Here is a 55694-nt window from a genome sequence, read left to right as displayed (position 1 = left end):
CGGATGCTCGGCAGCCCTGCCTGATGCAGTGTCAGATTCCGGTGCTCAGCGTGTTGTTCAGGTGCGGACCCAGGTAGCCGACGTAGATCGGGCCGCCGTGCGCGCAGGCGTCGTGGAAGTGCAGTCGCGGCGCCTTGGCGTTGCCCGCGCCGATCCGCAGGTGGGCGCCCATGAAGACGGCGCCACTGGGGTCCACCGACTCCGGCACTGGAAAGGTCCGTTGCAGCCGCCAGGCCTTGCGGCCCGCCGTCTGCGGCGACTCGTCCCGCACCACCTTGCCCGGTGGGAAGCGGTGGCCGCCCGGCGGCGTCTCACGGCACCAGTGCAGGAAGTCGCGCACGTGCCCGCCGGACCGCTTGGCCCGCGCGTAGTCCTGCAGCGCGAGCAGCGCGTCCCAGGCGGTGGCCGCCCAATCCACGCCGAGCGCCTGGGCGTCCAGTTCCAGGGTGACCCGACGGCTGCCGGTGAAGCGCAGCTCGGACAGCTCGGCGAAGCGCTCCAGCAGCGTCTCGAAACCGGCCGGACCGCCGTGATGCGGACCGCGCGGTGCGATCGGCGCCGACCCCGCAGTGGCACCGAGGGTTGCCAGGTGGCTCTCCAGCTCGCGCAGCCTGGCCTCGGCGCCGCGCAGCCGATCGGCCCGCTCGGCCAGCTCCACGGCGAGTTCGAAGGCGTGCTCCTCCTTCTCGCGCAGTTCCAGGCGCAGCTCGTCGATCTCCTTCACCCGCGAACTCTCCTCGTGCGCGGCCTCGTCGAGCAGGCCGTTCAGCACGGCGTTGTCGGCGCGCAGCCGGGCCACCTCGGACCGGTCGGCGCCGGCGGCGGGCCGGGTGCGCAGCGGCGGGACGGTGGCCAGCTCGGCGGGCAGCGGAGCCCGCGCGGCCAGCCGGCGCGGCAGCCGGGCGAGGGCCTCGCTCACGGATCTTGTCGGCTGTGACACCAGCGGCTGACGCCGCGGGGCGCGCGGCTCCCCCAGCCTCCGGCCGGGAGGTGCCCCCACGGCGCCCGGCGGGCGTGCCGGCGGATCGTCCTCGTACTGGGTCGTACTTGGATGGTCCGCCGGTGCGTCCGTGGGGGTCCCCCCGGCCGAAGGCTGGGGGAGGGATGCCCGGCGTCGCGCGCCCGGCAAGATCCGTAAGCGAGGCCCTGGCGGCTGGGCGCCGTGCTCGCGCTGGTGCAGCAGGCCCGGGGTCGCCGGGTGCCGGAAGGCGTCGGCCGGCCGGTCCGGCTCGACGCCGGGCAGATAGGTGCGGGCACCGCCGACGGGGATCGGATGGTGCGGGAGCGCGTGGTGGAACGCGGGCTCCGCCTCGCGGGTGAGCAGGTACGGGACGGCGAGCCCGGGCAGCTCACGGGTCAGCGGTTCGGCGAGCTCGGGCGGGACGGCGAGCACCACGATGGGCAGCCGGCGGCGCTGGTCGCGCAGCTCGTCCAGCACCCGGGGCAGGTCGCCGGGGTGGACCGGGGTGGGTCGGGCGGTCACCGCCACCGGACCGTCCTGCGCCCGCAGCGCGGTGAGCAACGGGGCGGCGAGCCCCGGCGCCGGGCTCCACGCCGGATGGGCGCCCGGGGTGGCGGGCAGCCGCTCGACCTCCAGGCGCACCCAGGGCGCGGCGTCACCGGCCCGGGCACGCACCAGCAGCGTGGTCTGCCGCAGGCCGCCGGGCAGGCTCTCGCGCAGCCGCCAGCGGCTGTAGGCGCCGTGCAGGTTGGTCTCGGAGTCGACGTCCAGCCTGACCATGGGGGCGAGCAGGTCCACGCCTTCGTCCGCCAGCCAGGCGCGCAGCCGCGCGTCGGCGATCGAGCCGGTGGTGACGTAGTCGTGTCCGCTGGCGACGAGCATCCGGTAGGCGCTGGTGTCCACGGACCGGAGTCTGCCAGCGAACGGACTGACCGACCATCAGTTCACACTGGACCGGCGGTACTTCCGGAGGTCGGCGTCAAGCGCTCGCCGTCACCGCCGCCACCGCCAGCAGCAGCACCGCCGAGGCGGTGGAGACCCGGCGGGCACCCCGCTCGCTGTTGGCCAGCGAGCCGCCGGCCCGCCCGGCGAGCAGCGCCACCGCGCCGTAGATCCCGGCGCAGGCCAGCACGTTGAGGGCGCCGAGCACGGCCACCTGGAGGCCGATCGGCAGCGCGGCGTGCGGGGCGATGAACTGCGGGATCAGCGAGAGGTAGAGCAGCAGGCCCTTGGGGTTGAGCAGTGCGGTGAGCACGCTCTGCCGCAGCACGGCCGCCGTCGGCTGGTCGGTGGCGGCGGCCAGCGCGGGGGTGCCGCGACGGGCCGAGCGCAGCAGGTTGATCGCGATCAGCACCAGGTAGGCGGCGCCGACGTAGCGCAGCGCGGGCAGCGCGGCGGGTATCGCGCGCAGCGCCGCGGCCAGCCCGGCGGCGGCGAGCAGGGTGTGCGCGGCGTAGCCGGCGCAGATGCCGGCCACCGCGGTCAGCCCGGTGCGGCGCCCCTGGCCGAGGCTGCGGGCGACCACGTAGAGCCAGTCGGGCCCGGGGGTGCAGACCAGCAGCAGGTCCACGCCCAGGAAGAGCAACAGCAGGTGGGTGTTCATGATGCGGCGACGCTAACCGAACAGGCGTGGCAGCCGATGGCCAGTTCGTGCGACCTCACCGGCCGTTGTGGCAGGATATTGCGCCATGGACCGAATTGACCGCAGAATCCTGCGCGAGCTTCAGCAGGACGGCCGCCTCACCAACGCCGAGCTGGCAGAACGCGTCGGGCTGACCCCCTCGCCCTGCCTGCGCCGGGTGCGCCAGCTGGAGCAGGACGGCGTGATCCGCGGCTACCGGGCACTGCTCGACGGAGCGGCGCTCGGACTCGGCTTCCAGGCCTTCGTGACCGTGGTGATGGCCCGCGAGGACAAGCCGACGGTCACCGAGTTCGAGCGCCAGGTCGCGGCACTGCCCGAGGTCATCGAGGCGCACCGGCTGTTCGGCGACCCGGACTACCTGCTCCGGGTCGCCGTGGCCGACCTGGCCGCCTACGAGCGCTTCCACACCGAGGTGCTCTGCGGACTGCCCGGGATCGCCCAGGTCAACTCGCACCTGCCGCTGAAGCTGGTCCGACCCGACGAGGGCGTCCCCACCGGGGCATGACCTGCTGCGACCTGTTGAACTACTGCGGCTGGGGCAGCGTGCAGTTCGGCAGGCTGAGGTCCAGCTGGTTGCCGGGGTCGAAGCAGGAGGTCAGCAGATAGGTCTCCTCGGCGTAGTTGGTCCCCTGATGGACCGTCACATTGCCGTTCTGGTCGACCTCGCACGGGTTGTTCACGGTGCACTGCTCGCCGTTCTCGTTCCCGGTGTTGTTGACCGCGACCAGCAGCCCGGTACTGGTGTCGATCACCGGGGAACCCGAGGTCCCGCCGATGGTCTGGCACTGCGGCGTGTAGCGCACCGAGTCCTTCCAGGTCCAACTGCCCTCGTCCAGCTGGTAGACGAAGCCGTCGATCGAGCACGAGTAGGTGGCCTGCCAGTAGCCCGAGACCACCTCGATCGAGGTGCCGGCCACCGGGTGGTCCGGCGATATCGTCAACGGGCTGATCCCGTACTGCTGCTGGATGTCGGAGTAGCTGTTCGGCAGCTGATACAGCGTCACATCCGTGTTGGTCATCGTGGAGTACACCACCTGGGAGGCAGTGAGGGTACCGATGCCGTTGCCGCTCGCGTCCAGCAGCGTGAAGCTGCGGCTGGACGGCTGGTTCACGATCACCTGGCCGGGGTTCGGCATGCCGGTCTCCAGGCAGTGGCCGTTGGTGAGCACCAGCGCAGGGTCACCGGGCTGCGAGTTCGGCATCCGGACCAGCGATCCCGAGCAGTCGTCCAGCGCGACGGTGCCGGAGAAGTCGACGGTGGCGGCGTGAGCTGCGGGGGCGCCGTGGGTCGCGTGCGCCGTGGGGGCGGCGTGAGCAGCGGGCGCGGCATGGAGCGCGGGGGCGGCGGCCTGCGCGGGGGCGGCGCCGACCAGGGTGGCGGCGGCGCTCGCGGCCGCCAGCAGCGTCGCTGCCAGCGCGCCGGGGAGGGACTTCTTCACAGCGGGACTCCTTGTCATGGGGGATGGATCCCGTGCTTGGTCCCGCAAATTTGGCGCGGACATGACTACATGTCAAGAGTCCGCGTAACCGGTGACGCCCCCGCTTCCCTCCAGGAGCCCCCCGACCAACCGCCCTACTCCTCCCCCACCTTGACGATCCGCTCGGCGATCTGCTCCGGCCGCATCGGCCGTCCGAAGTGCCAGCCCTGGGCGCGGTCGCAGCCCATCGTGCGCAGGCGGTCGGCGTGGTCGGCGTTCTCCACGCCCTCGGCGGTGACGGTCAGGCCCAGGGTGTGGGCCAGCGAGACGAGACCGCTCACGATGCGCCAGCCCAGCACCTGCTCGCGACCGGAGTCCTTGAGGTCGCTGACGAAGGAGCCGGCGATCTTCAGGCCGGAGACCGGCAGATCGCGCAGGTAGGCGAGGTTGGACCAGCCGGTGCCGAAGTCGTCCACGGCGAGCGAGACGCCCATGTCGACCAGCGAGTGCAGGGCGCGCAGCGACTCGTCCTTCGGGCCGACCACCGCGCTCTCGGTGATCTCCAGGGTCAGCCGCTCGGGGGCCAGGCCGGTGTCCCGCAGGATCCGGTCGATGTCCGAGACCAGGCCGGCGTTGCGCACCTGGCGGACCGCCAGGTTGACGTTCACCTGCGGCGCCCGGTCGCCGAACTCGCCGACCCAGTCGGCGGCCTGGCCGCAGGCCTGTTCCAGCACCCAGCGGCCCAGCGGCATGATCAGGCCGGTCTCCTCGGCGGTGCCGATGAACTCGTCGGGGCCGAGCACGCCCAACTGCGGGTGGCGCCAGCGGACCAGCGCCTCGACCGCCGCGAGCGAGCCGTCGGCCAGCAGGCAGAGCGGCTGGTAGTCGATGAAGAACTCGCCGCGATCGAGCGCCACGGGCATCCGCACCGAGACCGCGTAGCGGCTCACCGCGCGGGCGTTGCGCTGCGGGTCGAAGAGGGTCCAGCGGCCGCGGCCCTCCGCCTTGGCCCGGTAGAGGGTCAGGTCGGCGGCCCGCACGGCGGCCATCGGCGTGGTCGCCGCCACCGGCCGCTCCAGCACGCCGACGCTGGCGCCGACGGCCAGCCGGTGCCCGTCGATCGGCACCGGCTTGGCGAGCGCCGCCAGCACCGTCTTGGCGGCCGCCACCGCCTCCGCCTCACCCCGGCAGTCCTCCAGCAGCACCACGAACTCGTCGCCGCCCAGCCGCGCCACCAGGTGCCCCAGCGGGCGCAACGCGGCCTCCAGGCGCAGCGCCACCGCCGCCAGCAACTGGTCGCCCATCTCGTGGCCGAGCGAGTCGTTGACCACCTTGAAGCCGTCGAGATCGACGTAGCAGAGGCCGAAGCGGGCGCCGGGCTCGGGGTCCTCGAAGATCGCCTCCAGCCGCTCGAAGAAGGCCGAGCGGTTGGGCAGGCCGGTCAGCGGGTCGTGGGTGGCCTGGTGGCGCAGCCGTTCCTGCAGGCGGTAGCGGTCGGTGATGTCCTCCAGCATCGCCACCTGGTAGACCGGCGTGCCGTCGTCGTCGCGGATCAGCGAGCAGGTCAGGTGCGTCCAGACCACCTCGCCGTCCTGGCGGTAGTACGGCTTGTCGAACGAGAAGTGCTCGCGCTTGCCGCTGACCAGCTCCTCGTAGGCCTCCCAGACCCCGGGGGTGTCCTCCGGGTGGACCAGGTCGTTGACCCGCCGGCCCTGCATGTCCTCGGGGCGGGCGCCGAAGATCTGCTGCAGCGCCTTGTTGGCCGCCAGGATGTTGCCCTCGACGTCGCCGATGCCGATGCCGATCGCGGCGCTCTCGAAGAGGGCGCGGAACCGGGCCTCGGACTCGCGCAGCGCCCGCTCGGCGTCCCGGCGGGCGGTGTCGGCGGCCAGCCGGATCGCCTCCTGCTCCTGGAGGGTGCGCTCGCGCAGCGCCGATGCCCAGCCGGCCGCGAAGGCACCGGCCAGCTCGGCGCTCGGGGCGCGCCCGTCGCCGGCGCTCAGCAGGCCGATCGCCCGGGAGAGCAGCTCGGAGTCGGTGAAGTGCGACTCGACCAGCAGCGCGCCGGCCTCGGCGGCGGCACCGACGTCCAGCGGCTCTGCCCGCTGGGCATCGTGCAGCAGCTCGACGGTGCGGCTGACCAGGCGGTTCAGGGCGCCGGGGTGCATCGCCACACCCTGGCTGCCGCGCAGCAGCCGGGCCCACTGATCCGAGTCGGGAGTGTCCGGATCGGTGGCGGACGCGGCGAGGTCTCTCTCGCCGGCCGGCTGCGACGCGGTCACGGCAAGAGCCCCACGCCGACCAGCCCGACCATCCGCTCCGGGTGCTCGGCGACCACGGTGGGCTCGTCCGGACGCCACTGCGGCAGGTAGACCACGCCCGGCTCGACCAGGTCGAAGCCGTCGAAGAAGCCGGTGATCCGCTCGACCGAGCGCATGGTCAACGGGGTGGGCGTGCGGTTGTACAGGTCCTGGTGGGTGGCGGCCTGGTCCGGGCGGCCCTCGATCGAGGCGTGGCAGATCGCCAGCGCGCTGCCCGGCGGCAGCGCCTCGCGCAGGGTGCGGATGATGCCCTCCGGATCCTGCTCGTCGGTGACGAAGTGCAGCACCGCGACCAGCAGCAGCGCCACCGGCTCGCCGGCGGCGAGCAGTTCCACCACCTCGGGGCGGGCGAGCAGCTCGGCGGGATCGGTCAGGTCCGCGTCGACCACCGTGCTCAGCGGGTCGTCCTGCAGCAGCAACCGGCTGTGCGCGACGGCGACCGGGTCCTTGTCGACGTAGACCACCCGGCTGTCCGGCTGGATCTCGCGAGCCACCTCGTGCACGGCGCCGAAGGTCGGGATGCCGGAGCCGATGTCCAGGAAACGGGTGAAGCCCCGCTCGGCCAGGAACGTGACCGAACGCCGCAGGAAGGCCCGGTTCGCCCGCATGATCTGCGGCAGGTCGGGCCACATGGTGATCGCCTTGCGCGCCATCTCCCGGTCGGCCGCGAAGTTGTGCGAGCCCCCCAGGTAGTAGTCGTAGACGCGAGCCGCTGCCGGCCGGTCAAGATCCATACCCTCGGGCACCCACGGTGGTCGCCGCATCAGGGACCCCATTTCGATATAGAACGACAAGAAACAGGCAAGAGGCCCAAAGATCATCCTACGAACCTCGGGGCGGCCGCAACCGGTGTCCAGAGTAGCCCGGTCGTTTCGCACAGGATCCAACGGCTTCCAAAGGACGACCGAACAAGAATTCCCAAAATCCCCTGCGCGGGTCTTGACCCATGTGACGGGTGACATGTGTCATTGCACCGTCAGCTGACTGATTCGCCCCCATCTCCCTCACAGAGAGTCAGGAATCCCTGTGCCCATAGCCCGCACTCCGGTCGGCGGCCGAGCCCGACGCCTGCTCCTGGCAGGTCTGGCCCTCGGCGTCGCCACCGCCGGACTCACCGGCACCGCGAACGCACAGAACGTCACCTCGGCCACCCCGACCAGCAGTTCGACGACCCCCACGAACACCCACCCGGCCGGCGAGGGTTGGCAGCAGATCAACGGGACCTGGGTGCAACTCGGCGCCACCCGGCCGCACGTGATGCCGAACGCCAAGACCTTCGCGGCGCAGCAGGCCGCGAAGGCGGCGGGCGCGAAGAGCGCGACGCCCGACACCGCGACGCCGAACGGCATCAACATCCCGGACAACAACTACGACCTGCAGATGACCTATCGCGGGGGCCAGGACTCGATCGGCGTCACCACGGGGCAGCCCAAGGTGTACCTGATCTACTGGGGAAGCCAGTGGGGCACCCCGGGCACCGACCCGAGCTCCGGGGACACCACGCTGACCGGCGACCCGGACAGTGCCGCCCCCTACCAGCAGGACTTCTTCAAGGGCCTGGGCAGCAGCACCGACACCTGGTCCAAGGTGATGACCCAGTACTGCGAGGGCATCGCGCCCGGCGGTGACCAGTGCCCGGCGAACGCCAACCACGTCGGCATGCCAGCGCAGGGTCAGACCCTGGCGGGCGTCTGGGTGGACAACGCCGCCGCGTCCCCGCAGGCCGCCACCGAGCCGCAGATCGCGGCCGAAGTGCTGGCCGCCGCCAAGCACTTCGGAAACGGCGACCCGAACCAGAACCGCAACGTGCAGTACATCATCAACACCCCCAAGGGCGAGGACTCGGACAAGTGGAAGGAGCTGGGCTACTGCGCCTGGCACACCTTCATGCGCACCCCGTCCGCCGGCACCCTGGCCTACACCCTGATGCCCTACCTCACCGACGTCCCGAACTGCGGCACCAACTGGATCAACTCCGGTGCGCGCGGCCGGCTGGACGGCTACGGGATCATCGGCGGGCACGAGTACGCCGAGACCATCACCGACCAGAACCCCTCCGGCGCCTGGACCGACGCCACCGGCCAGGAGATCGGCGACAAGTGCTCCTGGATCCCGTTCGGTTCGAACGGCGGGATGTTCAACCTGCCGCTCTCCACCGGGTCCTTCCCGGTGCAGACCATGTGGTCCAACTACGACCACCTCTGCATGGGCGACGACCCGACCTTCGGCAACTCCGCGCTGCTGGTGACCAAGCCGTGCGACCAGACCAGCCAGCTCGGCAGTGCGGTGAACTACGTGGTGCTCGCCTCGGACTCCGCCGGGCGGCCGATCCGCTACAGCGCCAAGGGCCTGCCGGCCGGGCTGAAGATCGACGCGGCCACCGGCCGGATCACCGGCAGCAGCAAGGCGACCGGGTGGCACACGGTCACCGTCTCGGGCTCCGATGACAAGGGCAACGCGCAGAGCCAGAGCTTCCGTTGGGGCTTCTTCAACGGTCCGCAGATGGGCTGCGCGCCGATCGAGCAGCTGAACGACCAGGGCTTCGAGAACGGGACCTCCGACCACGGCGTGTGGAACGCGTCCGGCTACAACATCATCACGCCGTCCAGCGCGCACGCCGCACACAGCGGCAACAGCTACGCCTGGCTGGGCCAGAACACCGCCACCGACGACTCGATCACCCAGTGGGTCGAGACCACCCCGGGCTACAGCAAGGAGTCGCTCTCCTTCTGGCTGAACATCACCGGCTCGGCCCAGGGCGCCTCGGCCCCCGGCGGCACCGCCGTCGACACGCTCTCGCTCGAACTCTACGACCAGTACAGCGGCCAGTACATGACCACCGTGAAGACCTGGACCAACCTGGACGCCACCAGCGGCTACCAGCAGCAGTCCTTCGACCTCACGCCGTACGTGACCAAGGAGTTCGGCTCGACGGTCGGCATCAAGCTGGTCTCGCACTCGACCAGCGGCAAGACCGCCTTCCTGATCGACGACGCCTCGGTGCACCTGACCTGAGCCGTCGTCCCGGGGCCCCTGCCGTCGGCGGACGGCAGGGGCCCCACCCTTTTCCGGGACCGTGCGGGACTACTCGACGGTGACCGACTTGGCCAGGTTGCGCGGCCGGTCGACGTCCCGCTTCAGCACCACCGCGGCGTGGTAGGCGAGCAGTTGGAGCGGGATGTTGAGCAGCAGCGGGTCCAGCTCGGGCTCGTTCTTCGGCACCAGCACGGCGTGGTTGGCGAGCTTGGTGTCCGGCGCGCGGTGGGCGATGGCCAGCACCCGGCCGGCCCGGGCCCGGATCTCGCCGAGCGTGGTGAGGTTCTTGTCGAGCAGCTCGTCGTCCGGGACCAGGGCCACGGTGGGCAGTTCGGGGCTGATCAGGGCCAGCGGACCGTGCTTGAGCTCGCTGGCCGGGTAGGCCTCGGCGTGCACGTAGCTGATCTCCTTGAGCTTCTGCGCGCCCTCGCGGGCCACCGGGTAGCCGCGCACCCGGCCGATGAACATCATCCCCTGGCAGTCGGCGTACTCGGCGGCCAGCGCGGCGATCTCCTTCTCCTGCTCCAGCACCTCGCGGATCTGGCCGGGCAGCGCCTTCAACCCGTCGACGATCCGCCGGCCGTCGGCCGGCGAGAGGTCGTTGATCCGGCCGAAGTGCAGGGCGAGCAGCGCGAAGGCGATCACGGTGGAGGTGAAGGCCTTGGTCGAGGCGACCGAGATCTCCGGCCCGGCGTGCAGGTAGATGCCGCCGTCGCAGGCGCGGGCGATCGCGCTGCCGACCGTGTTGACCACGCCGAGCACCTTGCCGCCCTTGCGCTTGATCTCCTGGACGGCGGCCAGCGTGTCGTAGGTCTCGCCGGACTGGCTGACCGCGACGTAGAGGGTGTCCGCCTCGATCACCGGATTGCGGTAGCGGAACTCGGAGGCCGGCTCGCTGTCGGCCGGGATCCGCGCCAGCTCCTCGATCAGCTGGGCGCCCATCTGCCCGGCGTAGTAAGCCGATCCGCAGCCGATGATCTTCACCCGGCGGATCTCGCGCAGCTCGCGGGCGTCCATGTTGAGGCCGCCCAGGTGCGCGGTGGCGAACCGCTCGTCGAGCCGGCCGCTCAGCGTGCGCTCGACGGCGCTCGGCTGCTCGTGGATCTCCTTGATCAGGTAGTGCGCGTGGCCCGCGGTGTCGTAGGAGTCGATCTCCCAGTCCACGGTGGAGGGCTGACGGTTCGTCGGAAGCGCGTCCTCGGTGAAGGTACGGAAGCCCTCAGCGCGGATCACCGCGAGTTCGCCGTCCTCCAGGTGCACCACCTGGCGGGTGTAGCGGACCAGCGCGGCGACGTCGGAGGCGACGAACATCTCCTTCTCGCCGATCCCGAGCACGATCGGGCTGCCGTTGCGGGCCACCACGATCCGGTCGGGCTGCTCCGCGTCGACCACGGCGATGCCGTAGGTGCCGACCACCAGGGCGAGCGCGGCGCGCACCGCCTCCTCCAGGTCGCCGCCCTCGGCGCGGTGCGCGGCGATCAGGTGGACCAGCACCTCGGTGTCGGTCTCCGAGCTGAAGACCGCGCCATCGGCGGTCAGCATGGCGCGCAGCTGGTCGGCGTTCTCGATGATGCCGTTGTGCACGACGGCGATCCGGCCCGCGTTGTCCAGGTGCGGGTGGGCGTTGGCGTCGCTCGGCTCACCGTGGGTGGCCCAGCGGGTGTGGCCGATGCCGGTGCCGCCCTTGAAGCGGGCCGGCACGGTGGCGGCCAGGTCGGCCACCCGACCCTTGGTCTTGCGCACCTTGAGGCCGCCGCCCTTGCCGGTGACGGCCACGCCGGCGGAGTCGTAACCGCGGTACTCCAGGCGTTGCAGGCCTTCGAGCAGGAAGGGGGTGGCGTCCTTGGGACCGATGTAGGCGACGATTCCGCACATGCTGGACGGGCTCCTGAGGGTAGTGGGACGGGAGGGACGGACGGCAACCGTGCGCAGCCGTGCTCAGCCGTAGACGATGCGGCGCAACTGGCGCGCGGACAGCTCGGGCGCGGCCACCCGGCGGGCGGGCAGCTCCTCGGTGATCCGGGCGAAGATCTGGTCGTTGGTCAGGCCACGGGCCTGCAGCTCACCGTGCCGGCGCTGGACGAACTCGGTCGTGGTCTCCGAGAAGTACGCGAGCACCTCGGCCACCACCCGGGCCGCCTCCGCCGGGCCCAGCACGCTGGTCCTGGTGAGGTGCGCGAGCAGGTCCGCGAAGAGGGGCTGGGTCGGCTGCGGTGAGATGGGCACGGAGAGTGAGCTTAGGGTGATGGTCCGAAAAAATAAAGAATCCTGCCCGGAATCGGGCAGGATTCTCCGTCGATTCACACGAGTGACCTACCGGGGCGAGGCGGCACGCCTGCTGCGCCCGAAGAGGCGCCGCCGGGATGGCTGCTCGGGCAACCAGCCGAAGGCCAGGGTGCTGCCGATCAGGCCCAGCAGCAGGCCGAGCAGGAAGCCGCCGAGGTTGGAGGTGACCCAGGTGGCCAGGGTGAGCAGCACGGCCAGCACCGAGTAGAAGACGCGCTGGGCGGGGTTGAAGAGCAGCAGCAGACCGCAGAGCAGCAGGATCAGCGGGACCAGGAATCCGGCCATGCCCTGCATACCGATGTGCAGGATCACCGGGAGCGGGGCCTTCATGGTGAGCAGGATCTCGCCGCCCGCGAGGGTGACCAGGACCCCGCCCCAGAACGGGCGGCGGCCGCGCCAGGCCTTGAAGGAGCGGGCCGGCACGGGTGGGGGTGGCGCCGCGTCCGGGGCGGGGGCCGGTTCGGGGGTGGTCTCGGCGGCGGGTTCGGCGCTCGCCGCCGGCTCGCCCGGGTCCGGCGGGGGCGTGTCCGCCCCCGCCGTCGGTGCGTCCGCCATGCTCAGCAGCCCGTGTCGCTGAAACTCAGGTGCAGGCCGGGCAGCTTGAAGGAGGCTGCCGTGGTGGCCCAGTTGTTCTGCCGCAGGTTCTGGATCGTCACGGTGTCCGCCTGCTGGCCGAAGACGCCGGCCGGCCCCTGGACGCCCGCCTCGGTGAAGGTGCTGGCGTCGCCGCCGATCTGGATGTTGCTGAACAAGGCGTCGCCGGTCAGCACGTCGGAGTCGGTGGTCAACCCGCTCGCGGTGACCGGGGTGCTGCCGGTGCCTGCGGTGATCTTCAGGTTGGTTCCGCCCAGGTTGACGCTCTGGCAGAGGTTGGTCAGCGTGGCGGACTTGATCGCGGAGACCGCCACCACCACCTGGCCACCGGTGTTCCCGGCGTTCGGACTGTTGTCGATCATGTTGTCCAGACCGCCGAACTGCTCGAAGCCGGTGCCGTCCAGCCGGTCGGCGGTGACCGTGAAAGGCATGCCGGAGATGGAGAACTGGGCGGCGAGCACGCCCTGTGCGGTGAGGGCCATCAGGACGCCGCCGGCCACGCAGGCGGGGATCGCCATCAGCGCCGCGCGGCGCAACCGGACCCGGCCGCGCGCCGCGGGCGCCGCGACGCCTGGTGCTGCGGTACCTGGTTCTGCGGTACCTGGTTCTGCGGGGGCTTCTTCGGACCGGGCCATGAATGCTCCAGGGAGGTAGTGGGGGACCTGTGATCATTTCGGCACGTTGTCCTGGCGCGGACAGCGCCCACGCAGGACAGTCGGGCGGATGATCAACTACCGTCCCTGGCAGGGGATTTGGTGATCTGTGCCCATAGCGTGGCAGCTGACTGGAAGTTACCTCGGGGTAAGCGGAGGGTCAAGAGTTCGCACCGCGGCCTCCTCCAGCACGCACGGCAGCAGCGGTCGACGCCAACTCGTGCCCGCTGCCTCGGCCTGCGCCACCCGCCGCGCCGCCTCCTGCGGTCCGAGGAAGGCGGCCAACGCGAAATGCGCCAAGGTCGGTAGCAGCTGCGGGAGTTCGGCGTGCCGGCCGGCGGCGATGTACCGGTAGATGCCGGCGTAGATGCCGCCGACCACGCTGTCCACCAGCAGCTCGCCCGACACTCCCGCCGGCGGCCTGGGGCAGCCGACGAACAACCGTCGCATCCGTACCCGCAGTTGCTCGCGCACCAGGCGTCCGGCCGGCCCCACCGCGTCCACCTCGACCACCGCCACGGTGGCGAAGGCCGGCACCTCGGCGAGGATCGCCAGTACCACGCGAAGCGCCGCGTGCACCCCGTCGCACCAGTCGGTCCGCGCTGCGAAGGCCTCCTCCATCCGCCGGATCACCACGGCCGTGCCGTGCCGGTGCGCGGCCAGGAAGGCCTCCTCCTTGCCGCTGAACTGCTCGTAGAAGACCGGCCTGGTGACCCCGGCGGCCTGGCAGATGTCGCTCACCCGGGCCCGGGCATAGCCGTAGGCGGCCACCGTGTGGACCACCCCGTCCAGCAACCGCTCGCGCTGGGTGGCGGCTACCACCTCGGCCGGCAGCCGGCTCGGACCGCGCCGGATCGAGCGGGCCGGATCGCGACCACTGCGCGTCCCGGGGAGGATGAAGTCTCCTGCGACTCCGCCGAGTTCGCCGGATTCAAGATTTATCTGCAACTTCCGCACCATCCCTTGACGCTGGCGTGGGGCAGGCTTAGAACCTTCCCAGGTTTTCAATTCATCCGGCGCTGACGACAGGCCCCAGCGCCTGGCGCCGTCCGGGGCTCGACCGGCCGGCGGGCCCCGCTCTCCATGGGCATCGGTGATCGGCGGTGGCAGCCGCCGGGCCGGCCCTCCCGGTTCCGGCGAGCCAGGGCGCCGGACCGCTCGTGGCGCCGAGCGGTCCGGCAGCACCCGGCCCCGGCCACGCCCGCACTCCCGTTCACCCGCCCGTGTCACGAGGAGTCCCACCTTGCCCCGAACCGTGCCGCCCCGACCCTCGCAGTCTCGAACTCCTGCTCCCAGCAGGCGACTTCTGCCCGTGCTTGCGCTCGCTGCGGCCGCCACGCTGCTGGCCGCCGGCACGCCCGCCCAGGCTGCCCCGACCACCACCCCCGGTGGCCCGTACACCGGCATGGGCGACTGCCCGGTCAGCGCGCCCGCGATGACCGACCCCGGCGACCTCCAGGTCGGCTGCGTGGTCTCGGTCACCAATGCCGGAAGCTTCACCATCGGGTCCACGACAGTGCCCCTCACCTCGCCGATCAAGCTGCAGTTCGGGGTCTACTGGGACAAGTCCGCCCCGGTTGTCACCTTCCCCGACGGCAGCACCGCCAACCAGTACGCGACGGTGGCCCCCAGCGGCGGCCAGTTGTTGACCGCCCAGCCGGCCCAGATCGCCATCCCCGGGATCATCAACTTCCTTCCGGGCCTCACCAGTATCTTCGCCCAGGTCGAACTCGCGGGCCCGGTCACCGAGTTCACCCCGCTGGCGGCCGGCGAGTCGTACCCGGTCTTCAAGCTGCCGGTCAAACTCCACCTGTCCAACACCTTCTTCGGCGACGACTGCTACATCGGCTCCGACAGCTCGCCGATCATGCTGCAGCCGACCACCGGCACCACCAACCCGCCGGCGCCCGCCCAGCCGATGACCGGCAACCCGGGCACCATCGCCGTCAACAACGACCCGAACGGGCACAACGCGCTGATCGCCGCGTTCACCGGCGCCACGCTGGTGGACAACACCTTCAGCGTGCCCGGCGCCTCCGGCTGCGGGCTCGGCGGCATCCTGGACCCGATCATCGACTGGACGATGGGCATCCCGTCCGGCGCAGGCAAGGGCTCGGTCAGCTTCCAGCAGACCGACACCTCGCTCGCCCTGGACAGCAGCCTGAGCGACCTGACCGCCTCGCTCGGCGCCTCCGCCGGGCAACCGCCGAGCGCCGCCGCCCACCACTGAGCGCCCTGGGTCCTGTCGTCAAACCCCCTTCGTCGCCGAGCAGAAGGGGGTTTGACGACAGGACCCAGCCACCACCGGGTCACCCGCCGCCCACCAGACCCGTGCGCGCCCCCACCGCGCGCACGTCCTCCCCCACCAGAAAACGAGGAACCCTGTGCGAAAGCGTCTCTACCTCGGCGCGGCCACGGCCGCCGCCGCACTCGCCGCCCTGACCGCCATGCCCGCCTCCGCCTCCTCCAGCGTGCTGACCTACGGCAGCGCGGGCGGCAGCACGGTGGCCACCGGCGACGTGCTCACCGCCGCGCTGCAGAGCGGCACCGCCGCCACCCTCTACTCCACCGCCGCCGGCGGCACCGGCGTGAGCTGTTCGTCCTCCTCCTTCAGCGCCACCGTGGTCAGCAACCCGGCCGCGCCCGGCACCGCCGTGGAGACGCTGAACAGCCAGACGTTCAGCGGCTGCAGCGCCGTCAACATCCCCGGTGTCACGGGTGTCAACAGCGTCACCGTCAACAACCTGACCTACACCAACAACGTCGGTGACGGCACCGGCAACCCGGTCACGCTCAGCCCGGGCACCGCGGGGCCGATCCAGACCACGATCAAGCTGCGCACCCTGCTCGGCAGTGTCACCTGCACCTACCAGGCCAGCCCCACCAGCCTCTCGGGCGCCACCGACAACACCGCGCAGACCATCAGCTTCAGCAACCAGAGCTTCAGTAAGAGCAGCGGCCCCGCCACCTGCTTCGCCGCCGGCTACTTCACCGCCTCCTACGGCCCGGTGCAGGACACCAGCCAGGCCGGCAGCCCCTCGGTGTACACGAACTGACGTCCAGTCAGTTCGCCTGCACCGCCTATCAGATCTGCGTGGCCGCCTTCCGCGCGGCCACCAGGACCGGGTCCCAGACCGGGGAGAACGGCGGTGCGTAGGCCAGGTCCTGGAAGATCAGCTCACGCACCGTCAGTCGACAGCTCAGCGCCACCGCGGCGATGTCGATCCGCTTCGCCGCGCCCGCCCCACCGACGATCTGCAGGCCGAGCAGCCGCCCGCTGCCGCGCTCGGCCAGCAGCTTGACGGTCAGCTGCGCCGCGCCCGGGTAGTAGCCCGCCCGCGCGGTCGACTCGATCACGACGGCGGTCCAGTCCAGGCCGGCCGCCGTCGCCTCGCGCTCGTTCAACCCGGTCCTGGCGATCTCCAGCTCGCAGATCCCGGTGATCGCGGTGCCCACCACCCCGGGGAAGCTCGCGTCCTCGCCGCCGAGGTTGCTGCCGATCACCAGGCCGTGCTTGTTGGCGTGGGTGCCCAGCGCGATGTGCTGGTGCCGCCCGGAGACCAGGTGCCGCACCTCCACGCAGTCCCCGCCGGCCCAGAGCCCGGGGATCGGCTCGCCGTCGGCGTCCAGCACCCGCATCCGGTCGTCGGTGCGCAGGCCGCCCTGCGGGCCGAGCGGCAGGCCCGCGGCACGGGCCAGCGCGGTGCGCGGGCGCACCCCGAGGCCGAGCACCACCACGTCGGCCGGGTGCTCGCCGGCCGTGCTGCGCACCGCGCGTGGCCGCCCGTCCGGGCCCAGCAGCACCTCGGTCGCGGCCGCGCCGGGGACCACCTCGATGCCGAGCTCGGTCATCGTCCGCCGGACCAGCGCGCCCAGGTCGGGGTCCAGGCCGGGCATCGGCTCGGGCGTGCGGTGCACCAGGGTGACCCGGTAGCCGCGCCGCAGCATCGCCTCGGCCATCTCGACACCGATGTAGCCGCCGCCGACCACCACGGCCCGGCGCCGCTCGGCATCCTCGCCCCCGCTCCCGCCTTCGCCCGCACCTTCACTCGGGGCGAGCGCCGCCAGCGTGTCGAGCAGCGCCTGCCCCTCCGGGATCGTGTGCACGGTGTGCACTCCCGGGGCGTGGAACCCCGGCAGCGCGGGGCGGACCGGCTCGGCGCCGGTGGCGATGACCAGCTGGTCGTACTCCGTCCACGCCTCGGCGCCGCTCGCCAGGTCCCGGCTGCGCACCCGGCGCCCGGCCGGGTCCAGTTCGGTGACCTCGGTGCGCAGCCGCAGGTCGATGCCGTGGGCGCGGTGCTGCTCGGGCGTGCGGGCGATCAGCTGCTCGGCCCGGGCCACCTCGCCGCCGACCCAGTACGGGATGCCGCAGGCCGAGTACGAGGTGATCGAGCCGCGCTCGAAGGCGGTGATCCGCAACTCCTCGGCGCCGCGCCGCCGCCGGGCCTGCGAGGCGGCGGACATGCCGGCCGCGTCCCCACCGATGACCACCAGATGCTCCGCCATGCCCGCTCCCGTCCGCGCCGTGCCAGGCGGTTCGTCCGCCGGCCAACCTGCCCAGACTTTCACGGTGGCCACCGCGCTGAGCCGCCGAGGCCCGGTTGACCGTGAGTCAAGTGACCCGCGGGTATTGACATGGACCGGATTGATAAAGAAGCTTTCCTAACTTTCCCTCATCTGCTTCTCATCCCCCAACGAGGAGTTCCCTGATGGCACGTCAGTTCCCGATCGCCCCCGCGCGGTCGCTGCTCGCCGCCTCCACCGCGCTGGCCACCGCCGCGCTCGGCCTCGGCCTGGCCGGCGCCGCCCCCGCCGGGGCCGCGAGCACCGCGCACCCGTTCCCCACCCACACCAGCTACCAGGTCGGCGTCATGCCCTCGGCCTCGCAGGCCACCCGCGACGCCGCCGTGCGCAAGCAGTACGACTCCTGGAAGGCCGGCTACCTGCACCACGGTTGCGCGAGCAACGAGTACTACGTCTCCACCAAGGGCGACGGCGACGCCAGCAACAACGGCCCGGTCTCCGAGGGCCAGGGCTACGGCATGAACATCGTGCCGCTGATGGCCGGCTACGACCCCAACGCGCAGACCGAGTTCAACGGCCTCTGGCAGCTGGTCAAGGACCACAAGGACCAGTGGGGCCTGATGCAGTGGCAGTTGGACGGCAAGACCTGCAAGTACTACAGCGGCGGCACGCCCGACGCCGCCACCGACGGCGACCTGGACATCGGCTACGGCCTGATCCTGGCCGACCAGCAGTGGGGCGGTTACAGCGCGGACGCCAAGGCCTGGCTGGCCTCCTTCTACGCCCACGACGTGGCGCCCGACGGGCACTTGAAGTGCGAGGACGACGGTCCGAACACCGACACCCGCCCGTCCGACATGATGCTCGACCACCTGCGCGCCTTCGCGGCCTACGACACCGCGCACGACTGGAACAAGGTGGTCCAGCGCACCGAGGCGGTGATCGGCTCGTTCACCAAGTCGTACTCCCCCAGCGGCGGCCTGCTCTCCGACTTCGTGGTCAACGCCAACACCAGCAGCCCGAAGCCAGCGCCCGCCAACTACCAGGAGAACCAGCCGGACAACATCGTCGGCTACAACTCGATCCGGGTGCCCTGGCACCTGGGCACCGACGCGCTGCTCTACGGCGGCAGCACGGCGGCCGTCTCACTGCGCACCGCCAAGCTCGAATCCGCCTGTCTGAAGGGCGAGTCGGGCGGCAACCCGCAGAAGGTCTACCCGCACACCAAGCTCAACTGCACCCCCTACAGCACCAGCGACCAGGCCGAGGAGGCCGGCGACTCGGTCGGCCCGGCGGCGATGGCGGCGGGCGACCAGGCGTGGACCGACGCGATCTGGAAGCAGCTGGGCAGCAACCCGTTCGGTGACGGGTACTACGGCGAGACCATCAAGACCCTGGTGTACCTCGTGATGGCCGGGGACTACTGGAAGCCGTAGTGGCCGGCACGGCGAACGGCGGTGGCCGGGCTCGCGAGCCCGGCCACCGTGGTCTCAGCCCTCCCGCACGTGCAGGTGCCCCGGTGTCGGCCACTTCCCCTGGGGCGGGAGTTCGGCCACCAGCCCGTACCCCGCTTTCTGCGCCACCCGGCAGGAGGCTGGATTGTCGACGGCGTGATAGAGCTCCAGCCGCCGCAGGCCGCGAGCGTCGAACGCCCAACCGGTGAGCAGCTCCACGGCGCGCGGCGCCACACCCTGACCACGCGCTGCGGCGGCCGTCCAGTAGCCGACCTCGGCCGTGGTCGAGGCGGGATCGGGGTGCTTGAGCACCACCTGCCCGGCGAGCCGGTCACCCGCCAGTACCGCGAACCCGAACCGCACACCGGCCTCCCACCCCGCCTGCTGCGCCAACAACCAGCGCTCCGCGTCCGCTCGATGACGAATCGTCAGGTTCATCAGCCGGGCGCGGAACTCGGGATCGTCGGCAACCGCGAGCAGCGGCTCGGCGTCCTGCTCCGCCCAGGGGCGCAGCAGCAGCCCGTCAGGGCCCTCGATGGTCAGGTCCATGATCGTCTCCGTTCGCTCCGAGCCATTGGATCACGTCGGCGGACTTCTTACGAGCCGCGAACGGAGCGGACTGGAAGGCCAATTCACGTCGCATCGGCGCCTAGCGTGGTGGTCACCGAGTTCCGGACCTCCCCGAGGAGAAACCGCCATGCGTTCTTCCGTTCTGCGTTCCGTCACGGCCCTGGCCGCCGCGGCCGGCTTCGCGCTCGCCGGCCTGACGCTGGCCGCCGGATCGGCCTCGGCCGCCTCCGGCGCACCGGTCTTCGTCCAGAGCGACGCGCCCGGCGGCAACACCGTGGTCGCCTACGCCCGCGGCTGGGACGGCAGCCTGCACCAGACCGGGGTCTACCCCACCGGCGGCAAGGGCGGCGTGCTGCAGGGTTCCGCGGCCGACCACCTCGCCTCCCAGGGCTCGCTGGCCTACGACGCGCGCCACCACCTGCTCTACGCCGTCAACGCGGGCAGCGACACGGTGACCGTCTTCGCGGTGCACGGCGACCGGCTGACCCGCACCCAGGTGATCGACGCCGGCGGCAGCTTCCCGGCCGGCGTCGCCCTGCACGGCGACCAGGTCTACGTGCTCGACGCGCTGGGCGGCGGCTCCGTGCAGGGCTTCGAGCGGGTCGGCGGGCAACTGCGCGCGATAGCCGGCTGGCACCGGTCGCTGGGCCTGGACCCGGCCGCCACACCGCAGTTCACCCACACCCCGGGGCAGCTCGCGGTGACCCCGGACGGCCGCGACCTGGTGGTCACCACCAAGGCGGGCGGCCAGAGCATCGACGTCTTCCCGCTCGGGCACGACGGCGCCCCGGCGGCCGCGCCGGTGGTGAACGCCGAACCGGGCGCGGTGCCGTTCGGCTTCGTCTTCGACGCCCACGGCCGCCTGCTGGTCACCGAGGTCGGCCCGGAGACGGTCGCCTCCTACACGGTGGGCCACGACGGCAGGCTGACCGCGCTCGGCCAGGTGCCCACCGGCCAGGCGGGGACCTGCTGGCTGGTCGGCGCCGGGGACAAGGTGTACGCCTCCAACGCGGGCAGCGCGAGCCTGTCGGGCTTCCGTGCGGACGAGCACGGCACGCTGACCGCGCTCGGCAACACCGCCACCGACCCGGGCACGGTGGACGCCGCCGTGGCCGGTGACGGCCGCTACCTCTACGTGCAGACCGGCGGCCAGGGCGTGGTGGACGAGTTCCGGGTGCACGCGGACGGCGGGCTGACCCGGGTGGGCTCGGTCACCGTGCCGGACGGCATGGGCGGCGAGGGGATCGTCGCGCTCTGACGGCGACGGCCTGCCGGGTCTCGGCCACCGCCAGCGCGGTGACCGAGAGCAACAGCAGCGCGGCACCGGCGAGGGTGGCCGGGGCCAGCCGCTCGCCGAACAGCGTGAGGGCCAGCACGGTGGCGCTGAGCGGCTCGACCAGCGCGGTCACGGCGGCGGTGGTGGCCCGCACCGCGACGACGCCGGTGAAGTAGAGCGCATAGCCGAACGCGGTGGGCACGGCGGCCAGGTAGAGCAGCACCCCCGCCGTCCGCCCCAGGCCGTGCGCGCTCGGCCACAGGCCCTCGGCGAGCCCGAACGGGAGCAGCAGCAGCGCGCAGATCACGAAGGAGTGCAGGGTGGTGGTCAGCGCGTCGGCGCGCGGGCCCGGGCGAGCAGCGGTGTAGCGGCCGTAGAGGGTGATGCAGGCGTAGCCCGCCCCCGAGACCAGCGCCCAGAGCACCCCGCCGGTGCGCACCGGCGCCCCGGCGGAGCCGCCCAGGATCAGCACCGCGAGACCGCTCAGCGCCCCGAGCACCGCCACCGCACCCGCGCCGCCGAGGCGTTCGCGCAGCAGCAGCCCGGCCCCGAGGGCCACCAGGACGGGGGCCACGCCGAGCGTGACCACGGTGGCGACGGCGAGTCCCGTGCCGTGCACGGCCTCGAAGTAGGCGATCTGAAAGAGCGTCAGGCCGATGCCGTTGACGGCGAGATCGACCGGCCTGACCGGCTCGGCCGGCCTGCGCCGGACCAGGCGCAGGAGCAGCAGCAGCGCGGCGCCGCCGGCCGAGCGCCAGAAGGTGAGTGCCACCGGACCGAGACCGCTGGGGCCGTAGAGCAGTGCGGCCCCAGCACCGGCGGTTCCCCAGGAGGCGGCCGAGAGCAGCAGGTAGAGCAGACCCCGCCCTGCGGACAGGGGGGATGGAGTTGCGGACACGGGTGTTCTCCCACCGAAGACGTGAACTGGTCGCGTGATCCCGTCCGCGGGCAGCACCGACCGCCCTGGGGTCGCACCCCGGGCTCAGGTCTTCAGTCGCTTCGCCGCCCGCTCAGGCGGCGGGAGGTGGCAGAACAGCAGTCGTCGGCATGCGCCCCAGCCTACCCACCGGCCGGGGCGGCCCGCCGACCGCCCGGTAGGCTGCCCCGGTGCACCCGTCCGGAGCTGGGAGGAGACCCCGTTGAGCAGCGCGTTGGTCACCGTCGTGGGGGTTGGCGCGGACGGCTGGGACGGGCTCTCGGCGGTGGCCCGGCAGGCGCTGCGGGCGGCCGAGGTGGTGGTCGGCGGCGGTCGGCAGCTGGCCTTGTTGCCCACCGAGCTGGCGGCCGAGCGGGTCGCCTGGCCCTCGCCGCTACGCCCCGCCGTGGCCGGGCTCTTCGCCTCCCTCGCCGAGCGGCGGGTCGCGGTGCTGGCCAGCGGGGACCCGATGTTCTACGGGATCGGGCGCACCCTCACCGAGGAGCTGGGCGCCGGGCGGCTGCGGGTGCTGCCGCATCCGTCCTCGGTCTCCTACGCGTGCGCGCGGCTCGGCTGGGCGCTGGAGGAGACCACGGTGGTCAGCCTGGTCGGGCGCGACCCGGCGACACTGGCGCGCGAGCTCTTCGACGGGCGGCGGCTGCTGGTGCTGAGCGCCGACGCCTCGACACCCGCCGTCGTCGCGGCGCTGCTGCGCGAGCGCGGGTACGGGCCGAGCGAGCTGCGGGTGCTGGAGCAGTTGGGCGGGCCGGGCGAGCTGGTCGGGGCGAGCGGGACGGCCGAGGACTGGACGCAGCCGCCCGGCGACCCGCTGAACCTCGTCGCCGTGACCTGCCGGGCCTCGCTCGGCGTCCCGCGCCCCGCTCTCGTCCCCGGCCTGGCCGACGAACTCTACGAGAGCGACGGACAACTGACGAAGCGTCATGTCCGGGCCGCCACCCTGGCCAGCCTGGCGCCCGCACCCGGCGAGCTGCTCTGGGACGTGGGCGGCGGCTCCGGCAGCATCGCCATCGAATGGCTGCGCGCGCACGCCAGTTGCCAGGCCGTCAGCGTGGAGCGCGACCCGGTACGCGCCGCGCGGATCGAACGCAACGCGGCCGCACTCGGCGTGCCCCGGCTGCGCGTGGTGACCGGCGCCGCGCCTGCCGCGCTGGCCGAACTTCCCACCCCTGACGCGGTGTTCATCGGCGGCGGGCTCACCGCCCCCGGGCTGCTGGAAGCCTGCTGGGCAGCCCTGCCGGTCGGCGGGCGGCTGGTCGCCAACACGGTGACGCTGGAGTCGGAGGCGCTGCTCACCGAGTGGTACCGCCGGCACGGCGGCGACCTGCTGCGCCTGGCGGTGGCGCACGCGGTGCCGGTCGGCAACTTCACCGGGTGGCGGCAGGCGATGCCGGTGACGCAGTGGTCAGTCGTCAAGTCCGAAGGTGGAGAAGCCCAGTGACCGTCTACTTCATCGGCGCCGGCCCCGGCGCCGCCGACCTGATCACGGTGCGCGGGGCGCGAACCCTGGCGCGCTGCGGGGTCTGCCTCTACGCGGGCAGCCTGGTACCGGTCGAGCTGCTGGCCGAATGCCCGCCGGACGCACGGCTGGTGGACACCGCACAGCTGAACCTGGACCAGATCACCGCCGAGCTGGTCGCCGCCCAGCAGGCCGGTCAGGACGTGGCCCGGCTGCACTCCGGCGACCCGTCGGTGTTCAGCGCGGTGGCCGAGCAGATGCGTCGCCTGGACGCAGCCGGGGTGCCGTACGAGGTGGTACCGGGCGTGCCGGCGTTCGCGGCCGCAGCGGCAGCACTGAAGCGGGAGTTGACCGTACCCACGGTCGGCCAGACCGTGATCCTGACCCGCATCGCCCAGCAGGCCACCCCCATGCCCGAGGGCGAGGACCTGGCCACTCTCGGCCGCAGCGGCGCCCTGCTGGTGCTGCACCTGGCGGCCCGCTACGTGGACCGGGTGGTAGCCGAACTGCTGCCGCACTACGGCGCCGACTGCCCGGCAGCCGTGGTGGCGATGGCCAGCCGCCCCGACGAGCTGGTACTGCGCGGGACGCTGGCCGACATCGCCGAGCAGGTGAAGGCGGCGGGCGTGGTGCGCACGGCGGTGATCCTGGTCGGGCGGACGCTGGGCGCGGAGCAGTTCCCGGACAGCCACCTGTACTCGGCGGAGCGGGACCGGGCCTGCCAGCTGCCGCTGCGTTGAGCCGACGAAACGTCGTTGAATAGGTGTCTCGACCAGAACGTTCGCCGCCCGCACCAGCACGTCCAATCCGGTCCCGCATCCGCACCGCTGTGGCGTCTAGTCGGCGTGTACAGCGGCAGAATCCACAAGGACTCGGACATTGGCATGGTCTGGAGGCAGCCGAGTTCAGCTGAAGACGAGTTCACGGAAGCAATTGCGGATGCCGGTCAGCGGCTCGCGGTCGCGCGTGAAGTAGAGCTTGTTGGTCAGCAGGATGGCCCAGGTCCCCGTCTTGGGCGAGAGCCACATGCCAGTGCCGGTGAAGCCGTAATGCACCCATGTGTGCTCGGCCGGGTCGGTGCCGGGAGCGGGGTGCCAGAACAGGCCACGTACGGGTTCCAGCTGACCGGTCTGTACGGTCAGGGATTCCTCAGTCCAGGCGGGGCCGAAGCCGGGCCGCACGGATGCGGTGACCGGGTCGAGCATGTACCGCAGGAAGCGGGCGAGGTCGGCGGCGGTCGAGAAGGTGCCGGCGATGCCGCACACGCCGCCGAGGAGGCGGGCGGAGAAGTCGTGGGCGGTTCCTCGGAGATGGGTGCCGGTGCCTTGGTCGAATTCGGTCGGGGCACTGCGGCCGACCTGGTCGGCGCGCAGCGGGCCGAAGCGGGTGGCGTCCATCCCGAGCGGCCGCCATACCCGCTCGGCGGCGAGTTGGTCGAGCATCCGGCCGGAGAGGTGTTCAGCGAGGTACCCGAGGATGAGGGCGGCGCGGTCGGTGTACTCGACGGCTTCGCCCGGCGGCCGGTGCAGGGCCTCGTGCAGCACGCCCGTCCGGATGGCGGTCGGGTCGGTGCCGTAGAGGTTCTTCAGTTGGGCCCGCAGCGGGACTCCCGCCGTGTGGGTCAGCAGGTTCCGCGCGGTGGCCTGGCTCAGCGGGTGTCCGGACACTTCGGGCCAGTACGCGCCGAGCGGTTCGTCGAGCGGGAGTTGGCCCGCCTCCCGGAGGGAGCCGATGGTGGACCACACGGCGAGGATCTTGGTGAGGCTGGCGACGTCGAAGACGGTGTCCGGCAGCATCGGTTCGTCCGGCTTGGCGGGGTCGAGGACGCCGACGGCGCCGCTGGCCCGGGTTCCGGCTGCGTCGCCGACGGCCCACACGGCCCCGGGGTAGACCTGGTCGCGGACGCCGTCCGCCAGGAGCTGGTGGATGCGGTCGGTGCTGGGTGTCATCGTCTCCCCGATTCGCTCTGAACGTCCGCCCCGACCAGCGTAGTGAGCCGGCCGGGGCGTGGTGGGCTTCGGCGCGAGGCTCGGTCAGGTGAGCTGCTTGCCGAGGTCGGTCAGGGCGGCCGCGGTGTTGCTGAGCGGGTAGCGGGCCGCATTCGCCCGCCCGGCGTTCCGTAGAGCAGCCAGGAGGCTGGGCGAGGTCCGCAGCCGGTCCAGGTCGCGGGCGAGGCCGGTGGTGTTGGTGAAGGCGGTGGCCAGGGCGGAGCCGCCGAGGGCTTCGCGCAGGCCCGGGACTGGCTGGTAGAGGACGGGGAGGCCGCAGGCTTGGGCTTCGAGGGCGACCAGGCCCATGGCTTCCAGGGTGGTGGAGGGCATGACGAGCGCGTCGTGTTCGGCGAACGCCTTCCACAGCTGCGGGCGGCAGAGCCAGCCGAGGTAGCGGGCGTGGATACCGGCCCGGCGCATCAGCGGGGACAAGGCGTGGAACTCCGCGCTGGGGGCAGCGATGCTCAGCTCGATCCCCTTGGCGGCGGCCAGCGCCTTGATGAGGGTGTGGCCGCCCTTCTCGGCGGTGAGCCGACCGGCGTACAGCAGCCGCAGATGGCTGGCCGTGGTCCGTCTGGGCGGCGTGGGCGGGCGGTCGAGGAGGTGGTCGGGAATGCCCCATGGGATGTGGTGGATCTTGCGCTGGTCGGTCTGAGGTGCGAGGCGGATCAGGTGGTCGGCCATGGCCGTGGTGGGCGCCACGATCGCGTCGGCGAGGCGGGCGGTCTCGCGCAGGACCCGCAGCTGGTCGCGGTGCATCTCGGCGAACAGCAGGTCGGTGCCGTGGACCAGGGCGATTCGCGGGTGCTGGGGCAGGGCCCGCATCAGGGCCGGGGTGGCGCCGAAGGCCAGGTGCTGCAGGTGCAGCACCCCGATCCGTTCCGGGGCCAGGGCATGCGCGAGGGCCTGCCCGAGGGCGGCGACGTATCGCCGGAAGGCGGGGCCTTCCAGTGTCTTGCCGGTGACGGCGAGCAGTTCGAGTCCGACCGGGACGGCGGGCCGCCGCCCGGCGGGCTGGAGCATGAAGGCGCGCGCGGGGATGAGCGGGTGCTCGCCGGTGTAGAGGTCGCGGAAGAGTTCGACGCTGCCGCCGGGGCTGCCGGCGGGCAGATCGAGGCAGGTGGCCACCAGCGGCTGACTGGGGGTCATCGGGTGCCTCCAGGGATCTCTTCGTAGAGGCGGGAGATGTCGATGCCGTCGGTGGCCGTGTACTTGAGGCCCAACTGCTGGTAGCTGGCCGGGGCTCCGAAGGTCTGAAGGAAGATCAGCTTTCCGAAGGTCATGCCGGGGTAGACCCGCACCGGCTTGGCGGCGCGGATCTCCAGCGTCCAGCGGATCGCGTGGCCTGCGTGGCCCAGTGGCGCGGAGACGTGGACCCAGAGGCCGAGCGCGCCGGTGGTGCGGTCGCCGTTGAGCATCTGCGCGTACCGCTCGGACGTGCGGCCGGCCACCATGCGCGAGCAACTACGGCGCCTGCTCGACACGGCCGAACTGCCCGATGTGACAATCCAGGTCATGCCGCTGAACGCCACCCCGCACCCTGGAACAGCAGGGCCGTTCAGCCTGATCGGCTTCCCTGGACCGGTTCCTGACGTTGTGCTCTTGGAGAACCTGATCGGCGCGTCTTACGTTGAGGACGCCGACGGCGTCAAGACGTTCGCCGGCGCCTTCGAGCGGATCGTCGCAGCTGCTCTGTCGACCGATGACTCGCTCGCACTGATCGCACGAATGGAAGAGGAATCCCGCACGTGAACGCACCGAAGGCCGAGCTTTACGCCCACGACCTCTCCACCGCCGTCTGGCGCAAGTCCGCCGCCAGCGCTGGGGAGAACGACTGCGTCGAGGTCACCGACCTGCCCGGCGGCGGCCGGGCCGTCCGCGACTCCAAGAATCCCGACCTCCCCGCCCTGCGCTTCACCGCCGCCGAGTGGGAGGCCGCCAAGAAGGGCATCCTCGCCGGGGAACTCTGATCCCTACGGACAAAATGCAGCGGCGGGGGGGGGGGGGCCCCCCCCCCCCGGGGGGGCCCCCCCCCCCCGGCCCAGTAACACGGCGCTGCGGGGGCGGCCCCCGCCGGGGCCCCGCCGCCCCCCCCCCCCCCCCCCCGGCGGGGGGGGGGCCCCCCCCCCCCCCCCCGCGCCCCCCCCCCCCCGCCGCTGCATCATTACCCGCTGACTGCGCGCTGGCACACCCTGATGCGCTTGGGCAGGCATACCCCTCCGGGCCTGAAGTCGGCCGCAGGACCGCCGTGGTGCAGCAGGCCGCGCGCGGGCTCAGATCCGCTCGCGCACCAGCTCCTCCAGCAGGGTCAGCGCGTCCTGCAGGCCGTCCTCCATGCCGGATTCCAGGTGCCCGTCCCGGTTCGCCTTGGTCTGGTGCTCGACCAGGATCTCCAAGTGGGTCCCGCCATCCTTCTCCACGAACGTCGTGGTGTTGACCGCCTGGGCGTCCGGGACGCCGGAGAAGGTCTCCGTGCTGACCAGGCGCTCGTCCGGGACGACCTCGCGGTACTCGCCGTAGAAGGCGAACTCGTAGCCGTTGAACGCCTTCGCCTCCCAGCGCCACCTGCCGCCGACGCGTACGTCCATCTCGATGCCGAGCACCTCGCAGCGGTTCGCATGCCACCAGCGGCGCAGCAGTTCCGGGGTGGTGAAGGCCCGGTACAGCAGGTTCCGGGGCGCGTCGAACTCGCGCGTGATCAGGATCTGGGTGTCGGTGGGGGTGGTGACGGTCGCCCGCCGGTCGTTCGTCGCAGTCATGATTCGCGCTCCTTGTCCGTCGTTTCCGCGTCAGCTGGTTGCGATCCGTGGCGGTCGGGCTCCGCCTGCTGCGCCTTGAGGTCCTCGAGCACCGCGTCCAGGAGATCGAAGCGCTCGGTCCAGAGTCGCTCGTAGTCCTTGACCCACTCGTACACCTCGCGCAGCGGCGCCGGTTCGAGCCGGTATATCCGCTGCCGGCCCTCGTCGCGGACCTGGACGAGCCCGACCTCGCGCAGCACCCGCAGGTGTTTGGACACCACCGGCTGCGCCACGGCGAGTTGCTCGACCAAGTCGGTGACGGACCGCTCGCCACCCGCCAGGGCGTCGAGGATCTCGCGCCGCCGGGGTTCGGCGACGGCGTTGAACGCGTCTGTCGTGGTCGCAGCTCTCGCCATGACTTCATCGTATGCCGATATCGGCATACGTCAAGCGGCGCGCCGCCCGACCTGTGGAGGCAGTGTTTTCGCAGGTCGGGCGCAGGACCGGGCCTGCCAGGGCGGCTGGGTGAGCCGCCACCGAATTACAAGCGGCTGGCCAGCGGTTCACAGCGCCCCACGATCGCCCCCGCCCGGTCGATGCAGATCACGTCCACCGCCACCGGCGCCTCGCGCAGCACCCCCAGCGCCGTGGCACGGGCGGCCTCCGCCACCAGGTCGCCGAGCGGGACGCCCGCCGCGCCGCAGCGCTGCACTGCTTCCAGGCCGGTGTTGGCGGCGGCCACCGCTGTGACCAGCTCGGGGTCGGCACCGCCGGTTCGGGCCAGGTCGGCGAGGAAGGCCTTGTCGACCTGGGAGCGGGCGGAGTGCAGGTCGAGGTGGCCGGCGGCCAGCTTGGAGAGCTTGGCGAAGCCGCCCGCGATGGTCAGGCGCGGGACCGGGTGGCGGCGCAGGTACTTGAGGACGGCGCCGGCGAAGTCGCCCATGTCGAGCAGGGCGTCCTCGGGCAGGCCGTACTCGGCCATCGCGACCCGCTCGGAGGTGGAGCCGGTGCAGCCCGCGACGTGGGTGTGGCCGGCCGCGCGGGCCACGTCGATGCCGCGGCGGATCGAGTCGATCCAGGCCGAGCAGGAGTACGGGACCACGATGCCGGTGGTGCCGAGGACGGAGAGGCCGCCGAGGATGCCCAGCCGCGGGTTCCAGGTGCTGCGGGCGATCTCGGCGCCGTTGTCGATGGAGATCTCGATCTCGACGTCGGGAGCGTCACCGCCGCCCCCGTGCGCGGCGGCCACCCCCGCCACCGCGTCGCGCATCAGCTGCCGGGGCACCGGGTTGATCGCGGGCTCCCCCACCGGCAGCGGCAGGCCCGGCTTGGTCACCGTGCCGACCCCCGGGCCGGCCCGGAAGACCACGCCGGTGCCGGGCACGCCGTGCCGCACGGTGGCCCGGATCACGGCGCCGTGGGTGACGTCCGGGTCGTCGCCGGCGTCCTTGACGACGGCCGCCATGGCGACCTGACCCTCCGTCAACTCCTCGCCGGCCAGAGCGAAGGCGGGCTGCTGACCCTTGGGTAGGGTGATCGTCACGGGGTCGGGGAACTCGCCGGTGAGCAGCGCCGTGTAGGCGGCCGTGGTGGCGGCGGTGGCGCAGGCGCCGGTGGTCCAGCCGGGGCGCAGGCCGCTGCTGGAGAGTTGGCCGGCCCGACCGCCGGTCACCGCCCGACCGCCGGTAGCCTCAGACACCCGTCCTCCCGGAAGGAACGCGCGTGCGGCACATCCTGATCCTCGGCGGCACCACCGAGGCCCGGCAACTGGCGGCGGCGCTGGTGCCGCTGCCCGGGCTGCGGGTGACCAGCTCGCTGGCCGGGCGGGTGAGCAATCCGCGGCTGCCGCCGGGCGAGGTGCGGGTGGGCGGCTTCGGTGGCCCGGCCGGCCTGGCCGACTGGCTGCGCGAGCAGCAGGTGCACACCCTCATCGACGCCACGCATCCCTTCGCCCAGGTGATCAGCCGCAACGCGGCCGAGGCGGCCGCCGCCGTCCATGTTCCCCTGCTCGCGCTGCGTCGGCCCAGCTGGGTGCCGGTTCCGGGCGATCGGTGGCACCGGGTCGACTCGCTGGAGCAGGCCGCCACCGTACTGCCGACGCTGGGACGGCGGGCGCTGCTGACCACCGGGCGCCTGGGTCTGGCCGCCTTCGCCCAGGTCACCGGGGTGCACCTGGTGGCCCGCTCGGTGGAGCCGCCGGACCCGCCGCTGCCGCCGGAGCTGACCGTGCTGCTGGAGCGCGGCCCGTTCCGTGCGGAGCAGGAGCGGGCCCTCTTCCGGGAGCACCGGATCGACCTGCTGGTGACCAAGGACAGCGGCGGCGCGGCCACCGCCCCGAAGCTGGCGGTGGCGCGCGAGTTGGGGCTGCCGGTGCTGATCGTGCGGCGGCCCGCGCTGCCGTCCGGGGTCCGCGAAGTTCCTGATGTGGCCGGAGTGCTGGGCGAGTTGGGGGTCGCCTCCGGTACCGTCGGGGGGTCCTGGCCGGAACGCGGCTGAGCGGGTACCGAAGGGGGACGTGCCAGTGGTGCGAAGAGTCGAGAGGAACCGTTGATGGCTCGTCACATCAGGGACATCACGGTGCCCGACCAGTGCGGCCGGCTGGCCGTGGTGACGGGGGCGAACAGCGGGATCGGGTTCGAGACCGCCAGGCGCCTGGCGCTGGCGGGCGCGGAGGTGGTGCTGGCGGTCCGGGACGGGGCCAAGGGGGAGGCGGCCGCCGAGCGGATCCGGGCGGAGGGCGGCAAGAAGGTCGGCACGGCGGTGCTGGACCTGGCCAGCCTGGACTCGGTGGTCTCGTTCTCCGACGTGCTGCACGAGCGCGGCCGCCCGGTCGACCTGCTGGTCAACAACGCCGGGGTGATGGCCGTGCCGACCCGGCAGACCACCAAGGACGGCTTCGAGCTGCAGTTCGGCACCAACCACCTGGGCCACTTCGCGCTCACCGGCCGGCTGCTGCCGCTGCTGCGCGCGGCCGCCGCGCCCCGGGTGGTCACCGTCTCCAGCCTCATCAGCCGGCTGGCCCGGCTCGACCTGTCGGACCTCAACAGCGAGCGCCGCTACCGCCCGATGGACTGCTACGCCCGGTCCAAGCTGGCCAACCTGATGTTCGCCCTGGAGCTGGACCGGCTCAGCGCCCGGCAGCGCTGGGGCGTGCGCAGCCTCGCCGCGCACCCGGGGCTGGCCCGGACCAACCTGGCGCACGGCGGCCCGCTGCTCGGGCGGGCGCCGGGGCCGTTCAAGCCGGGGCCGTTCAAGCCGGGCACGTTCAAGCCGGGCACGTTCAAGCCGGGGACGTTCAATCCGGCGGCGCTGTTCCTGAGCCTGCCCGGGCTGACCCAGGACCCGGTGCGCGGGGCGCTGCCGCTGCTGGTGGCGGCGACCAGTGCGTCGGTGGTCGGCGGCGGGTACTACGGGCCGGACGGGATCGGCGGGTTGACCGGACTGCCGGCCGCCGCCCGGGTGCCCAGGCGCGCGACGGCGCTGGACACGGCGGCCGGGCTGTGGCGGTGCTCGGAACAGCTGACCGGCGTGGCGTTCCCGGCCTGACTCGGGAACGCCACGCCGAGCGCGCGCCCGGCTCAGGGCCCGGCTCAGCGCCCGGCTCAGCGCTCGGGATAGCGGCGCGGGGTCCAGACCACCTCGGTGCCGTCGCCCCGGTCCACCGCCTGGGTCTGCGAGGAGCCGATCAGCAGGATCGTCCGCATGTCCACCTCGGCCGGGTCCAGTTCGCCCAGCCGCACGGTGCGCACCCGCTCGGTCGGGCCGCCGACGTCACGGGCCAGCACCACGGGGGTGTCCGGCGCGCGGTGTTCCAGCAGCAGGTCGCGGGCCAGGCCGACCTGGGTGGTGCGGCTGCGCGAGCCGGGGTTGTAGAGCGCCAGCACCAGGTCCGCGGCGGCCGCGGCGCGCAGCCGCTCGGCGACCACCGGCCAGGGCTTGAGCCGGTCGGAGAGCGAGACCACCGCGTAGTCGTGGCCCAGCGGCGCGCCGGCCCGGGAGGCGGCGGCGTGCGCGGCGGTCATCCCGGGCAGCACGCGCACCGGGACCTCGCGGTACGGATCGGCGCAGGCGGCCTCCAGCACGGCGGTGGCCATCGCGAAGACGCCGGGGTCGCCGGAGGAGACCACCGCGACCCGGTGGCCGCGCCTGGCCAGGTCCAGGGCGAACTCGGCACGCTCGGCCTCGACCTTGTTGTCCGAGCCGTGCCGGCGCTGGCCGGGGCGGACCGGGACCCGGTCAAGGTACGTGGTGTAGCCGACCAGGTCGGTGGCGCCGGCGAGCGCACCGCGCGCCTCGGGGGTGAGCCAGAGCGGACCGGCCGGGCCGGTCCCGACCACCACCACCTCACCGTGCTCGGGTTCGGGCTTGGGGTTGTTGAGCCGGCTCGGCAGCACCGCGACCGAGAAGTACGGCACCGTCTGCGGGTCCACCTCCGCCAGCGGCGCGGTCCGCTCGCCCGGCATGGTGGCGCGCTCGACGTAGTGCGCCTCGTCCAGCCGGCCCGAGCGCTCCAGCGCGGCGCGCACGGTCGGGAAGGTCCGGCCCAGCTTCATGATCACGGCCGAGTCGGTGGCGGCCAGCCGAGCGGTCAACTCCTCCTCGGGCAGCGTGCCCGGGATGATGGTGAGCACCTCCTCCGCCTCCACCAGCGGGGTGCCGAGCCGGGCGGCGGCGGCGCTGATCGAAGTGACACCGGGCACCACCTCGGTCTGGTAGCGGTGCGCCAGACGCTTGTGCATGTGCTGGTAGGAGCCGTAGAAGAACGGGTCGCCCTCGGCGAGCACCGCCACGTCCAGGCCGGCGTCCAGGTGGGCGGCCAGCCGGGCGGCGGCCTCCTCGTAGAAGTCCTCCAGCGCGCCCCGGTAGCCGCCGGGGTGGTCGGTGGTCTCCACGGTGATCGGGTAGACCAGCTTCTCCTCGATCTGACTACCCGTCAGATACCTTTCGGCGATGGACCGGGCGATCGAACGCCCGTGCCGGGCGCTGTGGTAGGCGATCACGTCGGCCTTGCCGATCAGCTCGGCGGCGCGGACGGTGAGCAGCGAGGGATCGCCGGGGCCGAGCCCGATCCCGTAGAGCCGGCCGGTCATTCGACCTCACTCGCGATCGCGTTGAGCGCGGCGGCGGCGATCGCGCTGCCCCCGCGCCGGCCGCGCACCACCAGGTGCTCCAGGCCCGCGGGGTGCTCGGCCAGCGCCTGCTTGGACTCGGCGGCGCCGACGAAGCCCACCGGCACGCCGATCACCGCGGCCGGGCGCGGCGCGCCCGCCTCGATCATCTCCAGCAGCCGGAACAGCGAGGTCGGCGCGTTGCCGACGGCCACCACCGAGCCCGCCAGCTTGTCCCGCCACAGCTCCATCGCCGCCGCGCTGCGGGTGGTCCCCAGCTCGGCCGCCAGCCCCGGCACCCGGGGGTCGGAGAGCGTGCAGACGACCTCGTTGTCGGCCGGCAGCCGCTTGCGGGTGACACCGCTGGCCACCATCGAGACGTCGCACAGGATCGGCGCGCCGGCCCGCAGCGCGGCCCGGGCGTCGGCCACCACGCCGGGGGTCCAGAGCAGGTCGGCGACCAGGTCGGTCATCCCGCAGGCGTGGATCATCCGCACCGCGACCTGGGCGATGTCGGCCGGCAGGCCCGCCAGGTCCGACTCGGCGCGGATGGTGGCAAAGGACTCGCGGTAGATCGCCGCGCCGTCCTTCTCGTACTCGATCACGTGGTCCTCCGGGCCGCAGCGACCGCTGCCGCCATCTGTTGGTTCGTCACTTCATCCGCACGGCCGGCGTGGCCGACGCGATAGCCGTCGCCGGTGGCCAGCACGTCCACGAACGCGCCGGCCGGGTGGCCGCAGCGCCGTTCACATCCTGACCAGTGCACCGGGAGCAGCCGGCCGGGAGCATCCGCGTCCAGCGCCGCCGCCGCGTCCAGTGCGACCGACGCGTCCAGCGCCGCCGCCGCGTGCGACCGGACGTCCGCCAGCGACTTGGCGCAGCCGGGCGAGCCGGTGCAGGCGGTGGCGCCCGCCCAGGCCGAGGCGGCCTCGGTGCGCAGGCCGGCCGCCGCGAGCGCGGGCAGCGCCTCGGCGCCGGCGCCGGGCAGCACCACCGCCCGCCACGGGGTGACCCGCAGCTCGGTGGGCGCGTGCGCCGCGAGCAGCCGCCACTGCGCGGCGGTGGCGCGGCCGAACCGCAGACCCACGCAGCACCCGTAGCCGAACGCGCCGACCGCCGGGCGGGTGCCCGGCAGGGCGGGCAGCGGTCGCGGGGCCAGGCCGAGCCGGGCGGTGAGCAGCGAGCCGTCCGGGTCGGCCTCGCGGATCCGCCAGGAACCGCTGCGCAGCCGGACGAACTCCTCGGCCGCCCGCAGCACCGTCCCCGGGCCGTCCGCCGCCAGCGCGGCCCCGGCCCGCCCGAGCCGCAGCAACGCGCCGTCGGGGTGGGCGATCAGCGTGAGGTCGGCGTCCAGCGCGGCCACGTCACCGCGTCCGTCGTCGAGCGCGAAGAGGAAGCGCCCGGAGAGCTCCCGGGCCGCCTCGCTCGCCAGCAGCAGCGTGTCCAGTTCGCGCAGCCACGGCCACAGGTCCGCGCCGCCGTCCAGCCCCGCGAGCGGCGAGGCGACGATGTTGCGCACCCGCTCGTGCGAGTCCGAGGGCAGCAGCCCGACCGCACGCAGCCGCTGCGCCAACTCCCCGCCGGCGTCCGCGCGCAGGCCGCGCAGCTGGACGTTCCCGCGCGAGGTGGCCTCCAGCGCGCCGTCGCCCAACTCCTCGGCGGCCAGCGCCAAGGCGAGTGTCTGAGTCACCGACAGCAGCCCGCCGGGCACCCGGATCCGGGCCAACGCCCCGTCATCGGCGGCGTGCAGCCGCAGCGCGCCCGGGCAGGCGTCGTCACGCCCCCGGTCCCGGCCCAGGCCGACCCGCGCGGGGGCAGGCTCGATGGCGTCGGGTGAGGGTGACATGGCCGCGAGCATACCGATGATCTGACCGCAGGTATGCCCCGCTCCAGGCGTGAGCTGTGTCTCCGACGCACCGGCCGCACCCTGCCGTGCGACCGGCGCACCTCCGCCGAGGCCCACCTGTCAGTCCCGCTCACTACCCTGGATCCCGTGGCCCACCTTCCCCCCGCCCGCCATCTGCTGCGCGCCAAGGACCTGGTCGACGCCCGGTACGCGGAGCCCCTCACCGTCGCCGAACTGGCGGCGGCCGCCGGGCTCTCCCGGGCGCACTTCAGCCGGGAGTTCCGCCGCGCGTTCGGCGAGTCACCGCACGTGTACCTGCTCACGCGGCGGCTGGAGCGGGCCGCCGCGCTGCTGCGCAACACCGACCGCCCGGTCGCCGGCATCTGCTTCGACGTGGGGCTGAACAGCCTGGGCTCGTTCACCACCAGCTTCACCCGGATGTACGGGCTGGCTCCCGCCGCCTACCGGGCCGCCTTCCCGCCGGCCGCCGCGCACGCCATCGTGCCGGGCTGCGTCCGCCGGGCCTACGGGCGTCCGCAACACCGCACGTTTCGAGAAGACGGCGCCGACGGCCCCGGCATAGCGTGACGTTATCGCCGCAAAGCACACGTAAGCGCTGGTAAGCGCTGGTAAGCACACGTAAGCATGGATAGCAGGAGGAACCGATGATCAAGATCGCCACCGCGCAGCTCTGGGTCCTGGACCAGGACGAGGCGCTCGCGTTCTACACCCAGAAGGTCGGCATGGAGGTCCGGATGGACGTCACGGTCGCCGAGATGGGCAACTTCCGGTGGCTCGCGGTCGGCCCGGTCGGCCAGCCGGACGTCTCCATCGTGCTGATGGCGATCCCCGGCCAGCCGGTCTTCGACGACACCACCCAGGCGCAGGTCCGCGAGCTGACCGCCAAGGGCGCCTCCGGTGCGGTCTTCCTGACCACCGACGACGTCGACGCCGCCTACGCGGAGCTGTCGGCGCGCGGCGTGGAGTTCAACGAGAAGCCGACCGACCAGCCCTACGGGCGCGACTGCGGCTTCCGCGACCCCTCCGGCAACAACATCCGGCTCACCCAGCTCAAGGAGATGTGACCGCGCGAGGGAAGAGGGAAGGGTGATCACTCCCGGCCGACCCGCTCTCGGGTCGGCCGGGAGTGGTGTCTGTGCGGGGGTTCCGTGACGGATTGGCGCGTGCGGCCACCGGGACAGTGGCCTGCGTCACGTACCGGGCCGCCAAGTGGAGTTCGAAGGTCCTGGTGCGCTATCAACTATGCCTACACGGCCGTGCGCTGACGGCCAGCGGCAACCAAACGGGGAATAACTTCATGAGCACCAGCATCACCAGCAAGGCCGTCCGGAACATGATCGGACTGGCCACCGTCGGGATGTTCGCGCTGACCGCCTGCGGTCCGGACGACACCACGACGACCACGACGACGGCCACCACGCCGCCCGCCACCACTGCGGCCACGACCGGTGGTTCCCAGAGCACCGCGCCCAAGCCGAGCTCGCCGGCGACCGGCGGTGCGGCCAAGTCCAGCGCGCCGACCTCCACCGGCGGCGGGGCGATGGCGACGGCCGGGCAGACCTTCAAGATCGGCGAGACCGCCCAGCTCCCGTTCTCCTCCGGGGACACCAAGGGCACCATCGCGCTGACGGTCACCGCGATCGAGGCGGGCACCCCCGCCGACCTGGTCCCGCTCAAGCTCGGCGACCAGGCGTCCGGCAAGATCCCGTACTACATCCGCTACACGGTCAAGAACGTCGGAACCACCGACCTCTCCTTCACCACGGTGGACCACATGACGGGCCTGCTGCCGGACGGCACCCAGGGCCAGGACGTGATGCTGATCGGCACGTTCGACAAGTGCAAGAACGACTCGCTGCCCAGCGGCTTCACCAACGGCCAGACCGCCCAGGGTTGCGCCCTGGTGCTCTCGCCGTCGTCCTCGACGAAGATCACCGGCGCCCAGTACTGGGGCGACCCCTTCACCCTGGACAAGGGCCTCGTCTGGAAGTGATCCAGAGCTGAGGGGTTCACCGCCGAGGGGCGGTGCGGGACGGCGCGTGAGCGCACCCCGCACCGCCCCTTCGGCGTCCGCCCCGCCGCGCTGGGCCTGCCCGTTAGGATGTCCGCCGGGTGGGCCGCCTGGCCCGCTCACGCCCGAGACGGCGTCAGGGGAGGAAACCGGTGCGACACCGGTGCGGTCCCGCCACTGTGACCATGGCTCAACGGCCATCGGGAGCCAGGAACTCCTGCCGTCTCCCCCACCGCCCGGGGCGCGGACCCCGAGGAAGGCCAGCCGCGTGATCCTGCTGCTCTCCACCTCCGACACCGACCTGCTCTCGGCCCGCGCCAGCGCCGGGCCGGTCCCCTACCGCCTGGGCAACCCGGCCCGGCTGCGGGCTGAGGACCTTCCGGAACTGCTGGACGGCACCGACCTGGTGGTGGTCCGGCTGCTCGGCGGCCGGCGCGCCTGGGAGGAGGGCCTGGACGCGCTGCTCGCCGGGCCGCGCCCGGTGATCGTGCTCAGCGGCGAGCAGGCGCCGGACGCGCAGCTGATGGAACTGTCCACCGTCCCGGCCGGCCTGGCGGCCGAGGCGCACGCCTACCTCGCGCACGGCGGCGCCGCCAACCTGGCCGAGCTGGCCGCCTTCCTCTCCGACACCGTGTTGCTCACCGGGCAGGGCTTCGCACCGCCCGCCTCCGCCCCCGACTGGGCTCCACTGGAGCGCGAGGCGCGGCGCGGTGAAGGCCCGCTGGTGGCCGTCCTCTACTACCGCGCGCACCACATGAGCGGCAACACCGCCTTCGTCGACTCGCTCTGCGCGGCGATCGAGGACGCCGGCGGGCGGGCCAAGCCGCTGTACTGCTCCTCGCTGCGCGGCGCGCCCGCCGAGCTGCTGGCCGAACTCGGCGAGGCCGACGCCATCGTGACCACCGTGCTGGCGGCCGGCGGCACCCGGCCCGCTGACGCGCAGGCGGGCGGCGACGAGGAGGCCTGGGACGCGGGCGCGCTGGCCGCGCTGGACCGCCCGATCCTCCAAGCGCTCTGCCTGACCTGGTCGCGGGAAGCCTGGGAGTCCAGCGACGACGGCCTCTCGCCGCTGGACACCGCCACCCAGGTCGCGGTGCCGGAGTTCGACGGGCGGCTGATCACCGTGCCGTTCTCCTTCAAGGAGCTGGACGAGGACGGCCTGACCGTCTACCTCGCCGACCCCGAGCGCTGTGCCCGGGTGGCCGGGATCGCGGTCCGGCACGCGCGGCTGCGCCACATCCCCGCCGCCGAGCGGCGGTTGGCCCTGGTGCTCTCCGCCTACCCGACCAAGCACGCCCGGGTCGGCAACGCGGTCGGCCTGGACACCCCGGCCAGCGGGGCCCGGCTGCTGCGCCGCCTGCGCGACGAGGGCTGGGAGTTGGGGGACGGGTTCCCCGGCATGGAGCCCGAAGAAGGCCAGCATGAGGGCGACGCGCTGATCAAGGCGCTGATCGACGCCGGCGGTTACGACCAGGACTGGCTCACCGAGGACCAGTTGGCCCGCAACCCGGTCCGGATCCCGGCCGCCGACTACCGCCGCTGGTACGCCGCCCTGCCCGCCGCGCTGCGCGAGCGGGTCGAGGAGCACTGGGGTCCGGCCCCCGGCGAGCTGTACGTGGACCGCAGCCGGAACCCGGACGGCGACATCGTGCTGGCGGGTCTGCGAGCCGGCAACCTGCTGGTGCTGGTGCAGCCGCCGCGCGGCTTCGGCGCCAACCCGGTGGCCATCTACCACGACCCCGACCTGCCGCCGAGCCACCACTACCTGGCCGCCTACCGCTGGATCGCCGCCGCGCAGGCAGACGGCGGGTTCGGCGCGGACGCGGTGGTGCACCTGGGCAAGCACGGCAACCTGGAGTGGCTGCCCGGCAAGACCGCCGCGCTCAGCGCCGAGTGCGGCCCGGACGCGGCGCTCGGCGATCTGCCGCTGATCTACCCGTTCCTGGTGAACGACCCGGGCGAGGGCACCCAGGCCAAGCGTCGCGCGCACGCCACCCTGGTCGACCACCTGGTGCCGCCGATGGCCCGCGCCGAGTCCTACGGTGACATCGCCCGCCTGGAGCAACTGCTGGACGAGCACGCCAACATCGCCGCGATGGACCCGGCCAAGCTGCCCGCGATCCGGGCGCAGATCTGGACCCTGATCCAGGCCGCCCGCCTCGACCACGACCTCGGTCTGGACGAGCGGCCCGAGGACGACGGGTTCGACGACTTCCTGCTCCATGTCGACGGCTGGCTCTGCGAAGTGAAGGACGCGCAGATCCGCGACGGCCTGCACGTGCTGGGCGAGGCCCCGGTCGGCGAGGCCCGGGTCAACCTGGTCCTGTCGATCCTGAGGGCTCGTCAGATCTGGGGCGGCGTCAGCGCGTTGCCGGGTCTGCGGGAGGCGCTCGGGCTGGACGAGGCGGCGCTGACGCTGGGTGCCACCGACGCCGCCGAGGCGAAGGCGCGCGAGCTGGTCGAGGCGATGGAGGCGGCCGGCTGGGCGCCGGAGGCCGTCGAGAAGGTCGCCGCCGGGCAGCCGGCCGCCGTCGCCGAGGTGCTGGACTTCGCCGCCCGCCAGGTGGTCCCGCGACTGGCCGCCACCACCGACGAGTTGGACGCGGTGATCCACGCGCTGAAGGGCGGCTTCGTGCCGGCCGGGCCGTCCGGCTCGCCGCTGCGCGGGCTGGTCAACGTGCTGCCGACCGGGCGCAACTTCTACTCGGTGGACCCGAAGGCGGTGCCCAGCCGGCTCGCCTGGGAGACCGGGCAGGCACTGGCCGAATCGCTGGTCGCCCGCTACCGGGCCGACAACGACGGCGCGGTGCCGCCCTCGGTGGGCCTCTCGCTCTGGGGCACCAGCGCGATGCGCACCGCCGGCGACGACATCGCCGAGGCCTTCGCGCTGCTCGGCATCCGCCCGGTCTGGGACGACGCCTCGCGCCGGGTCACCGGCCTGGAGCCGATCCCGCTGGCCGAACTCGGCCGCCCGCGCGTGGACGTGACGCTGCGCATCTCCGGCTTCTTCCGCGACGCCTTCCCGCACGTGGTCGCCCTGCTGGACGACGCGGTGCGGCTCGCGGCGGCCCAGCCGGAGGCCGACGAGGAGAACTTCGTCCGGGCCCACGTGCAGGCCGACCTGGCCGAGCACGGGGACGAACGCCGGGCCACCGTCCGGGTGTTCGGCTCCCGCCCGGGCACCTACGGGGCCGGCCTGCTGCAGCTGATCGACAGCCGGGACTGGCGCACCGACGCCGACCTCGCGGAGGTCTACACGGTCTGGGGCGGCTACGCCTACGGCCGGGGACTGGACGGACGCCCGGCCCGCGAGGAGATGGAGACCGCGTACAAGCGGATCACCGTCGCGGCCAAGAACACCGACACCCGCGAGCACGACATCGCCGACTCGGACGACTACTTCCAGTACCACGGCGGCATGGTGGCCACCGTCCGCGCGCTGACCGGCTCGGCGCCGGCCGCCTACATCGGTGACTCGACCCGCCCGGAGACGGTGAAGACCCGCACCCTGACCGAGGAGGCGGCCCGGGTCTTCCGGGCCCGGGTGGTCAACCCGCGCTGGCTGGAGGCGATGCGCCGGCACGGCTACAAGGGCGCCTTCGAGATGGCCGCCACGGTGGACTACCTGTTCGGCTACGACGCCACCACGGGCGTGGTCGCGGACTGGATGTACGAGCGGCTGACCCAGGAGTACGTGCTGGACCCGGTCAACCGCGAGTTCCTCACCGCCGCCAACCCGTGGGCGCTGCACGGGATCAGCGAGCGGCTGCTGGAGGCGGCCGAGCGCGGGCTGTGGGCCGCGCCGGACCCGGCACTGCTGGCCGAGCTGCAGGCCGCCTTCCTGGAGGCGGAGGGCGACCTGGAGGAAGGCGCCGACCAGGGCTGACCCGGTTTGGCCTGAGGAGAGTTGACGTCGCGTCAGCTGGCCGGGATCGAGAGCAGCAGCTGGTCACCGGCCAGGTCGCGGATCTCGAAGTGGCCGATCTGGGCGGGCTGGAAGCCGGTGCCGCCCGTGGTGGTCAGCTGCGAGGCAGCGGCCCACCCGGGCCCGTAGCCGCCTGCCGGGAGGGTCCAGCTGGTGACCGTCTGGCGGGCGCCCTGGGTCGAGACGGCCACCAGGTCGCAGGTGCGCGGTCCGGCGAGACCGGTGAGCCGCAGCGTGATCACGCTGCCCCAGCTCGCCGGGGTGACCCCGACCGTCGCGCTGGTCCCGGTGGCCGCGGTCGCGCTGTGGCTGGCCGCGGCGGCGACCGGCACGCCGGCCACCGGGGCGCTCTGCAGCACCGCGGCCGTGGCGGCCGGACCGCCGACCACCAGCACCGCCGCGACCGCGACCAGCCAGCGGCGGCGCACCCGGGTCCGCCGGCGGCTGGCCGCGGCCTCGGCGAGCAGCCCGTCGAGCAGCCGCGGGCCCGGGCCGGCCAAGCTCGCGCCGGCTAGCTCCCCCGAGCCGCGCCGGTCGGCGCCCGGGCCCGCGAGCACAGCACTGTCGGCCTTGAACTCGGCCAGCAGCGGCTCCAGTTCGCCGAGCGCGGCGACCTCGGCCTGGCACTGCGGGCAGCTCGCCAGGTGCTCCTCGAAGCGCACCCGGTCCGCCGTGTCGAGCACGCCGAGGACATAGGCGCCGGCGTCCAGATGCCGGTCCCGCCCTGCCTGCGGGTCCCAGGGACCCTCGGGCGCTGTCACGACGTCACTCCCCGTTCTTCCAAAGCGATCTTCAGCGAGCGCAGCGCGTAGAAGACCCGCGACTTCACCGTACCGTCCGGAATGCCCAGTTCGGCCGCCACCTCGGCGACCGTGCGGCCCTTCAGGTAGGTCTCCACGATCACTTCCCGGTGGGCCTCGGTGAGTGCGCCGAGCGCGTCGGTGATCGCCATCATCCGTAGCGCCCGGTCCAGTTCGTCCTCGGCCGGGAGCAGCTCCAGCGGCGCCGCGTCGGTCTCCGGCGGCCGGGCGACGGCCCGGCGGTGTCCGTCGATGACGATCCGCCTGGCCACCGTGACGAGCCAGGGGCGCACCGATCCGGCACCCACGTCCAGCCGGTCGGCATGCTGCCAGGCGCGCACCAGGGTCTCCTGGACCACGTCCTCGGCGCGCTGGCGGTCACCACCGACCAGGTGCAGCACGAAACCGAAGAGGGGGCCCGCGTGGTCGCGGTAGAGCGCTCGGATCAGCTCCTCGCCCGTGCCCGCCGAGCCGCCACCGCGGAGTTCATCGGTCACAGTGCCATCCTGGCGCACCCCTACCTCCAGGTCGAGCATCGCGTGTCGACCAGGGGTACGCGGCAGCGCGCCCAACAGTTCAACGCATCACCGACCGGCCTCTTATGCGTCCCCCAGCGCGAGCAGCAGCGCGCGCAGGGTGTCCGCGAGCGCGCCGCGCTCGGGCCCACCGAGGGCGGCGAGCAGGCGCCGCTCGGTGGCCAGGTGGTCCGGCAGCACCCGATCGACCAGCTCCCGCCCCGCCTCGGTCAGCTCGACGTGCACCACCCGGCCGTCGGTCGCGCTCGGCCGGCGGGAGACCAGGCCGCGCTCCTCCAGCTTCTCCAGGCGCTGGCTGACCGCGCCGGAGGTGACCATCGCCGCCCGCATCAGCTCGGCCGGGGTGAGCCGGTGCGGCGGGTCGCTGCGCCGCAGGGTGGCGAGCACGTCGAAGGCGGCCGGGTCCAGGCCGTGGGCCGCGAAGGTGCGCTTCAGCTCGGCGTCGACCAGGCGGCCGAGCCGCTTGAGCCGCCCCATCACCGCCATCGGGGAGACATCGAGGTCGGGGCGCTGCCGGGCCCACTCGGCGAGCACCAGGTCCACGTGATCCGTATCCGTCATAGCAGGAGACTAGCCAATCTCTTAGCGCTGAGATACTTTATCTTAGTGCTAAGAGACCGTGCAGGGATCGTCCTGCTGACCGCGCTCGCCCCCGCTGTCTGGGGCACCACCTACTACGTGACCACCCAGTTCCTGCCACCCGACCGCCCGTTGCTCGCCGCCACCGTCCGCGCCCTGCCGGCCGGACTGCTGCTGGTCGCGGTCACCCGGCGACTGCCGCACGGCGCCTGGTGGTGGCGCGCGTCAGTGCTCGGCGCGCTCAACATAGGCGCCTTCTTCGCGCTGCTCTTCGTCGCCGCCTACCGGCTGCCCGGCGGGGTGGCCGCGACCATCGGCGCGCTGCAGCCGCTGCTGGTCGCCGCCCTGTCGGCCGGGTTGCTGGGCGAGCGGCTCAAGCCCCGAACGCTGCTCACCGGACTGGCCGGAGTGGTCGGCGTGAGCCTGCTGGTACTGCGGGCGGACGCCCGGCTGGACTGGCTGGGCGTCCTGGCGGCGGTCGGCAGCGCGGTGGTGATGGCGACCGGCGTGGTGCTCAGCAAGCGCTGGCCCTCCCCCGCGCCGCTGCTGGCCACCACCGGCTGGCAACTGGTCGCCGGCGGACTGCTGCTGCTCCCGCTCTCGCTGCTGGTCGAGGGCCCGCCGCCGCACGCGCTCTCCGGCCGCAACCTGCTCGGCTACGGCTACCTGACGCTGATCGGCGCCGCCGTCGCCTACGCACTCTGGTTCCGCGGCCTGCGCGCCCTGGCACCGACCCAGGTGACCTTCCTCGGCCTGCTCTCCCCGCTGGTCGCGACCGTGGTCGGCTGGCTCGCCCTCGGCCAGCACCTCTCGCTCACCCAACTGCTGGGCGCCCTGGTCATCCTGAGCGCCCTGGTGGTCGCCCAACTGCGCCCCGGACTGCGCCCCGGACAGAAGACGCGAACGGCCGAGCCCGCGGCCGCCGGGCCACCGGAAGCCGAGCAGCCGGTCCCCCGCAGCCCGAACCCGACGGCGGCGGCCGGCTGAACTCCGGCCACCGGCAAGCAGGGTCGGCCCGCACCGGGTGGCGCGGGCCGACCCTGGCTGTTCAGTTCAGGAGGTGAGCGGGCCGATGGTCAGCGAATGGATGCTCGGGCCCGCGCAGTGCTGGGTCTGCCAGGGCAGGAAGAGCGCGGCCTTCTCGCCGGGCGGGTAGATCCGCAGGCCCTGGGCGGGGCTGAGCTGGCACTGGGTCGGGTCGTAGCCGCCGATGCCGTTGGCGTCGTGCAGGGTGGCCTTGGCGGTGCCGTGCGGGGCGAGGGTCACGGTGGCGTACGACTCGCCGGTGCGGGTGGCGGGGTTGCCGGACTGCTGGCCCCCGGTGGCCACGTAGGAGACGCCCGGGTAGCCGGTGAGGGTGCAGCTGCGGCTGGAGGTGTTGGTGAAGACCAGGGTGGCGTAGTACTGGCCGGCACCGACGCCCGGGTCGCTCTGCGCGACGCTCAACTCCGCCGAGGTGCAGGCGCCGGGCCCGGCGGGCGTGTCGGGGGCCGAGACGGGCGCGGGCGCCGCGGTCGGCACCGAGCCGCCCGAGCCGCCCGAGCCGGGCGTTCCGGATGCCGCGCCGGTCGGTGCCGAGGTCCCGGGGGCGGGCGCCACCGGGGCGGTCCCCGCCGCCGAGCCCGCCGGGGTGGGAGCACTGCTCGCCGCGCCGGCCGGCGGCGGTGTGGGCGCGGCCTTCGTCGCCGACGAGGAGCACCCGGCCAGGGTGAGCGTCACCGCCGCGGCGACCAGGGTGGCGGCGGCTATCGGGGTCCGGGTGAGCCTGCGGTACATGGTGCTACTCCTTCGCCGGGCAGACAGGCTGTCATGGCTCAGTCTTGCCCCTTCCAGCCTCGGCCACCCTCCTTGGTACAAGGCTGTGGCAGAACCCGGGCAGCGCCGTGACGGCGCCGCCCGGGCCGTTGGTCACTCGCCAACTCACCTGTCAGAGAAGGGTTTTCCAGTAGTACCAGAACCGTCCCAGCACCATCAGTGCGATCACGGCGTACCAGAGCACCGGAACCACCCAGTGGTACCGGTTCAACTCCCGCACCACCGGCCGCAGCCGCTCCCCCACCGGGATCACCCCGGTGCGCAGGTTGGCCAGCGTGGTGTACCAGAAGAGCGCGATGGTCACCGCCCAGACCGCCATGCAGTACGGGCAGAGCGCGCCGATCGAGTAGAGCGACTGGCTGATCAGCCAGTGGATCAGGACCAGCGCGAACACCGTCCCGAGCTGCAGGCCCAGCCAGTACCACCGGCGGAACCGGGCACCGGCCAGCACACCGGTGGCGATGGCCAGCACCACCGCGAACCCGACCAGGCCCAGCAGCGAGTTCGGGAACCCGAAGGCGGAGGCCTGGTGGCTGGTCATCACCGAGCCGCAGGCGATGATCGGGTTGATGTTGCAGTTGAGCACCGCGTGCGGGTTCTGCAACAGGTGGATCTTGTCGATGGTCAGCACGGCCGAGGCGGCCAGGCCGACCGCACCGGCGATCAGCAGCAGCCAGGCGAACGCGCGGCCCGGGTCGGGCCGCGCCTCGATCTCCTCGGCGGTGGTCACTTGGTGCCGGCGCTCTGCTGGATCAGCGCGGTGTACTGGTCGGCGGTGACCGGGGTGCCCTGGCTGTCGAAGATGGCCAGCTGCTTGCCGTCCAGCTTCATGGTCGGGGTGCCGGTCACGCCGCTGCTGTTGAAGGCGGTGGCCACCTGCTGCGCCCACGGCAGGTAGGTGCCGGCCTTCACCGCGTTGACGAAGGCGTCGGTCTTCAGGCCCGGCACCTGGCCGGCCACGTTCAGGATGGTGTTGACGTCGCCGTAGCCGTCGGTCTGCTCGCTCGGCTGGTTCGCGTAGAGCGCGTCGTGGAACTTCTTGAAGTCGTCCACGCTCTGGTTCAGCGCCGCACCCGCGGCCGCCAGCGCCTGGATCGAGCCCTTGCCGCCCAGGTTGTCGTCCAGGAACGCGGCCATGTGGTACTGGATCTTGTACGTTCCGTTGTCAGCCAGCTGCTGCACGGTCTGGCCGTCGGAGGTCTCGAACTTCTTGCAGATCGGGCAGCGGAAGTCCTCGTAGACGTCCAGCGTGTGCGCGGCGTCGGCCTTGCCGTAGGTGACCACGGTGCCGTTCGGGCCGCCCGCGTTGGCCGGGACCACCACCGGGGCGCTCGCGGCGGCACTGCCGCCGCTGTGGCCGCCACCGCTGTTCACCGCGATCGCCACGCCGCCGCAGAGGGCCAGCACCACGACGGCGGAGGCGCCGATGACGATCCGGCGGCGCACCGTCGCGGCCCGCTGCTCGCGCTGCCGGGCCTCGTGCAGCTTCGCCCGGCGGTCGGCGCTCTTCTGCTCGTAGGACTGCTGGGACTTGTTCGACTTGTTGCTCATGGGAGTGTCCTGACCGCGTCGCACGGCACGCGGACACGCGGGCCGGCCGGACGCTGGAAGCTGGGAGTGGGCGTCAGCGGCGCACGCCACCGGCCCGGCTCCCCGCCTCACAACGGCGGGAGGGGCTCAGCAGGCGAGCGCGAAGGACGCCGGCGGACCGCGGCGGCGCGACGGCGCGAGCGGCAGGTCCTCCGTGGGCGCGTGCTCGGGCCGGGGCTCGGGCAGCGGTGCCCCGGGCGCGGGACGGGCCGGCACCGGCGCGAGCAGCAGCAGCGCCCGCAGCGCCCCGGGCGCCAGCCGGGCCAGCGCGCCGACCAGCTCGGGCAACGTCACCAGGGCCGCGTCGGCCAGCCGCAGGCAGAACGCCGCGAGCACGGTGACGGCCACCTGCACGGCCAGCAGGACGATTTCCAGCAGCGCCGGGGCGAGCGAGAGCCCGCCGTCCGCGCCGCCCACCTGGCCACCGCCACAGACCATCAGGTCCAGGCCGCGCCCGCTCTGGTGGACCGGCCGGGCACAGGTCTGCTGCCCCAGGTTGAAGGTGGTGTTGAGCAGCAGCTCCACCGGCAGCAGCAGCGCGACGATCTGGACGAACCCGCGATCGGCGCCGGCCAGCACCGCGGCCGTCAGGAAGACGACCACACCGGCGGCCGCGACCACGGTCAGCGGCAACGGCTGCCCGGTGACCACCACATGACCGGCCGCGGACAGCGGAACGGCCAGCGCGGCGAAGAGCGTCGCGCGCAGCGTCCGGGTCAGGCGGCAGGTGGTCACGGTTTCGGAGTATGCCATGCGGCAGCGAGCGAGCACGAGGGTGCGGAACGTGAGGAATCCCTTAGGTCCTGTCCAGCCGATCTCGCCGGGCGCGCGACGCCGGGCATCCTGCCCGGACGCACGCCCGAATCGCCCGAGTACGTCCAGTACGAGGACGACTCGGGCGCGCGGCTGGGCAGGATGCCCGCTGGCGCAACTGCGCTCAGCGCGGAAGGTGGTGCGGCAGCTCCGCGGTGAGCGCGGCCGCTGCGGGAGAGAGCCAGCGCCGGCGGTGGCGGGCCAGTTGGACGGTGACGTCGGGGAACTGCGGGCCGGGCACCTGTGTCAGGCGGCCCGCCGCGAGCGCGTCCGCGACATTGGCGCGGGCCAGCAGGCTGAGGCCGAGGCCTGCGGCCACGCAGGACCTGGCGGCCTCCAGACTGCCGAAGCGGGTGATCCGGGGCGGCGCGTCCTTGGCGGCGGCGCGCAGCCGCTCGATGAAGCGGTCGCTGTACGAGCAGCCCTGCTCATGCAGGAAGTAGTCCTCGCGGGCCAGCTCCGCCCAGTCGGTGGACGAGTTGGTGGCTCTGCGGGCGGCAGGGTGCTCCGGGGAGCAGACGAGCACCAGCGGCTCGCGGGCCAGCGGCGTGCACTCGATGTCGCGGAATTCCGCCTCGTCCTCCAGCAGCAGGGCCAGGTCCAGTTCGCCGGAACGGAGCGCGGCGACGGCGGTTGCGGTACCCATCGTGCGCAGGTCCACCTCGACCCCGGGGTGACTGCGCCTCAGCGCTGCGACGACTCCCGGCAGTCGCGCGGACACCAGCGTCTCGCCGGCCGAGAGCATCACGCGTCCGGTCGCCCGACCGTCCGCGCAACCGGTCGAGGCGGCGACTGCCCGCAGCCGGGACTCGGCCTCGAGCACTGCCTCCGCGTGCGCCAGCACCTCGCGTCCGGCGCCGGTGAGCACCACTCCGCGCGGCAACCGGTCGAACAGGCGCAGATCGAGTTCCTTCTCCAGCGCCTGCACCTGGGCGGTCACGGTGGACTGGACGAGGTGCAGGCGTTCTGCGGCGGCGGTGAGGTTCTCGGTGCGGGCGACGGTGGCGAAGGTGCGCAGCAGTCGGGTGTCCATGCCGTCGACGGTAATGCTTGTCCATCGTTGATGCCGATGGGAAGGATCGAGATCCATCGTTTGTCCGGATGCCTGTGCGGTGCCACGGTAGGGGCATGAGCCTGAAGACACGCCCCGAGATCCTGCGTTACACCGCCTTCAGCACCGACCCCGCCGGCGGCAACCCGGCCGGTGTCGTGCTCGACGCGAGCGCACTGGACGATGCCGCGATGCTCGCGACCGCCGCTGATGTCGGCTACTCGGAGACTGCGTTCGTCACCGCCTCGGACCGGGCGGCACGCCGGTTCCGGCTGCGCTACTTCAGCCCGCTCGCGGAGGTCGCCTTCTGCGGTCACGCGACCGTTGCCACCGCAGTGGCCCTGGCCGAGCGGATCGGCGCCGGCCCGCTCGTCTTCGACACGCCGGTGGGTGAGATCGCCCTGGACACCTCGGTAGCGCCCGGAGGCTCCGTGACGGCGACGCTCACCAGCGTCCCCACCCGCTCCCGGCCAGCGAGCGAAGCGGAGGTGCACGCCTCACTCGCGGCCCTGCACTGGTCCCCGGAGGACCTTGACCCCGCACTGCCGCCGCACGTCGCCTTCGGCGGAAACGAGCACCTGGTCCTGGCCGTGGCCACCCGCGAGCGTCTCGCGGCCCTCGACTACGACTTCGATGCTCTGGCCGAGGTGATGCACCGTCACGGCTGGACCACGCTCCAGTTGGTCTGGCGTGAGGCCCCGGAGCTCTTCCATGCCCGCGACCCCTTCCCGATCGGCGGTGTCGTCGAGGATCCGGCCACCGGTGCCGCAGCCGCCGCCTTCGGCGGCTATCTGCTCGCCCTCGGCGCCCTCCCACCCTCCGGTGCCCTCACCATCCGCCAGGGGGAGGATCTCGGCCGGCCCAGCCTGCTCCGGGTCGAGGCCTCCCCCGCGGACCCGCGCGTGCGAGTGAGCGGGCAGGCGGTGGCGATCGTGGGCGCAAGTGGACCGACCACGGTGTGATCGTCCGCGTGCTAAGGCCTGGGCCGGGTTCGGAAGATCGGCCATCCGATTTCGGTCTGCCACAACGACTCATCCGGGGTATCGGAGGGGCCGACGAGGTAGTACTCGCGAATCGGTCCGTCGACCGCCAGGGCGTGTCGGGTCACGTAGTCGGCGAGGGCACCATACGTTCGGTCGACTTCGGTGCTGGAACCGAGATGGACGATCGTGGCGAGCTCTGCCGGCGGGATCACGGTGGTGCTGACGCGTCCGACCTGCTGTGGCAGGGGGTCGGACGGAAGGAAGATCGTGACCCGCCCCCGGCCCTCGGTGAACAACTCCGTGTCGTAGACGCCCCCCAGGGGGCCGGCCGGGTTGATGCTCTGGGCGGACAGGGTGGCAGCCACTTCGCCCATGGCTCCCCGGTACCAGGCCACGACGTCGGCCTGGTCAACGGTGTCGGTGATGGCAGCGGCGGGCGCGGCGGCGACATGGCGGTGATCGATCGCGACGGTGCTGTCCTGGGGGCGGTCCAGCAGACCCCGCAGGGATGCGACCGTCTCCTGGGTTCGGGCCAGGCTGGACTCGAGACGCGTCAGGTGGTTGGCGATCACCCGGTTGCGGGTCTCGACGTCAGGAGCCTGAAGCACGATCTGGATGTCATCGAGCGGCATCTCCAGATCGCGGAAACGGCGGATGATCTGTGCCTTGACGATCTGCTCTGCGGCATAGCGCCGGTACCCGCTGTCCACGTCCACCTCGACCGGCTCCAACAGGCCGACCTCGTGATAGTGGCGAAGCATCTTCACGCTCAAGTGCGTGGCCCGGGAGAAGTCGCCGATGGGCATCGTCGAGTCCACCAGCCCAGCCTGACTCTCCCCCCGTAGGAGAGTCAAACAGAAACTCCGCTCTTGACCCTCCCCCAGCGGGAGCACGAACGCTGGCATCAGATCGTGACGCACAGAAAACAGCAAGAGAACAAAGAGGATTGAGAGCCATGAAGCTCCTCGGGTTGGATCACATCGGAATCGTCGTGCGCGATATGGACGGAACCATCGCGCGGGCGGGCGAGACCGTTGACGGCAGCGCTCTCGGCGAGCGCATTCTCACCGACGACCTCGACCTGCAGTTCCTGCTCTTCGGTGAAACGCGCCTGGAACTGATCGAGCTCCGCGCCGCCGGTTTCGGCATGCCGATGCTCGAGGACGGCGAGACTGCGGTCATCGGCCATCTCGGATATGAAGTCGACGACCTCGAAGACACCAAGGCCGAACTCGCACACCGAGGGGTCGCGTTCCAAGGCGAGTTCAAGACCGACGAGGTCCACTCCATCTTCACGGTGCCGGAGACGACGTTCGGGCTGACCCTGCAGTTCACGCAGTACCTCGGCCGCTCTGACTCCCTCCCGTAGGGGGACACACCCTACGGTGAGCGTGCCCGCACTGCCAGCGACGAAGGAGATGAGGACGGCATGCCGTTCGCCGATCAGTTGATCAGCGTGGACTGTGTCGAAGCGCTGGCCGAGGTCTTGAGCAGCGTCGCGCCGCGGCGTCCGTGGAGGGCCACCCGAGCGGTCGCCGCGAGCCTGCCGGGCATGGCGCTGTCCGAGCGCGCCCGGGCGGTGCGTGACGCGCTGATCAACGACCTGCCGAGCAAGTGGTCGGCCAGTGAGAAGATCATCTCCCGGGCGCTGGACGATCCGGCCTTCACCGGCTGGATGATCTGGCCGGTGACGGAGGCCGTGGCCAGCCTCGCGACCGGTGACGGCTCGGCGGTCGCCTTCGACGCGGGCCTGGTGCTGCTGGCACGGTTGACGCCCCGCCTGACCGGCGAGTTCGCTTTGCGCACCTTCCTCGATACCGACCTGGATCGCACCCTCGTGATGGCACAGATCTGGACGCAGGACGATGACGCGCATGTGCGCCGACTGGCCAGTGAGGGCACTCGACCCCGCCTGCCCTGGGCCAAACGGGTACCCGCGCTCCTGGCTCGACCCGCCGCCACCGAGGCGATCCTGGACGCGCTGCACGCCGACCCGTCGGACTACGTCCGGCGTTCCGTGGCCAACCACCTCAACGACCTCAGCCGCTCCGCCCCCGCCCTGGCCGTCACCACCGCCCGCCGCTGGACCGAGACCGCGACACCGGGCACGGCCGGCACGGTGGCCGGTGTGGTGCGCCACGGGCTGCGCACCCTGATCAAGCAGGCGGATCCGGGTGCCCTCGCACTGCTGGGCTACGGCACGGCGGACGACCTGAGCGTGGACGGACCCCACCTGCACAGCGACTCGGTCACGGTCGGCGAGACCCTGACCTTCGACGTGACGATCACGAACACCGGGGCCGAGCCGGTCAAGACCGCCGTTGACTACGTGGTGCACTACCGCAAGGCCAACGGCGCGCTGGCGCCCAGGGTGTACAAGCTCAGCACGCGCGTCCTCGCTCCCGGACAGAAGCTGGCTCTGACCCGCGGCCAGAAGTTCGTGCCGTTGACCACGCGCCGGTTCCATCCGGGCGGCCAGGCCCTGGAGTTGCAGGTCAACGGCGCCCGCTACGGCTACGTCCCCTTCCTCCTGCGCGAGACATGACCCGTACCTGCGGAACGGCGTTGTTCGGCGCGGCCCGGTCGCTAGTGCCGCACTAGCCGTCCGCGCGGAAGATGGGCCAGCAGACCTCGGTGACCCACTGGTCGTCCTCGGCCACATCGAGGGGGCTGCGCAGGTAGAACTCGCGCAGCGGGCCGTCGACGCCGATCTCGTGCCGTGCGGCGTAGCTGCCCAGGTCACCGTAGGTGAGGTCGATGGTCTGCAGGGACCCGCGGTGGACCGCGACCGCGAGTTCCGCGCCGGGCACCACCAGCGTGTCGATCCGGCCGACCGGGCGAACCTCGCCGTTGACCGGGACGAACACGAGTGCCTCACCGCGTTCGTCCTGGAGAAGTTCATTCGCGAACAGGCCGCCGATCGGGCCGGTCGTGCGCAGTCCGCGGGCTGTGGTGAAGCCGTGCAGCTCGCCAAGAGCGCCCTGCCACCAGCCCGCCAGGTCCTGCTGGTCGACGACAGCGCGGATCCCGATCGCCGCCTGCTCACGGACTGTGCGGTACTCGATGGCCGACCTGCGCGCGGGCCGGACCAACAGGTCGCGCAGCGATTCGACGGCGCTCTGCGCCTGCGCGAGCCGGTCCTCCAGGCGGGCGAGATGCGCGGCGATCAGCTCGTTGCGGGTGCTCACGTCCTCGGCGGCCAGCACCGCCTTCACGTCCGCCACCGGCATGTCCAGGTTCCGCAGGCGCACGATCACCTGAGCGGTGGGCACCTGGTCCAGGGAGTAGTACCGGTAGCCGGTGCCCTGGTCGACCTCAGCCGGCGCGAGCAGCCCCACGTCGTGGTAGTGCCGCAACGTCTTGATGCTCAGATGGGTCACGCGGGAGAACTCGCCGACCGTCAGGCCTGTGTGCATGGCACCAGTGTCAACCCTCCCCCTGCCGGAGGGTCCAGGGCAGGACCGGCGGTTGACTCTCCCACCCGGGCAGGGCCCACCGTTTGAACAGGCACCGCACAGTGCCGGGACCAACGAAGGAGCTCCCCATGAACACCGACACCCAGGCCGCGGTTCTGCCCGACGTCGTCGCCGCCTACATCGAGGCGGTCAACGCCTTCGACGTGGACGCCGTCATGGCGACCTTCGCCGATGACGCCGTGGTCAACGACGTGCGCCGCGAGTTCGCCGACCCCACCTCGATCCGCGCCTGGGTACGCCGCGAGATCGTCGGCGACAAGGTCACCATGGAGGTGGCCGAGGTCGTGAACCACCGCGCCCTGACGATCGTGCGGGCGCGCTACGACGGCGAGTACGACAAGACGGACCTGCCCGAAGAGCTGGTGCTCACCAGCTACCTCACGGTCGCCGACGGCAAGATCACGTCCCTGGTCATCGTCCACAACCAGCCCTCTCCCTACTGACCGCGAGCAAGGTCGAGCAGACCGGCGCACCCGTCACCCGGTGGAGGTCGAGGAAACAGCCGGGCGTCGCTCGAGCGCCCCGTGGGAGCATGCGACGGTGACGACGGGGATATCGCAGACGCAACAGGCGCGCAGGCCGGGGTGGATCAGGCCGCGCACAGCGATCATGGTGGCGGGCGCGCTGATGTTCGGTGCGCTGCTCTATCTCCAGGGCACCGGCTCGCACGTCGATCCGGTGCGGCTGGTGCTGGCCGCGGACCCGGCCTGGGCGCTGCTCGCGGTGCTGGCGATGGCGGCCAGCTACCCGGCGGCGACCATGGGGTTCCTGGGCTTCGTGCCGGAGCGGATCGGATTCGCCCGCGCCGCGGCGGCGCAACTGGCCGGCGCCTTCGTCAAGCTGGTCGCACCCGGCGGCTTCGGCGGGATGGCGCTGAACACCCGACTGCTGCTGCGGGCCGGGATAGCGCCGGGCCCGGCGGCCTCCAGCGTGGGGGCCGGGCAACTGCTCGGGCTGGTGCTGCACATGGCGCAGCTGGCCTTCTTCCTCTGGCTGACCGGCTTCCAGCCCGACCACCACGCGGACGGCACCGCCGAGTTGGTCGTGCTGACCGGCGCCGGACTGCTGGCCGCGCTGGCACTCGCGCTGCTCATCGTCCCCCGTCCCCGGCGCTGGGTGCTGGCCCGGCTGCGGCCGCTGACCGAGGGCTCGCTGACCCGGCTGCGGGATCTGACGCGCCACCCGGGCCGGCTGGCCGTCGGCGTGCTCGGGCAGTTGGTGATCTCGATGACCATGGTGAGCTGCCTCTACTGCTGCGTGCGGGCCACCGGCCTGGCCGCGAGCTTCGCCGCCGTGGCGGTGGCCTTCCTGCTCGGCAACGCGCTGGGCTCGGCGACGCCGACCCCGGGCGGGGTGGTCGGGGTGGAGGTCACCACCGCGGCCCTGCTGTCGGCCACCACGGGGATCGGCAACGCGCAGGCGTACGCGCCGGTGGTGCTGTTCCGGCTGATCACGCTGCTGCTGCCGGTGTTGCCGGGCTGGGCCGCCTTCGGGCTGCTGCAGCGCCGCAAGGCACTCTGAGCACACCACACGGCGCTGCGGGGATACCCCGTTCCGGCCCGCGGTGCTCCAGGATGGCTGACGGAACATCAGCCATCCCGAGGGAGACCGCATGACCACCGAGATGACCGCACAGATGACCGCCGCGACGACCGAGTACGACGTCATCGTGCTGGGTGCCGGCCCGACCGGCGAGAACCTGGCCGACCGGACCCGGGCCGCCGGGCTGAGCACCGCGCTGGTGGAGAGCGAACTGGTCGGCGGCGAGTGCTCGTACTGGGCCTGCATGCCGAGCAAGGCGCTGCTGCGCCCGTCGGCCGCGCTCGCCGCCGCCCGCGCGGTGGCAGGCTCGCGCGAGGCCGTCACCGGGAAGCTGGACACGGCGGCCGTGCTGGCCCGCCGCGACTCCTTCACCGCCAACTGGAAGGACGACGGGCAGGCCGCCTGGGTGGCCGGGATCGGCGCGGACCTGGTGCGCGGCGAGGGCCGGCTGGACGGCGTGCGCCGGGTGGTGGTGCGCACCCCGGAGGGCGGCGAGCGGGTGCTGACCGCCCGGCACGCGGTGGCGGTGTGCACCGGCACCCGGGCGGTGCTGCCCGCCGGGGTGCCCGGGCTGGCCGAGGCACGGCCCTGGACCAGCCGGGAGGCGACCAGCGCCAAGGAGGCCCCCGCCCGGTTGCTGGTGGTGGGCGGCGGGGTGGTCGGGGTGGAGATGGCGGCCGCCTGGCAGGCGCTCGGCTCGCAGGTCACGCTGCTGGTCCGCGGCGGCGGGCTGCTGCCGCGCCTGGAGCCGTTCGCCGGCGAGCTGGTGGCGGCCGGGCTGCGCGCTTCGGGCGTCACGGTGCGGTTCGACGCCGAGGTGGCGTCGGTCGCGCGGGACGGCGCGGTGGTGACCGTCCGGCTCGACGACGGCACCGAACTGGCCGCCGAGGAGCTGCTCTACGCCACCGGCCGGGCGCCGCACACGGACGGTCTCGGCCTGGCGAGCGTCGGCCTGAACGACGGCGACTGGCTGTCGGTGGACGACCACTGCGCGGTGCGCGGCGTCGAGGGCGGCTGGCTGTACGCGGCCGGCGACGTCAACCACCGGGCGCTGCTCACCCACCAGGGCAAGTACCAGGCCCGGATGGCGGGCGCCGCGATCGCCGCCCGGGCGCTGGGACGGACCGTCGACCCGGCCCCCTGGGGCCCGCACGTTGCCACCGCCGACCTGGCCGCCGTGCCCCAGGTGATCTTCACCGAACCGGAGGTGGCGGCGGTCGGCCTCTCGGCCGACGAGGCCCGGCGGGCCGGGCACCGGGTCAAGGCGGTCGACTACGAGATCGGCCAGGTGGCGGGCGCCTCGCTGGCCGCCGACAACTACCAGGGTCGGGCCCGGATGGTGGTGGACCTGGACCGCGAGGTGCTGCTCGGAGTCACCTTCGTCGGGCCGGGGGTGGGCGACCTGCTGCACTCGGCGACGGTGGCGGTGGTCGGTGAGGTGCCGATCGACCGGCTCTGGCACGCGGTTCCGGCGTATCCGACGGTCAGCGAGATCTGGCTGCGGCTGCTGGAGACCTACCGGGACGCGGAATAGCCGTGCGGCGAGGGCGGTTGACTGCGGCATGACTACCGTGGAACTCACCAAGGACAACTTCGACGAGGTCGTCAACGCGGACTCGTTCGTTCTGATCGACTTCTGGGCGTCCTGGTGCGGTCCGTGCCGCAGCTTCGCGCCGGTCTACGACAAGGCCGCCGAGGCCCATCCCGACCTGGTCTTCGGCAAGGTCGACACCGAGGC

The 55694-nt window shown here is 72.6% G+C and carries 56 protein-coding genes, 1 pseudogene and 1 riboswitch (2 of these 58 running past the window's edge); of the genes and pseudogenes, 25 read left to right on the top strand and 32 right to left on the bottom strand.

The genetic code is table 11. The annotated features are described in order from the left end of the window. Positions 1-24, top strand: the end of a protein-coding gene (locus P3T41_RS02680; RefSeq protein ID WP_280687294.1) for a TetR/AcrR family transcriptional regulator. Its footprint begins 591 nt before the window's first position; only the last 24 of its 615 coding nucleotides appear in the window; the start codon falls outside the window, past its left edge; the stop codon is at positions 22-24. A gap of 7 nt (positions 25-31) precedes the next feature. Here the strand turns inward: P3T41_RS02680 and P3T41_RS02675 are convergent, their stop codons facing one another. Further along, entirely contained in the window at positions 32-1864 is a 1833-nt protein-coding gene (locus P3T41_RS02675) for a hypothetical protein (RefSeq protein ID WP_280687293.1), read from the bottom strand. Positions 1865-1940: 76 nt separating this feature from the next. Beyond that, positions 1941-2564 (bottom strand): LysE family translocator, encoded by a 624-nt coding sequence (locus P3T41_RS02670; RefSeq protein ID WP_280687292.1) that lies wholly within the window; start codon positions 2562-2564, stop codon positions 1941-1943. 85 nt (positions 2565-2649) lie between these two features. Here P3T41_RS02670 and P3T41_RS02665 point away from each other — a divergent pair, with 85 nt between their 5' ends. Next, a complete protein-coding gene (locus P3T41_RS02665; RefSeq protein WP_280687291.1) occupies positions 2650-3108 on the top strand; it encodes an Lrp/AsnC family transcriptional regulator in 459 nt (152 codons plus the stop codon). Between the two features lie 19 nt (positions 3109-3127). Here P3T41_RS02665 and P3T41_RS02660 read toward each other — a convergent pair whose 3' ends face one another. The 3 genes from P3T41_RS02660 to P3T41_RS02650 form a co-directional block, all read right to left on the bottom strand. Next, entirely contained in the window at positions 3128-4042 is a 915-nt protein-coding gene (locus P3T41_RS02660; protein ID WP_280687290.1) for a serine protease, read from the bottom strand. A 134-nt stretch (positions 4043-4176) separates the two neighbouring features. After that, the gene (locus tag P3T41_RS02655; protein WP_280687289.1) at positions 4177-6303 is read right to left on the bottom strand and encodes an EAL domain-containing protein; all 2127 of its coding nucleotides are present in this window, start codon (positions 6301-6303) and stop codon (positions 4177-4179) included. Then, a complete protein-coding gene (locus P3T41_RS02650; RefSeq protein WP_280687288.1) occupies positions 6300-7076 on the bottom strand; it encodes an SAM-dependent methyltransferase in 777 nt (258 codons plus the stop codon). The genes P3T41_RS02655 and P3T41_RS02650 overlap by 4 nt, the downstream gene beginning before the upstream one ends. A gap of 292 nt (positions 7077-7368) precedes the next feature. Here P3T41_RS02650 and P3T41_RS02645 point away from each other — a divergent pair, with 292 nt between their 5' ends. Beyond that, on the top strand, positions 7369-9357 hold the full coding sequence (locus P3T41_RS02645; RefSeq protein ID WP_280687287.1) for an Ig domain-containing protein: 1989 nt from the start codon (positions 7369-7371) through the stop codon (positions 9355-9357). 69 nt (positions 9358-9426) lie between these two features. Here the strand turns inward: P3T41_RS02645 and glmS are convergent, their stop codons facing one another. From glmS to P3T41_RS02620, 5 genes are all read right to left on the bottom strand, one after another. Then, positions 9427-11253, bottom strand: a complete 1827-nt coding sequence (gene glmS / locus P3T41_RS02640) for a glutamine--fructose-6-phosphate transaminase (isomerizing) (RefSeq protein ID WP_280687286.1) — start codon at positions 11251-11253, stop codon at positions 9427-9429. 63 nt (positions 11254-11316) lie between these two features. Further along, positions 11317-11598, bottom strand: a complete 282-nt coding sequence (locus P3T41_RS02635) for a hypothetical protein (protein ID WP_280687326.1) — start codon at positions 11596-11598, stop codon at positions 11317-11319. 93 nt (positions 11599-11691) lie between these two features. Then, a complete protein-coding gene (locus P3T41_RS02630; RefSeq protein ID WP_280687325.1) occupies positions 11692-12087 on the bottom strand; it encodes a DUF6114 domain-containing protein in 396 nt (131 codons plus the stop codon). A 134-nt stretch (positions 12088-12221) separates the two neighbouring features. After that, positions 12222-12893, bottom strand: coding sequence for a DUF6230 family protein (locus tag P3T41_RS02625; protein WP_280687285.1), 672 nt, complete (start codon positions 12891-12893; stop codon positions 12222-12224). A 156-nt stretch (positions 12894-13049) separates the two neighbouring features. Next, entirely contained in the window at positions 13050-13859 is an 810-nt protein-coding gene (locus tag P3T41_RS02620; protein WP_280687284.1) for a TetR/AcrR family transcriptional regulator, read from the bottom strand. A 364-nt stretch (positions 13860-14223) separates the two neighbouring features. Here P3T41_RS02620 and P3T41_RS02615 point away from each other — a divergent pair, with 364 nt between their 5' ends. Next, entirely contained in the window at positions 14224-15141 is a 918-nt protein-coding gene (locus tag P3T41_RS02615) for a hypothetical protein (RefSeq protein WP_280687283.1), read from the top strand. A 154-nt stretch (positions 15142-15295) separates the two neighbouring features. Further along, positions 15296-15967 (top strand): Tat pathway signal sequence domain protein, encoded by a 672-nt coding sequence (locus tag P3T41_RS02610; RefSeq protein ID WP_280687282.1) that lies wholly within the window; start codon positions 15296-15298, stop codon positions 15965-15967. A gap of 28 nt (positions 15968-15995) precedes the next feature. On the opposite strand, the gene P3T41_RS02605 is transcribed toward P3T41_RS02610, so the two are convergent. Continuing rightward, complete coding sequence (locus P3T41_RS02605) at positions 15996-17420, bottom strand: FAD-dependent oxidoreductase (protein ID WP_280687281.1); 1425 nt, start codon at positions 17418-17420, stop codon at positions 15996-15998. Between the two features lie 203 nt (positions 17421-17623). On the opposite strand from P3T41_RS02605, the gene P3T41_RS02600 reads away from it, so the two are divergent. Further along, a complete protein-coding gene (locus tag P3T41_RS02600) occupies positions 17624-18874 on the top strand; it encodes a glycosyl hydrolase family 8 (protein ID WP_280687280.1) in 1251 nt (416 codons plus the stop codon). Between the two features lie 54 nt (positions 18875-18928). Here P3T41_RS02600 and P3T41_RS02595 read toward each other — a convergent pair whose 3' ends face one another. Then, positions 18929-19441 carry a GNAT family N-acetyltransferase gene (locus tag P3T41_RS02595; RefSeq protein ID WP_280687279.1) on the bottom strand — a complete coding sequence of 171 codons (513 nt, stop codon included), beginning with the start codon at positions 19439-19441 and terminating at the stop codon, positions 18929-18931. A 148-nt stretch (positions 19442-19589) separates the two neighbouring features. Between P3T41_RS02595 and P3T41_RS02590 the strand changes: the two genes are divergently transcribed. Beyond that, positions 19590-20720 (top strand): beta-propeller fold lactonase family protein, encoded by a 1131-nt coding sequence (locus P3T41_RS02590; protein WP_280687278.1) that lies wholly within the window; start codon positions 19590-19592, stop codon positions 20718-20720. Here P3T41_RS02590 and P3T41_RS02585 read toward each other — a convergent pair. Beyond that, a complete protein-coding gene (locus P3T41_RS02585; protein ID WP_280687277.1) occupies positions 20674-21636 on the bottom strand; it encodes an EamA family transporter in 963 nt (320 codons plus the stop codon). The two genes, P3T41_RS02590 and P3T41_RS02585, sit on opposite strands and share 47 nt — an antisense overlap. Before the next feature lie 241 nt (positions 21637-21877). Here P3T41_RS02585 and cbiE point away from each other — a divergent pair, with 241 nt between their 5' ends. Both cbiE and cobM read left to right on the top strand, forming a co-directional pair. Next, positions 21878-23113: a precorrin-6y C5,15-methyltransferase (decarboxylating) subunit CbiE gene (gene cbiE / locus P3T41_RS02580; protein ID WP_280687276.1), complete on the top strand. Its 1236-nt coding sequence runs from the start codon at positions 21878-21880 to the stop codon at positions 23111-23113. Continuing rightward, the gene (gene cobM, locus P3T41_RS02575; RefSeq protein ID WP_280687275.1) at positions 23110-23871 is read left to right on the top strand and encodes a precorrin-4 C(11)-methyltransferase; all 762 of its coding nucleotides are present in this window, start codon (positions 23110-23112) and stop codon (positions 23869-23871) included. Before cbiE ends, cobM begins: the two co-directional genes overlap by 4 nt. A 165-nt stretch (positions 23872-24036) precedes the next feature. On the opposite strand, the gene P3T41_RS02570 is transcribed toward cobM, so the two are convergent. The 3 genes and pseudogenes from P3T41_RS02570 to P3T41_RS02560 form a co-directional block, all read right to left on the bottom strand. Then, on the bottom strand, positions 24037-25080 hold the full coding sequence (locus P3T41_RS02570; protein WP_280687274.1) for a serine hydrolase domain-containing protein: 1044 nt from the start codon (positions 25078-25080) through the stop codon (positions 24037-24039). Positions 25081-25164: 84 nt separating this feature from the next. Further along, entirely contained in the window at positions 25165-26271 is a 1107-nt protein-coding gene (locus tag P3T41_RS02565) for a glycosyltransferase family 4 protein (RefSeq protein WP_280687273.1), read from the bottom strand. Then, positions 26268-26558: pseudogene (locus P3T41_RS02560) on the bottom strand (deoxycytidine triphosphate deaminase); the annotation flags it as partial. The gene P3T41_RS02565 and the pseudogene P3T41_RS02560, both read right to left, overlap by 4 nt. 1 nt (position 26559) lies before the next feature. Here P3T41_RS02560 and P3T41_RS02555 point away from each other — a divergent pair. Then, positions 26560-26874, top strand: coding sequence for a DUF5753 domain-containing protein (locus P3T41_RS02555; protein ID WP_348533618.1), 315 nt, complete (start codon positions 26560-26562; stop codon positions 26872-26874). Next, entirely contained in the window at positions 26871-27092 is a 222-nt protein-coding gene (locus tag P3T41_RS02550; RefSeq protein ID WP_280687272.1) for a DUF397 domain-containing protein, read from the top strand. Before P3T41_RS02555 ends, P3T41_RS02550 begins: the two co-directional genes overlap by 4 nt. 303 nt (positions 27093-27395) lie before the next feature. Here the strand turns inward: P3T41_RS02550 and P3T41_RS02545 are convergent, their stop codons facing one another. From P3T41_RS02545 to P3T41_RS02535, 3 genes are all read right to left on the bottom strand, one after another. Beyond that, positions 27396-27881, bottom strand: a complete 486-nt coding sequence (locus tag P3T41_RS02545; protein ID WP_280687271.1) for an SRPBCC family protein — start codon at positions 27879-27881, stop codon at positions 27396-27398. Continuing rightward, positions 27878-28276, bottom strand: coding sequence for a metalloregulator ArsR/SmtB family transcription factor (locus tag P3T41_RS02540; protein WP_280687270.1), 399 nt, complete (start codon positions 28274-28276; stop codon positions 27878-27880). Before P3T41_RS02540 ends, P3T41_RS02545 begins: the two co-directional genes overlap by 4 nt. Positions 28277-28401: 125 nt before the next feature. Continuing rightward, entirely contained in the window at positions 28402-29559 is a 1158-nt protein-coding gene (locus tag P3T41_RS02535) for a cobalt-precorrin-5B (C(1))-methyltransferase (protein WP_280687269.1), read from the bottom strand. A gap of 23 nt (positions 29560-29582) precedes the next feature. Here P3T41_RS02535 and P3T41_RS02530 point away from each other — a divergent pair, with 23 nt between their 5' ends. Together P3T41_RS02530 and P3T41_RS02525 are read left to right on the top strand one after the other, a co-directional pair. Continuing rightward, complete coding sequence (locus P3T41_RS02530) at positions 29583-30356, top strand: cobalt-precorrin-6A reductase (RefSeq protein WP_280687268.1); 774 nt, start codon at positions 29583-29585, stop codon at positions 30354-30356. Between the two features lie 54 nt (positions 30357-30410). Beyond that, complete coding sequence (locus tag P3T41_RS02525; RefSeq protein ID WP_280687267.1) at positions 30411-31406, top strand: SDR family oxidoreductase; 996 nt, start codon at positions 30411-30413, stop codon at positions 31404-31406. A 56-nt stretch (positions 31407-31462) separates the two neighbouring features. Here P3T41_RS02525 and P3T41_RS02520 read toward each other — a convergent pair whose 3' ends face one another. The 3 genes from P3T41_RS02520 to P3T41_RS02510 are packed head-to-tail and all read right to left on the bottom strand — an operon-like array spanning position 31463 to position 34814. Continuing rightward, positions 31463-32950, bottom strand: coding sequence for a precorrin-2 C(20)-methyltransferase (locus tag P3T41_RS02520; RefSeq protein WP_280687266.1), 1488 nt, complete (start codon positions 32948-32950; stop codon positions 31463-31465). Further along, a complete protein-coding gene (locus tag P3T41_RS02515; protein ID WP_280687265.1) occupies positions 32947-33573 on the bottom strand; it encodes a precorrin-8X methylmutase in 627 nt (208 codons plus the stop codon). The genes P3T41_RS02520 and P3T41_RS02515 overlap by 4 nt, the downstream gene beginning before the upstream one ends. Next, positions 33570-34814 carry a cobalamin biosynthesis protein CobG gene (locus P3T41_RS02510; RefSeq protein ID WP_280687264.1) on the bottom strand — a complete coding sequence of 415 codons (1245 nt, stop codon included), beginning with the start codon at positions 34812-34814 and terminating at the stop codon, positions 33570-33572. Before P3T41_RS02510 ends, P3T41_RS02515 begins: the two co-directional genes overlap by 4 nt. Positions 34815-34961: 147 nt before the next feature. Here P3T41_RS02510 and P3T41_RS02505 point away from each other — a divergent pair, with 147 nt between their 5' ends. From P3T41_RS02505 to cobN, 4 genes are all read left to right on the top strand, one after another. Further along, on the top strand, positions 34962-35402 hold the full coding sequence (locus tag P3T41_RS02505; protein WP_280687263.1) for an AraC family transcriptional regulator: 441 nt from the start codon (positions 34962-34964) through the stop codon (positions 35400-35402). Positions 35403-35479: 77 nt separating this feature from the next. Beyond that, complete coding sequence (locus P3T41_RS02500; RefSeq protein ID WP_280687262.1) at positions 35480-35899, top strand: VOC family protein; 420 nt, start codon at positions 35480-35482, stop codon at positions 35897-35899. A 233-nt stretch (positions 35900-36132) separates the two neighbouring features. Further along, positions 36133-36828, top strand: coding sequence for a hypothetical protein (locus tag P3T41_RS02495; RefSeq protein ID WP_280687261.1), 696 nt, complete (start codon positions 36133-36135; stop codon positions 36826-36828). A gap of 160 nt (positions 36829-36988) precedes the next feature. Next, positions 36989-37063, top strand: a riboswitch (cobalamin riboswitch). Positions 37064-37114: 51 nt separating this feature from the next. Then, complete coding sequence (cobN, locus tag P3T41_RS02490; RefSeq protein ID WP_280687260.1) at positions 37115-40732, top strand: cobaltochelatase subunit CobN; 3618 nt, start codon at positions 37115-37117, stop codon at positions 40730-40732. Between the two features lie 32 nt (positions 40733-40764). On the opposite strand, the gene P3T41_RS02485 is transcribed toward cobN, so the two are convergent. From P3T41_RS02485 to P3T41_RS02475, 3 genes are all read right to left on the bottom strand, one after another. Next, the gene (locus P3T41_RS02485; RefSeq protein ID WP_280687259.1) at positions 40765-41532 is read right to left on the bottom strand and encodes a zf-HC2 domain-containing protein; all 768 of its coding nucleotides are present in this window, start codon (positions 41530-41532) and stop codon (positions 40765-40767) included. Next, positions 41529-42107: a sigma-70 family RNA polymerase sigma factor gene (locus P3T41_RS02480; RefSeq protein ID WP_280687258.1), complete on the bottom strand. Its 579-nt coding sequence runs from the start codon at positions 42105-42107 to the stop codon at positions 41529-41531. The genes P3T41_RS02485 and P3T41_RS02480 overlap by 4 nt, the downstream gene beginning before the upstream one ends. A 63-nt stretch (positions 42108-42170) precedes the next feature. Further along, a complete protein-coding gene (locus P3T41_RS02475; RefSeq protein WP_280687257.1) occupies positions 42171-42668 on the bottom strand; it encodes a MarR family transcriptional regulator in 498 nt (165 codons plus the stop codon). A gap of 45 nt (positions 42669-42713) precedes the next feature. Between P3T41_RS02475 and P3T41_RS02470 the strand changes: the two genes are divergently transcribed. After that, complete coding sequence (locus P3T41_RS02470) at positions 42714-43673, top strand: EamA family transporter (RefSeq protein WP_280687256.1); 960 nt, start codon at positions 42714-42716, stop codon at positions 43671-43673. A 66-nt stretch (positions 43674-43739) separates the two neighbouring features. On the opposite strand, the gene P3T41_RS02465 is transcribed toward P3T41_RS02470, so the two are convergent. The 5 genes from P3T41_RS02465 to P3T41_RS02445 all read right to left on the bottom strand — a co-directional run bounded on the left by P3T41_RS02465 (position 43740) and on the right by P3T41_RS02445 (position 47937). Further along, a complete protein-coding gene (locus tag P3T41_RS02465; protein ID WP_280687255.1) occupies positions 43740-44462 on the bottom strand; it encodes a DUF4232 domain-containing protein in 723 nt (240 codons plus the stop codon). Positions 44463-44613: 151 nt separating this feature from the next. Then, a complete protein-coding gene (locus P3T41_RS02460; protein WP_280687254.1) occupies positions 44614-45231 on the bottom strand; it encodes a vitamin K epoxide reductase family protein in 618 nt (205 codons plus the stop codon). Next, complete coding sequence (locus tag P3T41_RS02455; protein ID WP_280687253.1) at positions 45228-46052, bottom strand: thioredoxin domain-containing protein; 825 nt, start codon at positions 46050-46052, stop codon at positions 45228-45230. The genes P3T41_RS02460 and P3T41_RS02455 overlap by 4 nt, the downstream gene beginning before the upstream one ends. 126 nt (positions 46053-46178) lie before the next feature. Then, positions 46179-46826 (bottom strand): hypothetical protein, encoded by a 648-nt coding sequence (locus P3T41_RS02450; RefSeq protein WP_280687252.1) that lies wholly within the window; start codon positions 46824-46826, stop codon positions 46179-46181. 202 nt (positions 46827-47028) lie between these two features. Continuing rightward, positions 47029-47937 carry a LysR family transcriptional regulator gene (locus tag P3T41_RS02445; protein WP_280687251.1) on the bottom strand — a complete coding sequence of 303 codons (909 nt, stop codon included), beginning with the start codon at positions 47935-47937 and terminating at the stop codon, positions 47029-47031. 95 nt (positions 47938-48032) lie between these two features. On the opposite strand from P3T41_RS02445, the gene P3T41_RS02440 reads away from it, so the two are divergent. Then, positions 48033-48917 carry a PhzF family phenazine biosynthesis isomerase gene (locus tag P3T41_RS02440; protein ID WP_280687250.1) on the top strand — a complete coding sequence of 295 codons (885 nt, stop codon included), beginning with the start codon at positions 48033-48035 and terminating at the stop codon, positions 48915-48917. Between the two features lie 11 nt (positions 48918-48928). On the opposite strand, the gene P3T41_RS02435 is transcribed toward P3T41_RS02440, so the two are convergent. Next, entirely contained in the window at positions 48929-49756 is an 828-nt protein-coding gene (locus P3T41_RS02435) for a MerR family transcriptional regulator (protein ID WP_280687249.1), read from the bottom strand. Positions 49757-49893: 137 nt separating this feature from the next. On the opposite strand from P3T41_RS02435, the gene P3T41_RS02430 reads away from it, so the two are divergent. Further along, a complete protein-coding gene (locus tag P3T41_RS02430; protein ID WP_280687248.1) occupies positions 49894-50307 on the top strand; it encodes a VOC family protein in 414 nt (137 codons plus the stop codon). A gap of 60 nt (positions 50308-50367) precedes the next feature. Further along, complete coding sequence (locus P3T41_RS02425; protein ID WP_280687247.1) at positions 50368-51483, top strand: DNA alkylation repair protein; 1116 nt, start codon at positions 50368-50370, stop codon at positions 51481-51483. 52 nt (positions 51484-51535) lie between these two features. Here the strand turns inward: P3T41_RS02425 and P3T41_RS02420 are convergent, their stop codons facing one another. Continuing rightward, entirely contained in the window at positions 51536-52354 is an 819-nt protein-coding gene (locus tag P3T41_RS02420) for a MerR family transcriptional regulator (protein ID WP_280687246.1), read from the bottom strand. Between the two features lie 128 nt (positions 52355-52482). Between P3T41_RS02420 and P3T41_RS02415 the strand changes: the two genes are divergently transcribed. From P3T41_RS02415 to trxA, 4 genes are all read left to right on the top strand, one after another. After that, positions 52483-52857, top strand: coding sequence for a nuclear transport factor 2 family protein (locus tag P3T41_RS02415; RefSeq protein ID WP_280687245.1), 375 nt, complete (start codon positions 52483-52485; stop codon positions 52855-52857). Positions 52858-52954: 97 nt separating this feature from the next. After that, positions 52955-53935 carry a lysylphosphatidylglycerol synthase transmembrane domain-containing protein gene (locus P3T41_RS02410; protein ID WP_280687244.1) on the top strand — a complete coding sequence of 327 codons (981 nt, stop codon included), beginning with the start codon at positions 52955-52957 and terminating at the stop codon, positions 53933-53935. 91 nt (positions 53936-54026) lie between these two features. Continuing rightward, positions 54027-55490, top strand: a complete 1464-nt coding sequence (locus P3T41_RS02405; RefSeq protein ID WP_280687243.1) for an NAD(P)/FAD-dependent oxidoreductase — start codon at positions 54027-54029, stop codon at positions 55488-55490. A 28-nt stretch (positions 55491-55518) separates the two neighbouring features. After that, positions 55519-55694: the 5' end (the start) of a thioredoxin gene (gene trxA, locus P3T41_RS02400; protein ID WP_280687242.1), read on the top strand. Its footprint extends 196 nt past the window's final position; only the first 176 of its 372 coding nucleotides appear in the window; the start codon lies at positions 55519-55521; the stop codon falls past the right edge of the window.

The sequence above is a fragment of the Kitasatospora sp. GAS204B genome, assembly GCF_029892155.1.
Lineage (GTDB): Bacteria > Actinomycetota > Actinomycetes > Streptomycetales > Streptomycetaceae > Kitasatospora.
The sequence above is the reverse complement of the archived record's forward strand: the minus strand, read 5'-3'. Positions and strand labels throughout refer to the sequence as shown.

Coding starts and splice junctions, on each gene's coding strand:
- P3T41_RS02670 (WP_280687292.1), bottom strand. CDS start 2,564: ATGAACACCCACCTGCTGTTGCTCTTCCTGGGCGTGGACCTGCTGCTG.
- P3T41_RS02665 (WP_280687291.1), top strand. CDS start 2,650: ATGGACCGAATTGACCGCAGAATCCTGCGCGAGCTTCAGCAGGACGGC.
- P3T41_RS02650 (WP_280687288.1), bottom strand. CDS start 7,076: ATGGATCTTGACCGGCCGGCAGCGGCTCGCGTCTACGACTACTACCTG.
- glmS (WP_280687286.1), bottom strand. CDS start 11,253: ATGTGCGGAATCGTCGCCTACATCGGTCCCAAGGACGCCACCCCCTTC.
- P3T41_RS02625 (WP_280687285.1), bottom strand. CDS start 12,893: ATGGCCCGGTCCGAAGAAGCCCCCGCAGAACCAGGTACCGCAGAACCA.
- P3T41_RS02605 (WP_280687281.1), bottom strand. CDS start 17,420: ATGGCGGAGCATCTGGTGGTCATCGGTGGGGACGCGGCCGGCATGTCC.
- P3T41_RS02600 (WP_280687280.1), top strand. CDS start 17,624: ATGGCACGTCAGTTCCCGATCGCCCCCGCGCGGTCGCTGCTCGCCGCC.
- P3T41_RS02595 (WP_280687279.1), bottom strand. CDS start 19,441: ATGGACCTGACCATCGAGGGCCCTGACGGGCTGCTGCTGCGCCCCTGG.
- P3T41_RS02590 (WP_280687278.1), top strand. CDS start 19,590: ATGCGTTCTTCCGTTCTGCGTTCCGTCACGGCCCTGGCCGCCGCGGCC.
- P3T41_RS02570 (WP_280687274.1), bottom strand. CDS start 25,080: ATGACACCCAGCACCGACCGCATCCACCAGCTCCTGGCGGACGGCGTC.
- P3T41_RS02565 (WP_280687273.1), bottom strand. CDS start 26,271: ATGACCCCCAGTCAGCCGCTGGTGGCCACCTGCCTCGATCTGCCCGCC.
- P3T41_RS02545 (WP_280687271.1), bottom strand. CDS start 27,881: ATGACTGCGACGAACGACCGGCGGGCGACCGTCACCACCCCCACCGAC.
- P3T41_RS02540 (WP_280687270.1), bottom strand. CDS start 28,276: ATGGCGAGAGCTGCGACCACGACAGACGCGTTCAACGCCGTCGCCGAA.
- P3T41_RS02525 (WP_280687267.1), top strand. CDS start 30,411: ATGGCTCGTCACATCAGGGACATCACGGTGCCCGACCAGTGCGGCCGG.
- P3T41_RS02520 (WP_280687266.1), bottom strand. CDS start 32,950: ATGACCGGCCGGCTCTACGGGATCGGGCTCGGCCCCGGCGATCCCTCG.
- P3T41_RS02510 (WP_280687264.1), bottom strand. CDS start 34,814: ATGTCACCCTCACCCGACGCCATCGAGCCTGCCCCCGCGCGGGTCGGC.
- P3T41_RS02500 (WP_280687262.1), top strand. CDS start 35,480: ATGATCAAGATCGCCACCGCGCAGCTCTGGGTCCTGGACCAGGACGAG.
- P3T41_RS02495 (WP_280687261.1), top strand. CDS start 36,133: ATGAGCACCAGCATCACCAGCAAGGCCGTCCGGAACATGATCGGACTG.
- P3T41_RS02480 (WP_280687258.1), bottom strand. CDS start 42,107: ATGCTCGACCTGGAGGTAGGGGTGCGCCAGGATGGCACTGTGACCGAT.
- P3T41_RS02475 (WP_280687257.1), bottom strand. CDS start 42,668: ATGACGGATACGGATCACGTGGACCTGGTGCTCGCCGAGTGGGCCCGG.
- P3T41_RS02465 (WP_280687255.1), bottom strand. CDS start 44,462: ATGTACCGCAGGCTCACCCGGACCCCGATAGCCGCCGCCACCCTGGTC.
- P3T41_RS02455 (WP_280687253.1), bottom strand. CDS start 46,052: ATGAGCAACAAGTCGAACAAGTCCCAGCAGTCCTACGAGCAGAAGAGC.
- P3T41_RS02445 (WP_280687251.1), bottom strand. CDS start 47,937: ATGGACACCCGACTGCTGCGCACCTTCGCCACCGTCGCCCGCACCGAG.
- P3T41_RS02440 (WP_280687250.1), top strand. CDS start 48,033: ATGAGCCTGAAGACACGCCCCGAGATCCTGCGTTACACCGCCTTCAGC.
- P3T41_RS02430 (WP_280687248.1), top strand. CDS start 49,894: ATGAAGCTCCTCGGGTTGGATCACATCGGAATCGTCGTGCGCGATATG.
- P3T41_RS02425 (WP_280687247.1), top strand. CDS start 50,368: ATGCCGTTCGCCGATCAGTTGATCAGCGTGGACTGTGTCGAAGCGCTG.
- P3T41_RS02420 (WP_280687246.1), bottom strand. CDS start 52,354: ATGCACACAGGCCTGACGGTCGGCGAGTTCTCCCGCGTGACCCATCTG.
- P3T41_RS02415 (WP_280687245.1), top strand. CDS start 52,483: ATGAACACCGACACCCAGGCCGCGGTTCTGCCCGACGTCGTCGCCGCC.
- P3T41_RS02405 (WP_280687243.1), top strand. CDS start 54,027: ATGACCACCGAGATGACCGCACAGATGACCGCCGCGACGACCGAGTAC.